This window comes from Streptomyces sp. NPDC052107 (assembly GCF_040680215.1).
GTDB lineage: Bacteria > Actinomycetota > Actinomycetes > Streptomycetales > Streptomycetaceae > Streptomyces.
In genome coordinates, this window is sequence record NZ_JBFAWG010000007.1 from 56,365 (window position 1) to 103,656 (window position 47,292).

39 protein-coding genes (1 of these 39 only partly in view) are annotated in these 47,292 nt (G+C 71.7%); 23 read left to right on the forward strand and 16 right to left on the reverse strand.

Features of this window, described 5'->3' with window-relative positions:
- The 13 genes from AB0M27_RS09860 to AB0M27_RS09920 all read left to right on the forward strand — a co-directional run.
- A protein-coding gene (locus tag AB0M27_RS09860; RefSeq protein ID WP_351806391.1) for an ABC transporter permease crosses the window boundary here: on the forward strand, positions 1 to 758 show its 3' portion. 58 nt of this gene lie to the left of the window's left edge; only the last 758 of its 816 coding nucleotides appear in the window; its start codon lies beyond the left edge, outside the window; the stop codon is at positions 756 to 758.
- A 4-nt stretch (positions 759 to 762) separates the two neighbouring features.
- A complete protein-coding gene (locus AB0M27_RS09865) occupies positions 763 to 2,019 on the forward strand; it encodes an MCE family protein (RefSeq protein WP_365719802.1) in 1,257 nt (418 codons plus the stop codon).
- The gene (locus tag AB0M27_RS09870) at positions 2,016 to 3,056 is read left to right on the forward strand and encodes an MCE family protein (RefSeq protein WP_365719804.1); all 1,041 of its coding nucleotides are present in this window, start codon (positions 2,016 to 2,018) and stop codon (positions 3,054 to 3,056) included. Before AB0M27_RS09865 ends, AB0M27_RS09870 begins: the two co-directional genes overlap by 4 nt.
- A 263-nt stretch (positions 3,057 to 3,319) precedes the next feature.
- A complete protein-coding gene (locus tag AB0M27_RS09875) occupies positions 3,320 to 4,300 on the forward strand; it encodes an MCE family protein (protein ID WP_365720157.1) in 981 nt (326 codons plus the stop codon).
- Positions 4,297 to 5,415: an MCE family protein gene (locus AB0M27_RS09880; protein ID WP_365719806.1), complete on the forward strand. Its 1,119-nt coding sequence runs from the start codon at positions 4,297 to 4,299 to the stop codon at positions 5,413 to 5,415. The genes AB0M27_RS09875 and AB0M27_RS09880 overlap by 4 nt, the downstream gene beginning before the upstream one ends.
- Positions 5,412 to 6,695 (forward strand): MCE family protein, encoded by a 1,284-nt coding sequence (locus AB0M27_RS09885; RefSeq protein WP_365719808.1) that lies wholly within the window; start codon positions 5,412 to 5,414, stop codon positions 6,693 to 6,695. The genes AB0M27_RS09880 and AB0M27_RS09885 overlap by 4 nt, the downstream gene beginning before the upstream one ends.
- Complete coding sequence (locus AB0M27_RS09890; protein ID WP_365719810.1) at positions 6,692 to 7,966, forward strand: MlaD family protein; 1,275 nt, start codon at positions 6,692 to 6,694, stop codon at positions 7,964 to 7,966. Before AB0M27_RS09885 ends, AB0M27_RS09890 begins: the two co-directional genes overlap by 4 nt.
- Positions 7,939 to 8,451, forward strand: coding sequence for a hypothetical protein (locus AB0M27_RS09895; RefSeq protein ID WP_365719811.1), 513 nt, complete (start codon positions 7,939 to 7,941; stop codon positions 8,449 to 8,451). The genes AB0M27_RS09890 and AB0M27_RS09895 overlap by 28 nt, the downstream gene beginning before the upstream one ends.
- Before the next feature lie 30 nt (positions 8,452 to 8,481).
- Positions 8,482 to 9,276, forward strand: coding sequence for a hypothetical protein (locus AB0M27_RS09900; protein WP_365719813.1), 795 nt, complete (start codon positions 8,482 to 8,484; stop codon positions 9,274 to 9,276).
- Positions 9,277 to 9,425: 149 nt separating this feature from the next.
- On the forward strand, positions 9,426 to 10,265 hold the full coding sequence (locus AB0M27_RS09905) for a TIM barrel protein (protein ID WP_365719815.1): 840 nt from the start codon (positions 9,426 to 9,428) through the stop codon (positions 10,263 to 10,265).
- A 42-nt stretch (positions 10,266 to 10,307) separates the two neighbouring features.
- Positions 10,308 to 11,222 carry a 2-hydroxy-3-oxopropionate reductase gene (locus AB0M27_RS09910; RefSeq protein ID WP_365719817.1) on the forward strand — a complete coding sequence of 305 codons (915 nt, stop codon included), beginning with the start codon at positions 10,308 to 10,310 and terminating at the stop codon, positions 11,220 to 11,222.
- 203 nt (positions 11,223 to 11,425) lie between these two features.
- Positions 11,426 to 12,904: a catalase gene (locus AB0M27_RS09915; RefSeq protein ID WP_365719819.1), complete on the forward strand. Its 1,479-nt coding sequence runs from the start codon at positions 11,426 to 11,428 to the stop codon at positions 12,902 to 12,904.
- A 541-nt stretch (positions 12,905 to 13,445) separates the two neighbouring features.
- Positions 13,446 to 13,679: a hypothetical protein gene (locus tag AB0M27_RS09920; protein ID WP_153543919.1), complete on the forward strand. Its 234-nt coding sequence runs from the start codon at positions 13,446 to 13,448 to the stop codon at positions 13,677 to 13,679.
- Between the two features lie 234 nt (positions 13,680 to 13,913).
- On the opposite strand, the gene gcl is transcribed toward AB0M27_RS09920, so the two are convergent.
- Complete coding sequence (gene gcl, locus AB0M27_RS09925) at positions 13,914 to 15,701, reverse strand: glyoxylate carboligase (protein WP_365719821.1); 1,788 nt, start codon at positions 15,699 to 15,701, stop codon at positions 13,914 to 13,916.
- Positions 15,702 to 15,913: 212 nt separating this feature from the next.
- Here gcl and AB0M27_RS09930 point away from each other — a divergent pair, with 212 nt between their 5' ends.
- Complete coding sequence (locus tag AB0M27_RS09930) at positions 15,914 to 16,741, forward strand: hypothetical protein (protein ID WP_365719823.1); 828 nt, start codon at positions 15,914 to 15,916, stop codon at positions 16,739 to 16,741.
- A gap of 223 nt (positions 16,742 to 16,964) precedes the next feature.
- Here the strand turns inward: AB0M27_RS09930 and AB0M27_RS09935 are convergent, their stop codons facing one another.
- Complete coding sequence (locus AB0M27_RS09935) at positions 16,965 to 18,557, reverse strand: AMP-binding protein (RefSeq protein ID WP_365719825.1); 1,593 nt, start codon at positions 18,555 to 18,557, stop codon at positions 16,965 to 16,967.
- Positions 18,554 to 20,227, reverse strand: a complete 1,674-nt coding sequence (locus AB0M27_RS09940) for an AMP-binding protein (protein WP_365719827.1) — start codon at positions 20,225 to 20,227, stop codon at positions 18,554 to 18,556. Before AB0M27_RS09940 ends, AB0M27_RS09935 begins: the two co-directional genes overlap by 4 nt.
- A 231-nt stretch (positions 20,228 to 20,458) precedes the next feature.
- On the opposite strand from AB0M27_RS09940, the gene AB0M27_RS09945 reads away from it, so the two are divergent.
- The 3 genes from AB0M27_RS09945 (at position 20,459) to AB0M27_RS09955 (ending at position 25,305) form a co-directional block, all read left to right on the forward strand.
- Positions 20,459 to 21,289 (forward strand): helix-turn-helix transcriptional regulator, encoded by an 831-nt coding sequence (locus AB0M27_RS09945; protein ID WP_365719829.1) that lies wholly within the window; start codon positions 20,459 to 20,461, stop codon positions 21,287 to 21,289.
- A 152-nt stretch (positions 21,290 to 21,441) separates the two neighbouring features.
- Positions 21,442 to 24,276 (forward strand): AAA family ATPase, encoded by a 2,835-nt coding sequence (locus tag AB0M27_RS09950; RefSeq protein WP_365719831.1) that lies wholly within the window; start codon positions 21,442 to 21,444, stop codon positions 24,274 to 24,276.
- A gap of 237 nt (positions 24,277 to 24,513) precedes the next feature.
- Complete coding sequence (locus AB0M27_RS09955; RefSeq protein ID WP_365719833.1) at positions 24,514 to 25,305, forward strand: serine protease; 792 nt, start codon at positions 24,514 to 24,516, stop codon at positions 25,303 to 25,305.
- Positions 25,306 to 25,439: 134 nt separating this feature from the next.
- Here AB0M27_RS09955 and dmpI read toward each other — a convergent pair whose 3' ends face one another.
- The 3 genes from dmpI to AB0M27_RS09970 form a co-directional block, all read right to left on the reverse strand.
- Positions 25,440 to 25,622, reverse strand: coding sequence for a 4-oxalocrotonate tautomerase DmpI (gene dmpI / locus AB0M27_RS09960; protein WP_365719835.1), 183 nt, complete (start codon positions 25,620 to 25,622; stop codon positions 25,440 to 25,442).
- A gap of 93 nt (positions 25,623 to 25,715) precedes the next feature.
- Positions 25,716 to 26,582 carry a LysR family transcriptional regulator gene (locus AB0M27_RS09965; RefSeq protein WP_365719837.1) on the reverse strand — a complete coding sequence of 289 codons (867 nt, stop codon included), beginning with the start codon at positions 26,580 to 26,582 and terminating at the stop codon, positions 25,716 to 25,718.
- A gap of 74 nt (positions 26,583 to 26,656) precedes the next feature.
- Positions 26,657 to 27,772 (reverse strand): winged helix DNA-binding domain-containing protein, encoded by a 1,116-nt coding sequence (locus AB0M27_RS09970; protein ID WP_365719839.1) that lies wholly within the window; start codon positions 27,770 to 27,772, stop codon positions 26,657 to 26,659.
- A gap of 136 nt (positions 27,773 to 27,908) precedes the next feature.
- On the opposite strand from AB0M27_RS09970, the gene AB0M27_RS09975 reads away from it, so the two are divergent.
- Complete coding sequence (locus AB0M27_RS09975; protein ID WP_365719841.1) at positions 27,909 to 29,066, forward strand: magnesium and cobalt transport protein CorA; 1,158 nt, start codon at positions 27,909 to 27,911, stop codon at positions 29,064 to 29,066.
- A gap of 83 nt (positions 29,067 to 29,149) precedes the next feature.
- The gene (locus tag AB0M27_RS09980) at positions 29,150 to 29,998 is read left to right on the forward strand and encodes a patatin-like phospholipase family protein (protein WP_365719843.1); all 849 of its coding nucleotides are present in this window, start codon (positions 29,150 to 29,152) and stop codon (positions 29,996 to 29,998) included.
- A gap of 37 nt (positions 29,999 to 30,035) precedes the next feature.
- Here the strand turns inward: AB0M27_RS09980 and AB0M27_RS09985 are convergent, their stop codons facing one another.
- Positions 30,036 to 30,680 (reverse strand): phosphoribosyltransferase family protein, encoded by a 645-nt coding sequence (locus AB0M27_RS09985; protein WP_365719845.1) that lies wholly within the window; start codon positions 30,678 to 30,680, stop codon positions 30,036 to 30,038.
- Between the two features lie 222 nt (positions 30,681 to 30,902).
- Here AB0M27_RS09985 and AB0M27_RS09990 point away from each other — a divergent pair, with 222 nt between their 5' ends.
- Positions 30,903 to 31,343 carry an SRPBCC family protein gene (locus tag AB0M27_RS09990; RefSeq protein WP_365719847.1) on the forward strand — a complete coding sequence of 147 codons (441 nt, stop codon included), beginning with the start codon at positions 30,903 to 30,905 and terminating at the stop codon, positions 31,341 to 31,343.
- A 10-nt stretch (positions 31,344 to 31,353) separates the two neighbouring features.
- On the opposite strand, the gene AB0M27_RS09995 is transcribed toward AB0M27_RS09990, so the two are convergent.
- From AB0M27_RS09995 to AB0M27_RS10015, 5 genes are all read right to left on the reverse strand, one after another.
- Positions 31,354 to 32,505, reverse strand: coding sequence for an XdhC/CoxI family protein (locus AB0M27_RS09995; RefSeq protein WP_365719849.1), 1,152 nt, complete (start codon positions 32,503 to 32,505; stop codon positions 31,354 to 31,356).
- Between the two features lie 45 nt (positions 32,506 to 32,550).
- Positions 32,551 to 34,017: an NCS2 family permease gene (locus AB0M27_RS10000; RefSeq protein WP_365719851.1), complete on the reverse strand. Its 1,467-nt coding sequence runs from the start codon at positions 34,015 to 34,017 to the stop codon at positions 32,551 to 32,553.
- Positions 34,018 to 34,226: 209 nt separating this feature from the next.
- Entirely contained in the window at positions 34,227 to 36,611 is a 2,385-nt protein-coding gene (locus AB0M27_RS10005; RefSeq protein WP_365719853.1) for a molybdopterin cofactor-binding domain-containing protein, read from the reverse strand.
- 2 nt (positions 36,612 to 36,613) lie between these two features.
- Entirely contained in the window at positions 36,614 to 37,213 is a 600-nt protein-coding gene (locus AB0M27_RS10010; RefSeq protein ID WP_365719855.1) for a (2Fe-2S)-binding protein, read from the reverse strand.
- Complete coding sequence (locus AB0M27_RS10015) at positions 37,213 to 38,106, reverse strand: FAD binding domain-containing protein (protein WP_365719857.1); 894 nt, start codon at positions 38,104 to 38,106, stop codon at positions 37,213 to 37,215. The genes AB0M27_RS10010 and AB0M27_RS10015 overlap by 1 nt, the downstream gene beginning before the upstream one ends.
- A 343-nt stretch (positions 38,107 to 38,449) precedes the next feature.
- Between AB0M27_RS10015 and AB0M27_RS10020 the strand changes: the two genes are divergently transcribed.
- Together AB0M27_RS10020 and AB0M27_RS10025 are read left to right on the forward strand one after the other, a co-directional pair.
- Complete coding sequence (locus AB0M27_RS10020; protein ID WP_365719859.1) at positions 38,450 to 40,123, forward strand: PucR family transcriptional regulator ligand-binding domain-containing protein; 1,674 nt, start codon at positions 38,450 to 38,452, stop codon at positions 40,121 to 40,123.
- A gap of 167 nt (positions 40,124 to 40,290) precedes the next feature.
- Positions 40,291 to 41,058: a hypothetical protein gene (locus AB0M27_RS10025; RefSeq protein ID WP_365719861.1), complete on the forward strand. Its 768-nt coding sequence runs from the start codon at positions 40,291 to 40,293 to the stop codon at positions 41,056 to 41,058.
- A gap of 208 nt (positions 41,059 to 41,266) precedes the next feature.
- Here AB0M27_RS10025 and AB0M27_RS10030 read toward each other — a convergent pair whose 3' ends face one another.
- Complete coding sequence (locus AB0M27_RS10030) at positions 41,267 to 42,067, reverse strand: GntR family transcriptional regulator (RefSeq protein ID WP_365719863.1); 801 nt, start codon at positions 42,065 to 42,067, stop codon at positions 41,267 to 41,269.
- A 434-nt stretch (positions 42,068 to 42,501) separates the two neighbouring features.
- On the opposite strand from AB0M27_RS10030, the gene AB0M27_RS10035 reads away from it, so the two are divergent.
- Complete coding sequence (locus AB0M27_RS10035) at positions 42,502 to 43,551, forward strand: DUF2637 domain-containing protein (RefSeq protein WP_365719865.1); 1,050 nt, start codon at positions 42,502 to 42,504, stop codon at positions 43,549 to 43,551.
- 121 nt (positions 43,552 to 43,672) lie between these two features.
- Here AB0M27_RS10035 and AB0M27_RS10040 read toward each other — a convergent pair whose 3' ends face one another.
- The 3 genes from AB0M27_RS10040 to AB0M27_RS10050 form a co-directional block, all read right to left on the reverse strand.
- On the reverse strand, positions 43,673 to 44,146 hold the full coding sequence (locus AB0M27_RS10040) for an ATP-binding protein (protein WP_365719867.1): 474 nt from the start codon (positions 44,144 to 44,146) through the stop codon (positions 43,673 to 43,675).
- Between the two features lie 299 nt (positions 44,147 to 44,445).
- The gene (locus tag AB0M27_RS10045) at positions 44,446 to 46,188 is read right to left on the reverse strand and encodes a pyruvate dehydrogenase (RefSeq protein ID WP_365719869.1); all 1,743 of its coding nucleotides are present in this window, start codon (positions 46,186 to 46,188) and stop codon (positions 44,446 to 44,448) included.
- A gap of 27 nt (positions 46,189 to 46,215) precedes the next feature.
- The coding region (locus AB0M27_RS10050; protein WP_365719871.1) for a protein phosphatase 2C domain-containing protein at positions 46,216 to 47,292 on the reverse strand (1,077 nt) is incomplete at its 5' end.

Consider the following 47,292-nt stretch of genomic DNA (forward strand, 5'->3'; position numbering starts at 1 on the left):
TCTACGGGCGCTCGCTCGCGTGGACGGGCCGCACCCTGCGCCGCTACAAGAAGGAGATCCTGCGGCTGCTCGCCGAGGTCAGCTTCGGGCGCGGTGCGCTCGCCGTCGTCGGCGGCACGGTCGGCGTGATCGCCTTCCTGTCCTTCTTCACCGGCACCGAGGTCGGCCTCCAGGGCTACGCGGCCCTGAACCAGCTCGGCACCTCCAACTTCGTGGCGTTCCTGTCGGCGTACTTCAACACCCGGGAGATCGCCCCGCTGGTGGCCGGACTGGCCCTGTCCGCGACGGTCGGCGCCGGGTTCACCGCGCAGCTCGGCGCGATGCGGATCAGCGAGGAGACCGACGCGCTGGAGGTGATGGGCGTCCCGTCGGTGCCGTTCCTGGTGACGACCCGGATGATCGCGGGCTTCGTCGCGGTGATCCCGCTGTACGTGATCGGGCTGCTGTCCTCGTATCTCGCCGCCCGCACCATCACCACCGGCTACTACGGGCAGTCGACCGGCACGTACGACCACTACTTCCATCAGTACCTGCCGCCGGTGGACGTCCTGTGGTCCTTCGGCAAGGTGATCGTCTTCGCCGTGCTGATCATCCTGGTGCACTGCTACTACGGCTACCACGCGAGCGGCGGCCCGGCGGGCGTCGGCGTCGCGGTGGGCCGGGCGGTGCGGACGTCCATCGTCGCCATCAACGTCCTGGACTTCTTCCTGAGCCTCGCGATCTGGGGCGCCAACACGACCGTACGGATCGCGGGGTGAACCGGTGAGAACACTGAGACTCAGGCTGTACGGCATCGCGTTCCTCGCCGTCCTCGCGTTGCTGCTGTCGCTCGCGGTGGCCGTCTACCAGCAGGCGTTCACGTCCGTCGTACCGATCACCCTGGAGGCCGGCAGCCTCGGCAACCAGCTCGATCCGCGCGCCGACGTCAAGCTGCGCGGGGTACTGGTCGGCGAGGTGCGCGAGGTGCACGCCGACGGCACGAAGGCGACCCTCGACATCGCGCTCAAGCCGCAGTACGTCACGTACATCCCCGCGGACGTGCACGCGCGGCTGCTGCCCAAGACACTGTTCGGCGAGAAGTACGTCGACCTCGTGGCGCCGACTCGCTCCGCGCAGTCGTCGGCTCGGCCCATCCGCGCCGGGGACGTCATCACCCAGGACCGTACCAAGGTCGGCATCGAGGTGCAGCAGCTGATGAACGACCTGCTGCCGCTGCTGCGGACCGTCCGGCCCGGTGAACTGAACGCCACCCTCTCGGCGTTCGCCACCGCGCTGGAGGGCCGTGGCGACCGGATCGGCGACAACCTCACCCGGGTCGAGGGCTATCTGCGCCGGCTCAACCCGCACCTGCCGTCGCTCAAGGAGGACATCTCGCGTTTCGCCGACGTCGCCGAGGTCTACGGCGACGCCGCACCCGACCTGATGCGGATCCTGCGCAACACGGTCACCACCAGCCGGACGATCGTCGAGAAGAAGGACCAGCTGGCCGCGGCCCTCCGCTCGACCGCTGCCGTGGCGGGCACGGCGGACGACTTCCTGTCCGAGAACGGCGACCGGCTGATCACCCTGGGCCGGGTCTCCCGGCCCACGCTGGAACTCTTCGCCCGCTACTCCCCCGAGTACCCGTGCCTGCTGCAGGGCCTGGTCCGGCAGGAGAAGGCGTCGGAGGACGCGTTCCGAGGCGGGGAGATGCGGATCACCCTGGAGGTCGTCCGGCCACAGGGGGCGTACCGGCCCGGTGAGGAGCCGGTGTACGGCGAGCGGTCGGGCCCGAACTGCCGTGGTCTGCCGCACCCGCAGGTGCCCGGGCCGAAGCCCCGTCTCGACGACGGTACGTCCGCCCGGAGTTCGGACGGCTCACTCCCCGGAGGTGTCGACGTGTCCGCCACCGCGGCCGAGCAGCGGGCCGTCGGCTCGCTCGTGGCCCCCGTCATGGGCGTCCCCGCGGACAAGGTGCCGCCCGTCGCGACCCTGCTGTTCGGGCCGCTCGCGCGCGGAACGGCGGTGAGCGTCGCATGAGCAGGGCAGGAGCCCGGCAGACCGCCGGCCCACTGATCAAGTTCAGCCTCTTCGCGCTGGTCACCATCGCGGCGACGGCGCTGCTCGCCGCCACCATCGTCAACGTCTCCTTCACCCCGAAGGACACCTACCACGCGGTGTTCTCCGACGTCACCGGGCTGGAGACCGGCGACGACATCCGGGTGGCCGGAGTGCGGGTCGGGGAGGTCGAGGGCATCCGGATCAAGGACCGGACCCTGGCCGAGGTCACGTTCACCGTCACCGCCGACCGGCCGTTGCTCGCCGGCACCCACGCGGTCGTCCGCTACCGCAACCTGGTCGGGCAGCGGTACATCGCCCTGACCGAGGGTACCGGCGACGGCAGCAGGCGGCTGCGGCCCGGCGGCACCATCCCGCTGTCCCGGACCCAGCCGGCGCTGGACCTCAACGCCCTGCTGAACGGCTTCAAACCGCTGTTCGCGGCGCTCAGCCCGAGCGACGTCAACCAACTCGCCACCGAGATCATCCGGACCCTCCAGGGCGAGGGCGGCACGGTGAACGGCCTGCTCGCGCACACGGCCTCGCTCACCACGACCCTCGCCGACCGTGACCAGCTGATCGGCTCGGTGATCGACAACCTCAACACCGTCCTGGAGACCCTCGACAAGCGCGGCTCACGCTTCTCCGATCTGCTCACGCAGCTGCGCCGGGTGATCTCGGGACTGTCCGCCGACCGCAAGCCCATCGGGGAGTCCCTGGTGAGCATCGGCGATCTCACGGACGCCACGGCGGGGCTGCTGAAGGACGCGCGTCCGCCGCTGAAGGACGACATCGCCGGTCTCGGCGATCTCACCGGAACGCTGAACAAGAACCAGAACACCGTGGAGGGCGTCCTGAAACGGCTGCCGAACAAGCTCAACAAGCTGACCGGGACGGCGTCCTACGGCTCGTGGTTCAACTTCTACCTCTGCGACTTCGACGGCCGGATCGTGCTGCCGAAGACGAAGCAGGTGATCACCCCGGACCTGCACGTGGCACGGGCGAGGTGCGGCGGATGAGCATGCGCGTCCCGCGGCGCACGGCCCGCCGCCCCGAACCCCTGGTGAAGGTACGGGTCCTGCCGCCGAAACTGCCGAGGCTCCTTCCCCGGCTGCCGAAGCGCAAGCCCCGCCCCCAGCCCCTGGTGAAGGTGCGCGTCCTGCCGCCGAAACTGCCGAGGCTCCTTCCCCGGCTGCCGAAGCGCAAGCCCCGCCCCCAGCCCCTGGTGAAGGTGCGCGTCCTGCCACCGAAACTGCCCAGGATCCGGCTGAGGCGGCCTCGGCTGAAGCCCTTCCGCGAGCGGAACCCGGTCGTCGTCGGCGCCGTCGGTCTCACCATCCTCGCGCTGCTCACGGTCGCCGCCTTCAACGCCGACAGCCTGCCGCTGATCGGCGGCGGCGACACCTACAGCGCGGCCTTCTCGGAGGCCGGCGGGCTCAAGCCGGGCGACGAGGTGCGGATCGCCGGGGTCAAGGTCGGCAAGGTCGAGGACGTCGGCCTGGACGGCGGCCACGTCAAGGTCACCTTCAAGGTGAAGGGCCACCCGGCGTTCGGCACCGACACGGGCGCGTCGATCCGGGTCAAGACGATCCTCGGAGCGAAGTACCTGGCCCTCTCCCCCAAGGGACCCGGGCAGTTGAAGCCGGGCAGTGAGATCCCGATCGGGCGGACGGTGTCGGCGTACGACGTCGTCCAGGCCTTCAGCGACCTCACGACCACCACCGAGGAGGTCGACACGGACCGGCTCGCCAAGGCGCTGGACACGATCTCCGTCACCTTCCAGGACTCGCCCGCGGAGGTGCGGGCGTCCATCAAGGGACTGTCGCGGATCTCCCGGACCGTCGCCTCCCGTGACAAGGCGCTGCGCGGGCTCCTCGACCACGCGAACGGAGTCACCAGGGTGCTGGCCGGCCACACGAAGGACTTCTCGGCACTGGTGAAGGACGGCGACGCGCTCTTCAAGGAGATCGGCCGGCGACGCACGGCGATCCACGACCTGCTCAAGAGCTCCGCCCTGCTGGGCATCGAGCTGTCCGGCCTGGTCGACGACAACAGCAAGGACATCGGGCCCGCCCTGAAGAACCTCGACACCTTCGTGAAGATGCTCGAACGCAACCAGGCGAGCCTCGACCGCAGCGTCCAGCTGCTCGCCCCCTACGTGCGGCTCTTCACCAACACCCTCGGCAACGGCCGCTGGTTCGACTCCTACGTGCAGAACCTGGTCGCCGCCCCGGTCACCCCGCGGACGGGAGGCACCCGATGACCCGCAGACTCCTCGCCCTGTTCACCGCGCTCGCGGTCGTCACGGGCCTCGCCGTCCTCCTGTGGCCCGGCCCCGACCCCGTCCGGGTCACGGCCTACTTCCCGCGCACCGTCGGCATCTACCCCGGCTCGGACGTCCGCGTCCTCGGTGTGCGCATCGGCGAGGTCAGGAAGATCACGCCGGAGGGCGGCCGGGTACGGGTGGAGCTGGAGTACGACCGGGGCCGCAAGGTCCCCGCGAACGCGCAGGCCGCCATCGTCAACTCCTCGGTGGTCAGCGACCGTTACGTGCAGCTGCTGCCGGTGTACCGGAAGGGACCCGAGCTGCGGGACGGCGATGTCATCCCCGAGTCCCGTACAGCCGTCCCCGTCGAACTGGACCGGATCTTCGACAGCCTGCACACGGCCGCCGAGGCGCTCGGCCCGAACGGCGCCAACAAGAAGGGCTCACTGTCGCGGCTGCTGGCGGTGAGCGCTGACAACCTCCAGGGCCAGGGGAAGAACCTGAACCAGACGGTCGAGGACCTCTCCCAGGCGGTCACCACGCTGTCCGACGGACGCGGCGACCTGTTCGGGACCGTGCGGAACCTGCAGGTGTTCACGGCCGCACTCGCGGCGGACGACACGAGCGTGCGGTCGTTCAACACCGACCTCGCCGACGTGGCCGGGCAGCTCGCCGGGGAGCGCAAGGATCTCGCGGCCGCGCTGAAGTACCTGGCCGCCGCGCTCGGCGACGTCTCCGGCTTCGTGAAGGGCAACAAGAAGGCGCTGACCTCCGACGTGCGGGGCCTGGCCAAGGTCACCAAGGTGCTCGTCACCCAACGGGCCGCACTGGAGGAGCTGTTGACCGTCGCACCCACCGGCCTGTCGAACCTGCAGAACGCCTACAACCCCGCGGCCGGCACCCTCGACACCCGCAACAACGCCCAGACCTCTCAGGACCCCGCGTCCCTGCTCTGCTCGATCCTGAGGACCACCGGGGACGAAGGCGGCAAGAACCCCGACTGCACGGACCTGAAGAAACTCTTCCAGTCCCTGCCCGAGGTGCCGTCGGCCCCGGCGGTGACGGGCACCGTCGACAAGACCCTCGGCGGAATCCTGGGGGCACGGGCATGAGCGTGCAGCGCTTGGGGCGGGTGGCCGCCTGGACGGCGGTCGGCTCACTGCTGCTGACCGGCTGCGAGTTCAACGGCTGGTACGACGTCCCGCTCCCCGGCGGCGCCGCCTCGGACGGCCACGCCTACCACCTCACCGTCGAGTTCCGGGACGTACTGGACCTGGTGCCGCAGTCGGCGGTGAAGGTGAACAACGTCACCGTGGGCACGGTCGAGAAGGTGGAGCTGGACGGCTGGCACGCGCGCGTGCGGCTGCGGATCGCCGACTCGGTGAAGCTGCCCGGCAACGCGGTCGCCGATCTGAGGCAGACCAGCATGCTCGGCGAGAAGTACGTGGCCCTGTCCGCTCCGACCGGCACGCGACCTGTCGGACGGCTCCGCGACGGCGACCGCATCCCGCTCTCCCGCAGCGGCCGCAACGCGGAGGTCGAGGAGGTGCTGTCCGCCTTGTCTGCGCTGCTCAACGGCGGCGGGGTGGCCCAGCTGAAGACGATCACCGTCGAGCTGAACAAGGCACTGAACGGCCGCGAGGACCGCGTCAGGTCGCTGCTGAAGCAGCTCGACACCTTCCTCGGCGGCCTCGACGACCAGCGGGGCGAGATCGTGCGCGCGCTCAAGGGCGTCGACCGGCTCGCCAAGCGGCTGAAGAAGGAGAAGAAGACGATCGCCCTGGCCGTCGACACCATGCCGCCGGCCCTGAAGGCCCTCGCCGACCAGCGCCGCGACCTGACGAAGATGCTCACCGCCCTGTCCGAGCTCGGCACGACCGGCACCAAGGTGGTGAACGCCTCCCACGCCGACACCGTCGCCAACCTGAAAAGTCTGCGGCCCATCCTGCAGGAGCTGAACAAGGCGGGCGACGACCTGCCCAACTCGCTCGAGCTGCTGACCACGTATCCGTTCCCGCGCAACGCCACGGACGCGGTCAAGGGCGACTACGTCAACCTGAAGATCACCGCCGACCTCGACCTGGCGGGCATCTACGGCAACCTCACGGACAAGCCGGGCAAGAGCCGGAAATCCCCGGCCCCCGGGACCCCGCGTCTTCCCGGCGTCCCCACTCCCACCCCTCTCCCGTCCCTCCCGTCCCTGCCGACCGCTCCGTCCCTCCCGTCCGTGCCCTCCGCACCCGCTGTGCCCTCGAAGCCCTCCGACGGCAGCACCCTGCTGTGTCCGCCGGTGTGCAGCGCGGCCTACGACACCGGGGACGGCTCGCGTCGCCTCCCACCCGGGATCGACCTCGGCCTGGCCGAGCTAATGCTGAAGGGGATACTGCCGTGATCACACGTACGGTCCGGGCCCAGCTGCTCGCCTTCGCGACCGTCACCGCCCTCGGGGTGTCGTACGTCGGCGCCCGGTACACGGGCCTGGTGGACGACGTGCTGCACCGTGGATACACCGTGCGCGCCGACTTCGCCGAGTCCGGGGGCGTGTTCCCCGGCGCGGAGGTCACCTACCGCGGGGTGCCGGTGGGCCGCGTGGGCGATCTGCGGCTGACCGGGTCCGGGGTCTCGGTGGCGCTGAAGATCGAGGACGGTGCCCCGAGGATCCCGGCCGACACGCTCGCGGTGATCGCCGACCGTTCGGCGGTGGGCGAGCAGTACGTCGACCTCCAGCCGCGCGGGTCGGGCGGGCCGTACCTCATGGACGGCAGCCCGATCCCACGCAACCGCACCCGGACCCCGCTGCCGGTCACCGACCTGGTCCTCAGCCTCGACCGGCTGGTCGACTCGGTCGGCAAGGACGATCTGCGGGTCACCGTCGACGAGCTGGGCCAGGCGTTCGCCGGTACCGGGCCGAACCTGAGCCGTCTGGTCGACTCCGGCAACTCCCTGGTGGAGTCGGCGTCCGCGTCGCTCCCGCAGACGGTCTCGCTGATCGAGGACTCGCGGAAGGTGCTCAAGACACAGGCCGACCAGGGCTCGGCCATCAAGTCGTTCTCCCGTGACCTGGCCAAGCTCACCGAGCAGCTGAAGTCGAGCGACGGCGATCTGCGCCGGCTGATCGGCAATACGGTGCCCGCCACACAGGAACTCGACTCCCTGCTGAAGTCCACCCGGCCGCACGTGCCGGTCCTGCTGGCCAACCTCATCAGCGGCGGCCAGATCACCGTGGCCCGGCTGCCCGGAGTCGAGCAGGCCCTGGTCACGCTCCCGCTCACCGTGGCCGGCAGCTACACGGTCGTCCCCGGCGACGGCACCACCCACTTCGGGCTGACCGTGAACGCCGACGACCCGCCCGCCTGCACCCAGGGCTACGGCACCCAGCGCCGCGACCCGGCCGACACCGGCACCCGCCCGGCGAACACCGACGCCCGCTGCACGGCCCCGCGCGGGAGCAAGACCTCGGTGCGCGGTGCGCAGAACGCCCCCGGCGCGACGACCGGTGCGGCCGGCGCGGACCAGGCCGCGTTCGTGGCCCCGTACGACCCGGAGACCGGCGCCGTGACCGGCCCGGACGGAACGCCCGTCGAGATCGGCTCGACGGGCGGCGAACAGACCGTGTTCGGAAAGGAGTCGTGGCAATGGCTGCTCGTGGGACCGATGGCATGACAGGGGGCCGCGTGAGGCTGCTGTCGGCAGGCCTCGTCGCGGCGACCGTGCTGACGACCGTGCCGGCCGTCTGGCTGGGCCTGAAGCTGGCCGACCAGCGCGGGGTGGAACAGCGCCGCCAGGACGTCCTGGCGGCGGCCCGCCAGTCCGCGCTGAACTTCACCTCGCTCGACTACCGGCACTACGACCAGGACAGCCGCAATGTGCTGAAGGGCGCCACCGGCGACTTCAAGAAGCAGTTCGCCGCGCAGACCGCCCAGTTGACGAAGCTCGTCGCGCAGAACAAGTCGGTGTCCGAGGGGCAGGTCCTGGAAGCGGGCATCGTGCGGTCCGACGCACGCTCGGCCCGGGTGCTGGTCGTGGCCGACAGCAAGGTGACCAACACCGCCGCGCCCGCGGGCCAGGCGCGCACCTACCGGCTCCAGCTCGACCTCGTGCGGGTCAAGGGCCGCTGGCTGACCTCCGACGTCACGTTCGTGGGCTGACCGGTGAGGCCATCAGTGAGGAGAGACACCATGGCGAACCCGACCCGAACCCGCGGCAGCGGCTCCCCGGCCCGCCGTACCCTGACCGCGGCCGCCCGCGCGGCGGCCAAGCGCGCCGGGCGGCCGGAGCGCGCGGAGGGCGGCGCCCGTGGGGCCGCCGACCCGGCCGAGGAGCGGCCCCCGGCCGGGCGCACCCTGCTGGTCGAGCCCCCGGCGGACGGCTGGGAGGACCCGCCGGAGCCCGAGCCGTGCGACGCGTCCACGTCGTCCGGGAACGAGCCGGAGGAGAGCGCGCCGGAGGAGAGCGCGCCCCCGCGCAAGGTCGCACGGCGCGTGCTCATCGCGATACTGGGCGTCGTCCTCGTGGCGGCCCTGGTCGTAACCGCCGTACTCGGCTGGCGGTACCGGGAGGGGCGGCAGGCGGAGCAGGCCCGCGGCGAGGCCCTCGCGGCCGCACGGAAGGCGGCGCCGACCGTGCTGTCGTACGACTACCGCCACCTGGACCGCGACTTCGCCCGGGCCCGTGCCCTGCTGACCGGGCACTTCCGCGACCAGTACGGCAGGACCACGAAGACGGTGGTCGCGCCGACCGCGACGAAGTACCACGGGGTGGTGAAGGCGACCGTGGCCACCCCCACCGACGGCGGCGCCCCCGCGGTCTCCGTCGTGTCGGCGACACCGGACCGGGCGGTCGTGCTGCTGTTCGTCAACCAGGTCACCGAGAGCACCCAGGTCCCGGAACCCCGGCTGGACCTGAACCGGGTGCGGATGACGCTCACCCGCACCTCCGACGGCTGGAAGGTGAGCGGCGTCGACGCCCTCTGACCAGGCCTTCGCACAGTGCCCCCGCGCGGTCGCGCGGGGGCACTTTTTCGTGGGCTCTCTTGACAGTCCTCCCGACTCGCAGGCAGTCTTTCCATACAGCAGAAACCAACTTCCGCAATACGGAATTAAGGGAAGGGAGCGCCGTCCCCGTGGGATTCGCAGACCAGCGCTTCAACGTCAACCTGTCGATCCTCTTCACGGAACTCCCGCTCCTGGAGCGTCCCGCGGCCGCCGCCGCGGCGGGCTTCACGGCGGTCGAGCTGTGGTGGCCCTGGGTCGACTCCCCCACCCCCGAGCGGTCCGAGCTCGACGCCCTGAAGAAGGCGATCGAGGACGCGGGCGTCCAGCTCACGGGCCTGAACTTCTACGCCGGACAGCTGCCGGGCCCGGACCGCGGCGCCCTGTCGATCCCCGGTGCGGAGTCGGAGAGGTTCCGCGCCAACATCGACGTCGCCGCCGGCTTCGCCGCCTCCCTCGGCTGCAAGGCGCTCAACGCCCTGTACGGCAACCGCCTCGAGGGCGGGGACCCGGCGGAGCAGGACGCGCTCGCCCTGGAGAACCTCGTCCTCGCGGCCCGGGCGGCCGACCGGATCGGCGCGATCCTGCTGATCGAGACGCTGAACCAGCCGGAGTCGCCGCTGTACCCGCTGGTGAGCGCGCCCGCCGCCATCGAGGTCGTGGACAAGGTCAACGGGGCGACGGGCCTCGGGAACGCCAGGTTCCTGATGGACCTGTACCACCTGTCCATGAACGGCGAGGACCTGCCGTCGGTGATCGAGCAGTACACGGCGAAGACCGGCCACGTCCAGATCGCCGACAACCCCGGCCGCGGCGCCCCCGGGACGGGTTCGCTCCCGCTGGAGGAGCTGCTCGGCCAGCTGAAGAAGGCCGGTTACGACGGCTGGGTCGGCCTGGAGTACAAGGCCGGCGACCGTCCGAGCGCCGAGGCCTTCGACTGGCTCCCGCGCGAAGCGCGCGCGGCCCGCTGAACCCCCTGACTTTGCAAGGCAGTTGAGAGAGGCACCCGCACCATGAGCAACCTTACCGATTCCTCCCGCCCGGCCCGCCCTGCGATCGCCTGGATCGGCCTCGGCATCATGGGCTCCCCCATGTCCGAGAACCTGATCAAGGCGGGTTACGACGTCACCGGCTTCACCCTGGAGCAGGAGAAGCTGGACCGCCTGGCCGCCGCCGGCGGCACCGCCGCCGCCTCGATCGCCGAGGCCGTGCGCGACGCCGACGTGGTCATCACGATGGTGCCCGCGTCCCCACAGGTCGAGGCCATCGCCTACGGCCCGGACGGCATCCTGGAGAACGCCCGGCAGGGCGCCCTGCTGATCGACATGTCCTCGATCACCCCGCAGACCTCCGTCGACCTGGCGAAGGCCGCCAAGGACAAGGGCATCCGGGTGCTGGACGCCCCGGTGTCCGGCGGCGAGGCCGGAGCCGTCGAGGCCGTGCTGTCGATCATGGTCGGCGGTGAGCAGGCCGACTTCGACCAGGCCAAGCCGATCTTCGAGGCGCTGGGCAAGACCATCGTGCTGTGCGGCCCGCACGGCTCCGGCCAGACAGTGAAGGCGGCCAACCAGCTGATCGTCGCCGTGAACATCCAGGCGTGCGCCGAGGCCGTGGTCTTCCTGGAGAAGTCGGGCGTGGACCTCGCGGCCGCTCTGGACGTCCTCAACGGCGGCCTGGCCGGCTCCACCGTGCTGACGCGGAAGAAGGACAACTTCCTCAACCGCGACTTCAAGCCGGGCTTCCGCATCGACCTGCACCACAAGGACATGGGCATCGTCACCGACGCCGCCCGCAACGTCGGCGCCGCCCTGCCGGTCGGTGCCGTGGTCGCCCAGCTGGTCGCCTCGCTGCGCGCCCAGGGCGACGGCGGCCTGGACCACTCGGCCCTGCTGCGGGCCGTGGAGCGCCTCTCCGGCGCCCAGGTCTGAGCCCGGGACCCACAGACTTCCGGGCGGCGTCGCCGCTGACACCTGTCCTGTCGCGCCCAGGCGCCGGCGCCGCCCGGAATCAGCATGAGATCGCCTTCAACAAACTGTTGACGATCGGATTGCCCACTTCTAGGCTCCACAGAGACTTCTAGGCTCCACAAAGCGGAAACAGATTTCCGCTGCCACCGCACGGAAGGTCCACGATGTCGAAGCGCGTACTCACGGCGAGAACACTCACTACGGAGTCCGGCGCCCCGGTCGCAGACAACCAGAACTCCGCCTCCGCCGGCGTCGGCGGCCCGCTCCTGATCCAGGACCAGCACCTCCTGGAGAAGCTCGCGCGCTTCAACCGCGAGCGCATCCCGGAGCGCGTGGTGCACGCCCGTGGCTCCGGTGCGTACGGCCACTTCGAGGTGACGGACGACGTCACCGGCTTCACCCACGCCGACTTCCTGAGCGCGATCGGCAAGCGCACCGAGGTGTTCGTGCGCTTCTCGACGGTGGCCGACTCCCTCGGCGGCGCGGACGCCGTCCGTGACCCGCGCGGCTTCGCGGTGAAGTTCTACACCGAGGAGGGCAATTACGACCTCGTCGGCAACAACACCCCGGTGTTCTTCATCAAGGACCCCATCAAGTTCCCCGACTTCATCCACTCGCAGAAGCGCGACCCGTTCACGGGCCGTCAGGAGCCGGACAACGTCTGGGACTTCTGGGCGCACGCCCCCGAGGCCACGCACCAGGTGACCTGGCTGATGGGCGACCGCGGCATCCCGGCGTCGTACCGGCACATGAACGGCTACGGCTCGCACACCTACCAGTGGAAGAACGCCGAGGGCGAGGCCTTCTTCGTCAAGTACCACTTCAAGACGAACCAGGGCATCCGCTCCCTGAGCAGCGAGCAGGCCTCGGAGCTCGCGGGCAAGGACCCCAACTCCCACCAGACGGACCTGCTGCAGGCCATCGAGCGGGGCGTGCACCCGTCGTGGACCCTGTACGTCCAGATCATGCCGGCGGCCGAGGCGGCGGACTACCACTTCAACCCGTTCGACCTGACCAAGGTGTGGCCGCACAAGGACTACCCGCTGCAGCGGGTGGGCCGCCTGGTGCTGGACCGCAACCCGGACAACGTCTTCGCCGAGGTCGAGCAGGCCGCGTTCTCCCCGAACAACTTCGTGCCGGGCATCGGTCCCTCCCCCGACAAGATGCTCCAGGGCCGCCTGTTCGCCTACGCGGACGCGCACCGCTACCGCCTGGGCGTCAACCACACCCTGCTGGCCGTCAACGCCCCGAAGGCGGTTCCGGGCGGCGCCCGGAACTACGGCCGTGACGGCTTCATGGCGGTCAACGGCCAGGGCCGCGGCGCCAAGAACTACGAGCCGAACTCCTACGACGGCCCTGTGGAGACCGGCCGCCCCCTGTCGGCCCCCCTGGCGGTGTCGGGCTACACCGGCAACCACGTCGCCCCCCTCCACACCAAGGACGACGACTTCCACCAGGCGGGCGAGCTGTACCGCCTGATGTCCGAGGAGGAGAAGAACCGCCTGGTCGCGAACATCGCCGGCGGCCTGTCGCAGGTCTCCCGCGACGACGTGATCGAGAAGAACCTGGCCCACTTCCACGCCGCCGACCCGGAGTACGGCAAGCGCGTGGAGGAGGCGTTCCGCGCCCTGCGCGAGGACTGAGGCCAGTAATCGCGAGCAGCGTACGGAATCTGACGGAAAGTCATGATTTCCGCACGCGGCCCGCGCCCATCGCCGTACGGCCCGGTTGAGGGGTGGCCGTACGGCGGTGGGCGCGGGCAGGGCGAGGACCGTGGTGGGGGCGAGCCAGTGCGGTGGTGAAGGACCGAGTCCCCTTCTCGACCAGAGGGAAGGGCCCCCGGCTCCGTCGCACCCACCACGGTCCCACCCAGCCCCCAACCTGAGGGCCACCCGCTCCGTCCGGCGGCGCGAACGACCTGTCGCGCCCAGCCTCGCGCCGTCGGACGGCCATCATCCGAGAACGCTCCCCACGCCGGCTCCATGCCCGCGGCGAGGGAGCGTTCGGCGTTGTGGGGCGTTTTCTCCGCACCCCCGGCTGTCAGCCGGAACGGCTCTCCCACCACCGCCGCACCGCCGTCTCCGCGGCCTCCTCTCCCTCGGCGGCATGGGCACCCGACGGAGGGAAACCTCGCTCCGCGGCGACCGACGTGCGAGAAGCCGGCCGGCGCAGCACGCTGAACCCATGGGCAATCCGACGCACTACCCGCACATCGTGGTCCACTCCCCGGCGCTCGACGGCTCCCGGCGGGTCACCGAGGGGGAGGTGACCCTGGGGATCGCCTCGCATCTGGACGATGTCGTGGAGATCCTGCGGCTGGCCGATCTGGACCGGATCGAGGTGGAGGAGAGCGATCTCATCGAGTGGCAGGGCGGCGGACCCGACGACTGGCCGGGACTGTCGGAGCACGAGCTGTAGCGGCTGGTGTACGGCAGTGGTCGTAGGCGGGTTACGCCACCCTCAAATCGAGCTCTGAATACCGCGGCTCAGGCTTCAACTGCCCCCGCGGCCGGGCAGATTACGGGCGCAGGGGCCCGCCGGCACGGGGGCGGCGGGCCCCGAAACGGGGGACGCGACGGGGGAGTCACGTGGGACGCGAAAGGGCGGCCCGTCCTGGAGGACGGGCCGCCCTTGGTGTGCGTGGCGGGGGAATCAGACCTTCAGCGGCCTGATCGACGTCGGCGCGTGGCCCGGCTCGGTGGCCAGCTCCTCGAACTCGGTGATCTCGCTGATGTCCATGGTGCGGCTCATCGAGATGTTGGTGATCCGCTCCAGGATCGCCTCGACGACGACCGGCACCCGGTACTCGGCGGCCAGCTTCTTCGCCTGCTCGAACGCCGCGCCCAGCTGGTCCGGCTCGGTGACCCGGATCGCCTTGCAGCCCAGGCCCTCGGCGACCTTCACGTGGTCGACGCCGTAGACGCCGATCTCGGGCGAGTTGATGTTCTCGAACTCCAGGTTGACCTGGAAGTTGATGTCCAGGCCGATCTGCGCCTGGCGGATCAGGCCGAGGTAGGCGTTGTTCACCAGGACGTGGACGTACGGGATCCTGTGCTGGGCGGCGACCGCCAGCTCCTCGATCAGGAACTGGAAGTCGTAGTCGCCGGACAGCGCGACGACCGGGCTGTCCGGGTCGGCCTTGGCGACGCCGATCGCGGCCGGGATGGTCCAGCCGAGCGGGCCGGCCTGGCCGCAGTTGATCCAGTGGCGCGGCTTGTAGACGTGCAGCATCTGCGCGCCGGCGATCTGGGAGAGACCGATGGTGGTGACGTACCGGGTGTCCGGGCCGAAGGCCTTGTTCATCTCCTCGTACACGCGCTGCGGCTTCATGGGCACGTTGTCGAAGTGCGTGCGGCGCAGCAGAGTCGCCCTGCGCTCCTGGGTGGAGGCCACCCACGCGGAGCGGTCGGGGAGCCTGCCCGCCGCCTTCAGCTCCTTCGCCACCTCGACGAACAGCTCCAGCGCCGCCTTGGCGTCGGAGACGACACCGTAGTCCGGCGGGAAGATCTTGCCGATCTGGGTGGGCTCGATGTCGACGTGGACGAACTTGCGCTCGCCGCGGTACACGTCGAGCTTGTAGCCGGTGTGGCGGTTGGCCCAGCGGTTTCCGATGCCGAGGACGAAGTCCGACTCCAGGAAGTTGGCGTTGCCGTACCGGTGCGAGGTCTGGACGCCGACCATGCCGGCGTTCAGCTCGTGGTCGTCCGCCAGCGCGCCCCAGCCCATCAGGGTGGGGATGACGGGGGTCCGGGTCAGCTCGGCGAACTCCACCAGCAGGTCGGCGGCGTCGGCGCCGATGATGCCGCCGCCGGCGACGATGACCGGCCGCTCGGAGGCGAGCAGGAAGGAGATCGCCTTCTCGATCTGGGCGCGGGTCGCGGCCGGCTTGTAGACCGGCAGCGGCTCGTACGTCTCCGGGTCGAACTCGATCTCGGTGAGCTGGACGTCGATCGGCAGGTCGATCAGGACCGGGCCGGGACGGCCGGAGCGCATCAGGTGGAAGGCCTGCTGGAAGACGCCGGGGACCTGCGCGGCCTCCAGGACGGTGACCGCCATCTTCGTCACCGGCTTGGCGATCGAGGCGATGTCGACGGCCTGGAAGTCCTCCTTGTGGATCACGCTGGTGGGCGCCTGACCCGTGATGCACAGGATCGGGATGGAGTCGCCGATGGCCGAGTACAGGCCGGTGATCATGTCGGTGCCGGCCGGGCCGGAGGTGCCGATGCAGACGCCGATGTTGCCCGGCTTGGTGCGGGTGTACCCCTCGGCCATGTGCGAGGCGCCCTCCACATGGCGGGCGAGGGTGTGGTTGATACCGCCGCCCTCCCTGAGGGCTTTGTAGAAGGGGTTGATCGCCGCGCCCGGCACACCGAAGGCGTCGGTGACGCCCTCGCGCTTGAGGATCTCAACTGCCGCGCGGGCAGCGGTCATACGAGCCATCGAGTACTCCTGCTTCGGCTTCTCGGATGCGTACTCCCGTCGCGCCCCGCGGTGAGCACAGTCTCCAGATTGTCGAACTTCCGCGACCATTTTCCGTATCACGGAACTTAACTTCTACTATCTGGAATCAATGTAGAAGCGCGCGCCAACTGTCGTCAAGAGAGGCCGCAGACCGGGCAAGCGCCGGACAAGGGGGGCGGGAGAGGAGGACCATGGGAGCCGCTGTCCCGACGCGACTGTTCCGACGCGACGCCTGGGAGTGGGCCATGCCCGAGAGCGTGCCGGTGCGCTGCCCGGCCTGCCGGCGCGAGCACGTCTACACCGCGCCGTCGTATCCGTGCGCGTGCGGCGCGCCCACCGCCCCGCGGCTGGATCCCGTCGCCGAACCGGCCGTGGCGGCCCACCGGGCCTGGGACGACGAGTGGATCTCCGTGCCGTGCGCCTCCTGCGGGCGCAGCAATCAGTGGCCGCACCCGGAGCTGGGCTGTTCCTGCGGCACGGTCCTGCGCTTCCCGGTGGCTGTGACGCCTGCGGCGGACACCGGCATGCCGTCAGCGAGGGCCGGCGCGTCCCCGGACAGCGGCAAGCGGTCCGCGGTGACCGACCCGGAAACCCCCGCCCACCGCCCCGCCTTCCAGCCACGTGCCATCCGCACCGCCCGCGACGCCGTCACCGCCGCCGCGCACTATCTGCGCTGGCTCGGCCACCGGGACATCCGCCGCGCCGACCAGCGGCCCCCGAACGGCATCGGGCTCGCCGCGCACGGCCTCCTCGCCCAGGTGGACCCGACCGTGCGTCCGGCGGTGCCACGGGACGTGGAGTGCCTCTGGCTGACGGCGATGACGGAGTCCGCGGACTGTGTGCACTTCTGCCTCGCGGGTTACAGCGACGAGGCCCGGGCCCGCGCGGACACCCTGGGCGTCCCCCTCTTCGTCCTGGACCTCGCGGGCGTCCCGCAGCCGGTGAACGACGCGGCCGACGCGCTGAACACGATGGGCGCGCGGGGCGGTCGGCCATGGACGCGGCGCCCGCAGCAGTGACGGCGCCGAGCGGCGGCCCCCAGGCCGGCAGCGGCGGACAGCAGGCGTTCAGCAGCCAGGGCCCCCACGGGGTGATGTCCGTCCGCGCGTGCAGGGTCGCCCGGACGAACAGCACCCCGTGGACCGAGCACGCCGGTGCGCCGAGCCCCAGCGGCGCGACGGCCACGCGCCACAGCCCGGACGGCAGGTTCACCCGTACGAAGCCGGCCGTACCGAGACGGGCTCACGCCCCGTACGTCTCGCGCAGCTCGACCTTGCGCACCTTTCCGGACACCGTCATCGGGAAGGAGTCGAGGATCTGCAGCCTGCTGGGGATCTTGTAGTGCGCGAGCCGGCCCTGGCAGAAGGCGCGCAGTTCCTCCAGGGTGAGCGGGGCGGCCGTGTCGTGCGGGATCACACAGGCCAGGACCTCCTCGCCGTACGTCTCGTGCGGCACCCCGACGACCTGGACGTCCCTGATCTTCGGGTGGGCGTAGAGGAACTCCTCGATCTCGCGCGGGTAGATGTTCTCGCCGCCCCGGATGATCATGTCCTTGATCCGGCCGACGATCTCGACGTACCCGTCCTCGCGCATCACCGCCAGATCCCCGGTGTGCATCCAGCGGCCCGCGTCCACGGCCTCGGCGGTCTTCTCGGGCTCGTTCCAGTAGCCGAGCATCACGCTGTATCCACGGGTGCACAACTCCCCCGCCACTCCACGTGGCTGGGTGACGCCGGTGGCCGGGTCGACGACCTTGACCTCCAGGTGCGGCAGCACGCGGCCGACGGTGCCCGTGCGGTGCTCCAGGTCGTCGTCCCGGCGGGTCTGCAGGGACACCGGGGAGGTCTCGGTCATCCCGTAGCAGATGGAGACCTCCGCCATGTGCATCTCGGCGACGACCCGCTTCATCACCTCCACCGGGCACGGCGAGCCCGCCATGATGCCGGTGCGCAGGGTCGAGAGGTCGTACGTGGCGAAGTCGGGGAGGTTCAGTTCGGCGATGAACATGGTCGGCACGCCGTACAGGGACGTACAGCGCTCCTGCTGCACCGCCTCCAGGGTGGCCTTCGGGTCGAAGGACGGGGCCGGGATGACCATGCAGGCGCCGTGCGAGGTGGCCGCCAGGTTGCCCATCACCATGCCGAAACAGTGGTAGAACGGCACCGGGATGCAGATCCTGTCCTGCTCGGTGTAGGTGATCAACTCCCCCACGAAGTAGCCGTTGTTGAGGATGTTGTGGTGGGACAGGGTGGCGCCCTTCGGGAAGCCGGTGGTCCCCGAGGTGTACTGGATGTTGATCGGGTCGTCGCAGGACAGTTCCTCGTACGGGGCGTCACCGCTGCCCCGCCCGAGCAGTGCCTCCCAGCTCGGGTCGCCTATGTGGACGACCTCGCGCAACTCCGGGCACCTGCCGCGCACCTGCTCGACCATCGCGCGGTAGTCGCTGGTCTTGTGGCTCAGGGAGGCGAACAGCAGGGAGATCCCGGCCTGGTTGAGGACGTACTCGACCTCGTGGGTGCGGTAGGCCGGGTTGATGTTCACCATGATCGCGCCGATGCGGGCGGTGGCGTACTGGACCAGGACCCACTCCGGGCAGTTGACCGCCCAGATGCCCACCCGGTCACCCTTGACGATTCCGCTCGCGATCAGTGCCTGAGCCAACTCCTCGACGTCTGCGGCGAATTCGGTGTACGTCCAGCGCCGGCCGGAGGGCACGTCGACCAGGGCCTCGCGGTCCGGCCAGGCGGCCACGGCCCGGTCGAGGCTGGCGCCGATGGTGTCGCCGAGCAGGGCGGTGGAACCGGTTCCGTGGGTGTACGACAGCGATGCGGTCACCGGAAGTCCTCCTCGCGGTACTCGTTCTGCGAGCCCTGGGCCGTGGCCTCGCGCAGCTCGATCCGGCGGATCTTGCCGGAGACGGTCTTGGGCAGCGCGCCGAACTCCAGCCGGCGGATGCGCTTGTAGGGGGCGAGCACCTGGTGGGAGTGCTCGAAGATGAACTTCGCGGTCTCCGGTCCGGGCTCGAAGCCCTCGGCGAGCACGACGTACGCCTTCGGCACCGCGAGCCGCAGCTCGTCCGGAGCGGCCACGACGGCCGCCTCGGCCACCGCCTCGTGCTCCAGCAGCGCGCTCTCCAGCTCGAACGGGCTGATCTTGTAGTCGGAGGCCTTGAAGACGTCGTCCGCGCGGCCGACGTAGGTCAGATAGCCCTCCTCGTCGCGGGCGGCGATGTCCCCGGTGCGGTAGTAGCCGCCCGCCATGGCCTCCGCCGTGCGGTCCGGGTCGCCGTGGTAGCCGGTCATCAGGCCGACCGGGCGCTCGGAGAGGTCCAGGGCGATCTCGCCCTCGGTGGCGCCGGGCGCGCCGGAGACCGGGTCGAGGAGCTCGACGCGGTAGCCGGGGCTCGGGCGGCCCATGGAGCCGGTCTTCAGCAGCTGGCCGGGGCTGTTGGAGACCTGCACGGCGGTCTCGGTCTGGCCGAAGCCGTCCCGGATGGTCACGTCCCAGGCCCGCCTGACCTGTTCGATGACCTCGGGGTTGAGCGGCTCGCCGGCGGCCACCACCTCGCGGGGCGGAGTGGCGAGGAGACTCAGGTCGGCCTGGATGAGCATGCGCCACACGGTCGGCGGGGCGCAGAAGGTGGTCACGCCCGCCCGGTCCATCTCGGCCATCAGCCGGGCCGCGTCGAAGCGGGTGTAGTTGAAGAGGAAGACGGTCGCCTCGGCGTTCCACGGCGCGAACAGATTGGACCAGGCGTGCTTGGCCCAGCCCGGCGACGAGATGTTCAGGTGCACGTCACCGGGTTTCAGGCCGATCCAGTACATGGTGGCCAGATGCCCGATCGGGTACGAGGTGTGGGTGTGCTCGACCAGCTTGGGGCGGGCGGTCGTACCGGAGGTGAAGTAGAGCATCAGCGGGTCGTCGGCCAGGGTGGGGCCGTCGGGCGCGAAGTCGGCGGAGGCGGAGTAGGCGTCCTCGTACCGCTCCCAGCCCTCAGGCGGCGGTCCGCCGACCGAGATCCGCGTGTAACCGCCGGGCACCTCGGCGAACTTCGCGGTGTCCTCGGCCCGCGCGATCACATGCCGCACCCGGCCCCGGTCCACCCGGTCGCGCAGATCCGCCGGCCCGAGCAGCGGGGTGGCCGGGATGACCACCGCGCGCAGCTTCATCGCGGCCAGCGCGGTCTCCCACAGCTCGGTCTGGTTGCCGAGCATGACCAGGATCCGGTCCTCGGCGGCGACACCCCGCGCACGCAGATGGTTCGCGACCCGGTTCGAGCGCTCGGACATCTCGGCGAAGGACAGCCGCGTCTCGCCGCCGTCCTCCTCCACGATGTGCAGCGCGGTGCGGTCGTTGCCGGCGGCGATCGCGTCGAACCAGTCCAGCGCCCAGTTGAACTGCGCGGGCCGCGGCCAGGCGAAGCCCTGGTAGGCGGTGGCATAGTCCTCGCGGTGCTCCAGCAGGAAGTCCCGGGCGTCGCGGAACACCTCGGTCGCCGTCGTCATCACACACTCCTTGCGCTGTGGGTCGTTCACCTCGGGGCGCTCGCAGCCGGTGCCGGAGCCCGCGGCGTGCTCAGCCCTTCGGGCCTTCGCACGCTCGCGCTCTCGCCACCGGCGCGCGGCTCACTCCCGCTGTTCCGGACCATTGCCGGGCGGCCCTCTGGCATCGTCTAATCCGTGATGCAGGTCTCACTACCCCCGAACGGGGGTGGGGTCGGCAGAAGGGGCGGAGAGGTGACGGCAGACGTGGCGGGGACGGTGGAGATCGGCGGCGCGCTCGCCCGGCTGCGGCACGTCACGGGGCTGCCGGTCGCCTTCGGCGGTCTGGTCGAGTCCGGCCGGCCGCAGATCCGTATCAGCGAGCTGAGCGGCACGACCACGGCCGCCCTGCGCTCGCTCGCGGTGACCTCCGGCAACGGGCTCGGCGGCAAGGCGGTGGCGCTGGCCCGGCCGTGCGCGGTGACGGACTACTCCAGTTCCCGGCAGATCAGCCACGAGTACGACGTGCCGGTGGCCGCGGAGGGCATCCGCTCGGTCGTCGCGGTGCCGGTGGTGGTACGGCGCCGGGTGCGCGGTGTGCTCTACGGCGCGCTGCGTTCGGCCCAGCCCCTCGGCGACCGCACGCTGGGCGCGGCCATGGCCGTCGCCCGGGACGTGGAGCAGGCGCTGGTGGTGCGGGACGAGGCGCGGGGGCTGCTGGCGGCGGCCCGGCCGGAGCCGGCCGGCCGCGACCAGGGTGCCGCCTGGGAACAGGTGCGCGAGGCGCATGCGGCACTCCGGGCCCTGGCCCCGCGGATCAGCGATCCGGACCTGCGGGCCGAACTGCTCGCGGCCTGCGGACTGCTGACCGCGCCGCCACGGTCCGGCGGCGTGACCCTGGCGCCACGCGAACTGGACGTGTTGTCCTGGGTGGCGGCGGGGGCGACCAACGCGGCCGTGGCCGAACGGCTGGGACTGCGTGCGGAGACGGTGAAGGGCTATCTGCGCTCGGCGATGCGGAAGCTGGGCGCGCACACCCGAGGGGAGGCGGTGACCGCGGCCCGCAGGGCGGGGCTGCTGCCGTGACGACGGACCGCTGGGAAACCTATCCATTCAAGGGTAGACGCCTTGAATTTCCTTATGCTTGACCGTTTGTTATTTCCCTCACCACAGCTTCCGTCCGAATTTCAAGGATCGTTGCCTAGAATTTGGCCCGGACACGACACACGAGGGGAGCGGTGACCGTGCGACGGGACTTCCAGGAGTCTGCCAGGTGCCACCCCGACCTGGTCATCGGCCGCGAGGACCTGTTCGCCGGCGCCCGTGACCAACTCGCCTCGGGCGGCAGCGTGCTGCTCCACGGTCCCGCCGGAATAGGGAAATCCACCGTCCTGCGGGCATTGGCCGAGGAATACGGCGCCACCGCCCGCACCGTCCTGCGCTGCTCCGCCACCGAGTCCGAATCCCATCTTCCCTTCCTGGCCCTCGCCGACCTCTTCGGCCTGGTCCTCGACGACGTCTCCCCCCGGCTGCCCGTCGCCCAGCGAACCGCCCTGGAGTCGGCGCTCACCGGCCGCGGCGAGTCCAGCCTCCAGCGCGACGGACTCGCCCTGCGCCTCGCGGTGCTCTCCGCGCTGCGCGCACTGGCCGCGCACGGCGGTGTCCTCGTCGTCGCCGACGACCTGCAGTGGCTGGACCCGGCCAGCGCCGAACTGCTCGGCTTCGCCGCCCGCCGCCTCGAGGGCACCCCGGTGCAGCTGCTTTGCGCGGTACGCACCGAGGGCCAGGAGAGCCAGGAGTACGACCGGCATCTGCGCTCCTGCCCGCCGGGCACCCTCGCGGTCCGGCTGGGCCCGCTCTCCCGCACCCAGGTCGCCCAGTTGCTCGACCACCGCGGCCACGGCCGGCTGCCCCGCTCCACCGTCCGCGAGATCCACCGCACCTCCGGCGGCAATCCGCTGTTCGCCCTCGAACTCGGCCGCGCCCTCGCCGACAGCCCCACCCCACCCCGGCCGGGCGAGCCGCTGCCGGTGCCGACCAGCCTGCGCGCGCTGGTGCTCAGCCGCCTGGACATGCTGTCGGTCGAGGCCCGCCGCACCCTGCTGGTGGCCAGTGCCGGCGCCCGCCCCAGCCCGGCGCTGCTGCACGCGGCCGGCCGGGAGAACGCCGAGGCCGAGTGCGCCCAGGCCGCCGAACTCGGGCTGCTGGCCACCGAGCCCGAGGCCCCCGCCGTACGGTTCGCGCACCCGCTGATATCGGCCGCGCTGTACGCGGAGGCGCCCGCGCACGAGCGGCGCGCCGCGCACGCGGCCCTGTCCACGGCCGCCTCCGACCCGATCGAACGGGCCCGGCACCTGGCCCTGGCCACCACCGGCACCGACCCGGACGTCGCCGCCCGGCTCGCGGAGGCCGCCGCCCTCGCCCGGGACCGCGGCGCGCCCTCGGTCGCCGCCCACCTCGGGCTGCTCGCCGCCCGGCACACCCCCGCCGACGGCACACCCGGCCCGGAGGAGCGCCGGCTGCAGGCCGCCGAGGACGCGATCACCGCGGGCGAGATCGACCTGGCCCGGGACATCGCCCGCGAGGTGCTGTCCCGGTCGAGCGTGCCCGCCGAACGGGTGCGGGCCTGGATCATCGTCATCGACACCGCCGGCCACACCATGGCCGAGGTCGACGCCGTCTTCCCGCAGGCCCTCGCCGACGCCGGCGACGACCCCCGGCTGCTGGCGCTGGTGCACTATCAGCTGGCCTGGCGGGCACTGATCGTTGAGGGCGACTTCACCGAGGCCCGCGAGGCCGCCGCGCACGCCGCCGAGCTGGCCGCGCGCGGCAAGGACCGGCGCACCGAGCTGCTCTCCCTCGCCTTCCAGGCCCAGACCGAGACCCTGATGGGCCACCCGCAGGCGCCCCGGACCATCGCACGCGCCCTGAAGGAGCCTCAGGACCCCAGGGTGGCCTGGCACCACAACGGGGCGGCCAGCGCCCGGTTCCGCTGGCTGGTGATGAGCGACCAGCTGACCGAGGCCCGGGCGACGGTCACCGCGCTGCTGCGCGAGGTGCGCCGGCGCGGCTCGGTGGAGAGCGAAGTGCACTTCCTGCGCGGCCTCGCCGAGACCGAGTTGCGCGCCGGGCACTGCGGACGCGCCCTGGACCTGGCCCGCGAGAGCCTGCGTCTGGCCCGGGACTCCGGGATCGGCGAGACCGCCTCGGGGATGCTCACCTCGCTCGCCGAGGCCTCCGGCGGGGACGTGGAGCGGGCCCTCGCCCTCGCCCGGGAGGCGGTGGAGCACGCCGAGGAGGACGGCGACCAGATGTACCTGTCCCGGGCCCTGGGCGCGCTCGGATACGCCCAGCTGGTCGCCGGGGACCCAGCGGGCACGGTCCGCTCGCTGCGCCGGGTGCGGACCCTGGAGCTGGGGCTCGGCATCACCGACCCGGCGCGCGGCCGCTGGCAGGGCGACCTCGCCGAGGCGCTGGTCCGGAGGGGTGAACCGGCCGAGGCGCAGGACGTCATCGACGTGAGCCGGGAACACGCCCTGCGGCTCGGCCGGGAGAGCGTCCTCGCCGTCCTGGACCGCTCCGAGGCCTTGGTACGCGCCGCCCAGGGGGACCTGGAGGCCGCGGTCGCCCAGCTGACGTCCGCTCAGGACCGGCTCGGCAAACTCGGCTACGGGCTGGAGGAGGCCCGGGCCGCATTCGCGCTCGCCCGGCTGCGCGGCAAGCGCCCGGCCCAGACAAGCACAGCTTCCTCGGCGTACGACGAGACCACCCGGATGTTCCGCCGCTGCCGGGCGCTGCCCTGGCTGCGCCAGGTGGACGATTCCCTCACCACCCCCGAGCCGGAACCCGCGCGCGTCGTGCCGGGCGCCCTGGACGCGCTGGACGTGCTGGCCGCGATGGAGCGTCAGGTCGCCGCGCTGGTCATGGAGGGCGCCACCAACCGGGAGATCGCCGCCCGGCTGTTCATCAGCGTCAAGACGGTGGAGGCGACCCTGACCCGGGTCTACCGCAAGCTGGGGATCCGGTCGCGGGTGGACATCGTCCGATTGGCGGCGGCTCGCCGCGCGAAGTGAGAACACGGCCGGTTAACTGAGCCGGACCGAGGGTTTTCCCTCACCCGACCCCCTAGGGGGTTCCCTCATTGGGAGCCAAGGGTGCCGGGTCCTAGCGTAATGGGCGTGCCGCTCGCCCGGGCACACGGGGTCGGTCCCTCCCCCGCTCTCGGCTTCGTTCGAGCGGGGGCGCTCCCACCCCGTGCACAACCCCCCACGCCCGTGCGATCCCCCACCGGCAACCTTCACAGGAGACTCATGTTCGGGCCCAGACGTGCAAGACAGGCCGCCGCGATCCTGGTGGCCGGTGCCGCCGTCGCGGCGACCGCGCTGCTCGCCTCCCCCACGGCGAGCGCCGCACCGCAGCCGATCGTCGGCGGTACGACCACGACGACGGCGGCGTACCCGTTCGTCATGCAGATCACCGACACGTCCGGCAGCCAGTTCTGCGGTGGCACCCTGGTGTCCGCCACGAAGGTGCTGACGGCCGCGCACTGCATGGCCGGCTGGTCGGCCGGCAACGTCCGTGTGGTCGGTGGCCGGACCTATCTCAAAGGCACCGACGGCACGGTGAGCAGGGTCAGCAAGATCTGGGTCAACCCGGACTACACAGAGGCCACCAGCGGCCATGACGTGGCCGTGCTGACCCTGTCGACGTCGATGCCGTACAAGCCGGTGTCGTACGTCTCCTCCTCCCAGACGGGCGTGTACGCGGCCGGCACCACGGCCCGGATCCTCGGCTGGGGGACCACCTCGGAGAACGGCAGCACCTCCAACCAGCTGCGGACCGCGACCGTCCCGGTCCTGTCCGATTCCAGCTGCCGTACCTCCTACGATTCGGACTTCGTCCAGTCCGACATGGTGTGCGCCGGATACTCCTCCGGCGGCGTAGACACCTGCCAGGGCGACAGCGGCGGTCCCCTGCTCATCGGGGGCGTCCTGGCAGGGATCACTTCCTGGGGCGAGGGGTGCGCGGAGGCTGGTTACCCGGGTGTGTACACCCGGCTGACCACCTTCTCGGACCTCGTGACCGCGCAGGTCGACTCATGACCGCGCAGGTCCACTCGTAGCCCGGAAGAGGGACACCTGAGCACCCCTCAGGTAGATGCCAGGGGGGCGTTGCGAGCCACCACGAGCGGCCCGCAGCGCCCCCCTCTCCACGTTCACCCCCGTGGAACGCGGGTCTACTTGTCGGCCGTGAGCTTCCCGGCCGTGCCCCAGCTGTCCGCCGGGACCTCGTGGATCCACACCTGGACGGTCTCCGCCGGGATCCGGTAGGCGTCGACGAACGCGTCGGTGACCCGCTTGACCAGCTCCCGCTTGAGCCCGACATCGCGCGGGCCCTGCTGGATGGTGACGATCGGCACGGCTGAACTCCCTCGATCGGTGTTCCTGTTCGGTGGGTCCAGTCCATCGCGGCGCGCTCCCCGCGACCAAGAAGCAGTCCGCGACCACAGCGATCAGCTTTCGTGATCACCGCAGGCCAGGAGCAGTTTCTCCAGATGCGGGGAGGGGCCTGTGGCGGGCACCGCGAGACCGGTGGCGAGGGCCAGTCCGGGCGCGCGGAAGGGAACGTACGCCACCCGGGGCGTGGCCAGCACGCGCGCGTGGGAGGCGAAGACCACCGTCCACAGGGGGCGGGCGCCGATGGTGGCGAGGGTGTCGTGCAGGGTGTCCCCGGCCCGCCCGGGCACCGGCTCGAACCCGGCCTCCTGGCAGGCGCCGAGCACCAGGTCGACCAGCGCGGGGTTGTTGCGGCGCGCGGTGAGGGCGAGAGGCAGCCCGGCGAGGTCGGCGAGGTCGATCTCGTCCTGCCGTGCGAGCGGATGCGTGGCCGGCAGGGCGGCGACCAGCGGATCGGGCCACAGGGGCACCACCCGTACGCCGGCCGGGGGTTCCACCGAGCGCACGAACGCGGCGTCCAGCCGGCCCGCCGCGACCCGGGCGAGCCGTTCGCCGGCCGGCAGGGACGCCAGCTCCACCGGCACCTGAGGCGCCCGCTCGGCGAACGCGGCCAGCACCCGGTCCAGATGAGCGCCGAGCCCGGTGCTGGTGCCCAGGCGCAGCCCGGCGGGCGCGGCCACCGCGGCCCGCGCCTTCTCCGCCGCCGCGAGCACCGCCCGCGCCTCGGGCAGCAGCCGCTCCCCCGCGCCGGTCAGCCGCACCCGGCGGGGCGAACGGTCGAACAGCTCCGCGCCCAGGTCCCGCTCCAGCCGCTGTATCTGCTGACTGACCGCCGACTGCACGATGTGCAGCCGCTCGGCGGCCCGCCCGAAGTGCAACTCCTCGGCGACGGCGACGAAATAGCTGAGCTGTCGGAGTTCCATGGGCTGACTGTAGAGGGGCATTCCATGGGGGACCGGAGAGGGGCACTCCTATGGAGGGGGTGACCGGAGAGGGGTCAGGTGTCCCGCTGGACGACCGTCCCGAAGCGGATGTCGTACGGCGTCTCCGGGTGCAGGACGCGCAGCATCCGCTCCCCCTCCGCGGTGACCTCGTCCCGCTGGGCCCTGGTGAGCTCGCCGAAGGGCTCGACGACCAGGGCGTCCGGGTCCAGCTTCCACAGGCCCGCCAGGAAGCCGTCGACCAGGAGGGTGCGGTAGGCCTGGTTGCCCTGCCAGTGGCGGCCCCGGTGCTCGGCGGGTACGACGCGGCCGCGGTCGGCGTGGGAGAGCAGGAGGTTGTCGAACTCCGGCAGGAAGCGGGGCGGGGCCGGGGTGTCCGGCTCGGGGCGCGGGGCGTCGGGGAGGTCGAAGAGCTCGACTCCGTTCGGGTCCCGGAAGGTGAGCAGCCGCGGGCGCAGCAGCTCGAAGGCGTCCTTCAGGCGGGTGAGCCCGGCCCAGGTCTGCATGTCCTTGACGGACGCCGGACCGAAGGCGGCGAGATAGCGCAGGACCACGGCGTCCGGCTCGGGGGCCGGCCCGGCCGGGCGGCCGAGCCAGTGTTCGGCGGTGGTGAGCGCGACCTGGCCGCTGCGGCCCCACAGCCCGCGCGGGGTGACCTGGACCAGCGGCAGCGTGCAGCGGGCGGCGACGGCCAGGGCCCGCGGGTCGGCGTCCGGCCAGCGGGCGCTCAGCGCCTGCCGCAGCTGGGCCATGGTCCGCGGCTCGGCCTCGACCAGCTCGCGGGCGAGGCCGGCCAGGAGGCCCAGGTCGACGCCGGCCAGACCGCTGCGGAACTGGCCCAGCTCGCGGTCCCGGGCCGGCTGGACGAGTGGCCGCAGGGTGAGGCAGTCCTCGGCGGTGTGGGTGTGCAGGGTGGAGCGCAGGGTGACGATCCGGGCGACCTCGCGGTCGGCCATGGGCGCGGACAGCCGCTCCGGTGCGAAGCCGTCGAGGCGGGCGGCGAGGGCGTAGTACGGCGGTTTGACGTTCTGCGCCTGGAGACCGAGCAGATGCCCCACGGCGGCCGGCGGGGACAGAGCCGAGCGGCGCAGCAGCAGCTGGCGCTCCAGCGTGGCGCGGTTGAGGGCACGGACGTCCAGGAGGGGGGCCTTCGTCGCACTGCTCTTCGTCATGACCGCACGCTAACCGGGATCGCGGACACCTTCTGTCCGTAACTCTCACCCAACCCTGCACCGCGGCGCGCGCCGCTCGCGGCGGCCCGCCGATATGCTGCTCCTCCTGTCCCCCTGGGTTCCTGCGAGGCGGCCGATGTCCCAGCGAGAGAACGGCGGGAACGGCGGGAACGGCGGGAACGGGCGCAGGTCCAGCTGGCGCCGCGCCCTCACCCAGCCCCAGTCCCCCGCCGCCGAGACGCCCGCCCCCGCCGCGGCGGACGGCGCCGAGCCGGTGAGCGTCGTCCAGGCGGCGCTGTACCGCGACGGGGTGCGCTTCTCCACCCCCGCCACGCTCGCCGAGACCTACCGCGAGCTGCGCGAACAGCCCTCGGGCATGGCCTGGATCGGACTGGCCCGGCCCACCGGGGCCGATCTGCACTCGCTGGCCGCCGAGTTCGGCCTGCACCCGCTCGCGGTCGAGGACGCGATGGAGGCGCACCAGCGGCCCAAGCTGGAGCGGTACGGCGAGACGCTGTTCGTCGTGCTGCGCGCCGCCCGCTATCTGGACGCGCCGGAGGAGGTCGACTTCGGCGAGCTGCACGTGTTCGTCGGCCCGGACTTCGTCATCACGGTCCGGCACGGCGCGGCCCCGGACCTGTCGGCGGTCCGCCACCGCATGGAGGACACCCCGGACCTGCTCAAGCTCGGCCCGGAAGCGGTCCTGTACGCGATCCTCGACGCCGTGGTCGACGGCTACGCCCCGGTGGTCGCCGGTGTCCAGAACGACATCGACGAGATCGAGACCGAGGTGTTCCGCGGGGATCCCGAGGTCTCCCGCCGTATCTACGAACTCTCCCGCGAAATGGTGGAGTTCCAGCGCGCCACCCGCCCGCTGGTCGGCATGCTGCACGGACTGATGGCCGGATTCGCCAAGTACGAGACCGACGAGGAGCTCCAGCGCTATCTGCGGGACGTCGCCGACCACGTCACCCACATCAGCGAACGCGTCGACGGCTTCCGCCAGGCCCTCTCCGAGATCCTCACGGTCAACGCCACGCTGGTCACCCAGCAGCAGAACGCGGAGATGCGGGCGCTGGCGGAGGCGGGCTTCGAGCAGAACGAGGAGGTCAAGAAGATCTCGTCGTGGGCGGCCATCCTCTTCGCCCCCACGCTCGTCGGCACGATCTACGGCATGAACTTCGACCACATGCCGGAGCTGCACTGGCTGTTCGGCTACCCGTTCGCGATCGGGCTGATGGGCGTGGTGTGTCTGACGCTGTACCTGGTCTTCAAGAAGCGGGACTGGCTGTAGCGGCCGTGGCCGGGAATGCCCGCGCCGCGACCGGCGTCTGTACGGGTGATCACCGGCTGATCGTCGACTGTCGAGGAGTGGGGATGACCGAGGCACTGGTGCTGGGCGGCGGTGGGGTGGGCGGGATCGCCTGGATGACCGGGCTGCTCACGGGGCTCGCGGAGGCCGGGCAGGACGTCAGCGGGGCCGGTCTGCTGGTGGGGACCTCCGCAGGGTCCACCGTGGCCGCCCAGCTGGGCAGCGGGCTGAGTCTTCGGGAGCTGTACGCCCGGCAGGTCGACCCCGCGCTGCAGTCCGCCGAGATCACGGCCGAGTTGGACGTGGAGAAGTTCGTGGCGGAGCTCGGCGCCGCGACCGGCTCCGCCGCCTCCATGGCCGAACTCCGGAGCGCGATGGGGCGGATCGCGCTCGGGGCGCGGACCGTGTCCGAGGCGGCCCGGCGCGGGGTGATCGAGTCGCGGCTGCCGGCGCACGGCTGGCCGGAGCGCGCGCTGAAGATCGTCGCGGTGGACGCGGAGAACGGTGACCCGGTCGTCTTCGAGCGCGCCTCGGGCGTGTCGCTGGTGGACGCCGTCGCGGCCAGCTGCGCCGTGCCGGGCGTGTGGCCGCCGGTGACCATCGGCGAGCGCCGGTACGTCGACGGCGGGGTGCGCTCCGTCGCCAACGCCGACCTCGCCGCCGGCGCGGACCGGGTGCTGGTGATCGTGCCGCTCGGCGCCACCGAGCCGATTCCCAGCGAGCACCCGCTGGAGCGCTCGGTCGAGGAACTGCGCGCCCAGGGCGCCGAGGTGGTGGTCCTCGCTCCCGACGAGATGTCGGTGAGGGCGATCGGCGACAACCCCCTGGACCCCGCCACCCGCATCCCGGCCGCCGAGGCGGGCCGCGCCCAGGGCGGGACGCTGACCCTGTCGTGGGGGCGTCCGGCGAACTGAGCGGTCCGGGCCGCCGAGTTCACTACCGACGGCGCGCTTACCCGCGACTGCCGAGCGCCGCCAGCACCTCCGCGTCCGTCAACTGCTCGAAGTCCTCGTACCACTGCCCCACCGCGGTGAACCCGGCCGGCCGATGCGGGCACACGATCGTGTCGGCCTCGCAGGCGAGCTGGTCCACGGAGTCCGGCGCGCCGACGGGCACGGCCAGCACCAGGTGCGCGGGCCGGCGCCGCCGTACATGCCGCAGGGCCGCGCGGGCCGTGGCGCCGGTGGCCAGCCCGTCGTCGACGACGATCACCGTACGCCCCGCGGGGTCCGGTGCCGGCCGGCCGCCGCGATACCGCTCCTCACGGCGGCGCAGCTCGCGCCGCTCGCGTTCCACCGCCGGGGCCATGGACTCCTCGGTCAGGCCGAGCCGGTCCAGGGTGCCGGCGTTGAAGAGGGGCGGGTCGTCCCCGACGAGCGCGCCGACGGCGAACTCCTGGTGGTGCGGGGCGCCGATCTTGCGCACGATGAGCACGTCGAGCTGGGCGCCCAGGGCGCGGGCGACAGGCTCGGCGACGGCGATGCCGCCGCGCGGCAGGGCGAGGACGAGCGGATCGACGAGGGCGCCCTGTTCCCGCAGATCGCTCAGCAGTCCGGCGAGTTCCCGTCCGGCTTCGGCCCGGTCCCGGAAGCGCATGGCCGTCCTCCTCCGCGCGGTGCCTCTCCTTCCATGGTGCTACCGGTCGGCCCTTTACGGAGATATTCGAACTGATGCTCTATGCGCTGAGTACGCAGTCGCCGCATGCCTCCCTGAAGCCGAAGAAGGTCCGGGCCGCCTTCTTCGGCAAGGCGGAGCCAGGCAAGGTCTACCGCCCTGACGAGCGTGGGCCGAACGGGCCGCATTGCCTACGATCGTGGCGTGCCGATCTTCTCCTTCGCGCGTACGGCCCCGCTCCCCCTCGACGAGGCGTGGCGCCGGCTCACCGAGTGGCCCCGCCACGCCGACGCGGTCCCGCTGACCCGGATCAGGGTGCTCACCGACGGGCCGACGGGCGTGGGTACGCGTCTCGTGGCCCGTTCCGGCATCGGCCCGCTGGCCCTCGACGACGTCATGGAGGTCACGGTCTGGCGCCCGCCCGCCGACGGAGAGGGCGGGCTGTGCCGGCTGGAGAAACGCGGCCGGGTGGTGCGGGGCTGGGCGGAGATCGAGGTCCTGCCCGGACCCGGGGGCCGCAGCCGGGTGCTGTGGCTGGAGGAACTGCGGGTGCGCTTCCTGCCGCGTGTCTTCGACGGCGTACTGGAACGCACGGCACGCGTGATGTTCGGCCGAGCGGTCAACCGGCTGCTCAGGCGGGCGTGAGCCATCGCCCTCAGGCCACCGACCCGATCCTCCCGGCCGGCCGCGAGGCCATGTCGTGGTGGATGGGAGTGTGCGCGCCGGTGAGGGAAACCCCGCTCCCGCCGCGCCGGCCCGCGACGATCTCCGCGCCGATGGACAGGGCCGTCTCCTCCGGCGTACGGGCGCCGAGGTCGAGGCCGATCGGCGAGCGCAGGCGGGCCAGTTCGAGTTCGGTGACGCCGACCTCGCGCAGGCGCTCGTTGCGGTCGAGGTGGGTACGGCGGGAGCCCATCGCGCCGACGTAGGCGACCGGCAGCCGCAGCGCCAGCTTGAGCAGCGGTACGTCGAACTTGGCGTCGTGGGTGAGGACGCACAGGACCGTACGGCCGTCGGTCTCCGTGCGCTCCAGGTACCTGTGGGGCCACTCGACCACGATGTCGTCCGCCTGCGGGAAGCGGGCCTTCGTGGCGAACACGGGGCGGGCGTCGCACACCGTGACGTGGTAGCCGAGGAACTTGCCGACGCGGACCAGTGCGGAGGCGAAGTCGACCGCGCCGAAGACGATCATCCGGGGGGCGGGGACGGAGGACTCGACCAGGACGGTGAGCGGGGCACCGCAGCGCGAGCCCTGTTCGCCGATCTCCAGGGTGCCGGTGCGGCCCGCGTCCAGGAAGGCGCCGGCCTCGGCGGCGACCGTGCGGTCCAGCTCGGGATGGCCGCCGAAACCGCCCTCGAAGGAGCCGTCGGGGCGGACGAGGAGGGCCCGGCCCCGCAGCTCGGCCGGTCCCTCCACGATCCGTGCGACCGCCGCCGCCTCCCCGCGGGCGGCGGCGGCCAGCGCGGCGGCGACCACTGGTCCGGCGGGACCGTCCGCCCGGACCGGCGTGACGAGGATGTCGATGATGCCGCCGCAGGTCAGGCCGACGGCGAAGGCATCCTCGTCGCTGTAGCCGAAGCGTTCGAGAACGGTTTCCCCGTCCTCGAGCGCCTGTTGGCACAGCTCGTACACGGCGCCCTCCACGCACCCGCCGGAGACCGAGCCGATGGCCGTGCCGTCGGCGTCCACCGCGAGGGCGGCGCCGGGCTGGCGCGGGGCGCTGCCGCCGACGGCCACCACGGTGGCGACGGCGAAGTCACGGCCCTGCTCGACCCACCGGTTCAGCTCTTCGGCGATGTCCAGCATCTGTCGGTCTCCTAACGGGTTTGCGTGGAAGGGACGTTCAACCGGCTAGTGCACGCCCAGCAGGGCTCGGATCGGATGCAGGGAGAAGTAGACGAGGAAGAGGACCGTCAGCCCCCACATGAAGGGGCCGATCTCCCGCCACTTGCCCTGGGCGAGCTTGATGACGACATAGGAGATCACACCGGCGGCGACACCGGGGGTGATCGAGTACGTGAACGGCATGATCACGACGGTCAGGAAGACCGGGATCGCGACGGAGCGGTCCCCCCAGTCCACGTGCCGGGCGTTCATCATCATCATCGCGCCGATGGTGACGAGGGCGGCCGAGGCCACCTCCCGCGGCACGATCGCCGTGATCGGTGTGAAGAAGAGGCAGAGGGCGAAGAACCCACCGGTGACGACCGAGGCCAGTCCGGTACGGGCGCCCTCGCCGACGCCGGTCGCTGACTCGACGAACACGGTCTGGCCGGAGCCGCCCACCACGCCGCCGATGGCGCCGCCGGCACCGTCGATGAACAGCGCCTTGGACAGGCCCGGCATCCGCCCCTGGGAGTCGGCGAGGTTGGCCTCGGTGCCGATGCCGATGATGGTGGCCATCGCGTCGAAGAAGCCGGCGAGCACCAGCGTGAAGACGATGAAGGTGACCGTCATGTAGCCGACGTCGCCCAGGCCGCCGAAGGAAACCTTGCCGATGAGCGAGAAGTCCGGCATCGACACGGCGCTGCCGTGCAGCGCGGGGCCCTCACCGTTGGCCCAGCCCTTGTCTCCGACGAGGCCGGCCGCGTTGACGATCAGCGCGAGAACGGTACCGGTGACGATGCCGATGAGGATGGCGCCCGGGACGTTCCGGGACTGGAGCGCGAAGATCAGCAGGAGTGTGACGGCGAAGAGCAGGACGGGCCAGCCGACGAGCTCACCCCCGTTGCCCAGCGTGACCGGGGTCGCCGTACCGGCGTGCACGAACCCGGCCTTGACCAGGCCGATGAACGCGATGAACAGACCGATGCCCATCGTGATGCCGTGCTTGAGCGGCAGGGGGATCGCGTTCATGATCATCTCACGGAGACCCGTGACCACCAACAGCATGATCACGACGCCGTAGGCGACGCACATCGCCAGGCCCTGGGCCCACGTCAGGTCCTTGGTTCCCATGACCAGACCGGCCAGCACACCGGAGACGGAGAGTCCGGCGGCCATGGCGAGCGGCACCTTGCCGGCCCAGCCCATGAGGAGAGTGGTGAACGCCGCGCCGAGCGCGGTGGCCGTGATGAGGGCCTTCTGACTCAGAGAGTCGCCGGACTTGTCCGCGCCGCTGAGGATCACGGGGTTGAGCAGAAGGATGTACGCCATCGCCATGAAGGTGGTGACGCCACCGCGAACCTCGGTCGCGACGGTGGATCCTCTTTCGGATATGTGGAAGTACCGGTCGAGCCACGACCTGCCGGCCGGCGGACGCGAACCCGCGCCCGCGTCTTCGGCGGTGGTCGTGGGCTCCACTGACTGCTGGGTCATGGTGCCATCTCCCAAGGTTCACAGGGGCACCCGTGCTACCGCCCTGAGCGGCCACGGGATTTGGGAATGGACGACCCGGGGGACGGCCCGAGACGAACGAATTTCCTGGTACTTCAAGGACCGCGAGCGGTGCGGAACTCAAAGGGGTTCCTCCGGGCGGCGCGGCGGAGTGTGTGACGTTCCCTCACGCCGCCCGGAGAGCTTGGGTGTTACGCGGTCCCCGTCAGGTGCTCGGGCCGCACCGGCGTGCGGTTGAGCTCCAGCCCGGTCGCGTTCCGGATCGCCGCGAGGACGGCCGGGGTGGACGACAGGGTCGGGGCCTCGCCGATGCCGCGCAGCCCGTACGGGGCGTGCTCGTCGGCGAGTTCGAGCACGTCGACCGGGATGGTCGGCGTGTCGAGAATCGTGGGGATCAGGTAGTCCGTGAAGGAGGGGTTCCTGACCTTCGCGGTCTTCGGGTCGACGATGATCTCCTCCATCACCGCCACGCCCAGGCCCTGGGTCGTACCGCCCTGGATCTGGCCGATGACGGAGAGCGGGTTGAGCGCCTTGCCGACGTCCTGGGCGCAGGCCAGCTCGATGACCTTGACCAGGCCGAGCTCGGTGTCGACCTCGACGACCGCGCGGTGCGCGGCGAAGGAGTACTGGACGTGGCCGTTGCCCTGGCCGGTGCGCAGGTCGAAGGCCTCGGTCGGCCGGTGCCGCCACTCCTCCTCGATCTCCACGACCTCGTCCTCCAGAACGTCGACCAGGTCGCCGAGGACCTCGCCGCCGTCGGTGACGACCTTGCCGCCCTCCAGCAGCAGTTCGGCGGTCGCCCAGGCCGGGTGGTAGGAGCCGAACTTGCGCCGGCCGATCTCCAGGACCTTCTCGCGGACCAGCTCACAGGCGTTCTTCACGGCGCCACCGGTGACGTACGTCTGCCGGGAGGCCGAGGTGGAGCCCGCGGAACCGACCTGGGTGTCGGCGGGGTGGATGGTCACCTGGGTGACGCCGAGTTCGGTGCGGGCGATCTGCGCGTGGACGGTGACACCGCCCTGGCCGACCTCCGCCATCGCGGTGTGCACGGTGGCGACCGGCTCGCCGCCCACCACCTCCATGCGCACCTTGGCGGTGGAGTAGTCGTCGAAGCCCTCGGAGAAGCCGACGTTCTTGATGCCGACCGCGTAGCCGATGCCGCGTACGACGCCCTCGCCGTGCGTGGTGTTGGACAGACCACCGGGCAGCTGCCGTACGTCGGCGCCCTCGCTGGACTCCCACTGGCGCTCGGGCGGCAGCGGCATCGCCTTGATGCGGCGCAGCAGTTCGGCGACCGGGGCGGGCGAGTCGACCGGCTGGCCCGTCGGCATGACGGTGCCCTGCTCCATCGCGTTGAGCTGCCGGAACTCCACCGGGTCCATGCCCAGCTTCTTCGCCAGCTTGTCCATCTGCGCCTCGTAGGCGAAACACGCCTGGACCGCGCCGAAACCGCGCATGGCGCCGCAGGGCGGGTTGTTGGTGTAGAGCGCGATGGCCTCGATGTCGACGTCGTCCACCACGTACGGGCCGACCGACAGGGACGAGGCGTTGCCGACGACCGCCGGGGAGGCGGAGGCATAGGCGCCGCCGTCCAGGACGATCCGGCACTTCAGGTGCGTGAGCTTGCCGTCCTTGGTGGCGCCGTGCTCGTAGTACAGCTTCGCCGGGTGGCGGTGGACGTGCCCGAAGAAGGACTCGAACCGGTTGTAGACGATCTTCACCGGCTTGCCGGTGCGCAGCGCGAGCAGGCAGGCGTGGATCTGCATGGACAGGTCCTCGCGGCCGCCGAACGCGCCGCCGACGCCGGCCAGGGTCATGCGCACCTTCTCCTCGGGCAGGCCGAGGACGGGCGCGATCTGGCGCAGGTCGGAGTGGAGCCACTGGGTGGCGATGTAGAGGTGGACGCCGCCGTCCTCCTCGGGCACGGCGAGGCCGGACTCGGGGCCGAGGAAGGCCTGGTCCTGCATGCCGAAGGTGTACTCGCCCTCGACGATCACGTCGGCGCGCTTGCGCGCCTCTTCCACGTTGCCGCGGACGATCGGCTGGCGGTGCACGACGTTCGGGTGCGGGACGTGCCCGAAGTGGTGGTCGTCGCGGTTCTCGTGGACGAGGACCGCGTCCGGCGCGAGGGCGGACTTCTCGTCGGTGATGACCGGGAGTTCGCGGTACTCGACCTTGATCTTCGCGGCGGCGCGGCGGGCCGTCTCCGGGTGGTCGGCGGCGACGAGGGCGACCGGCTCGCCGTGGTGGCGTACCTTGCCGTGGGCCAGGACCGGGGTGTCCTGGATCTCCAGGCCGTAGTTCTTCACCTCGGTGGGCAGGTCGTCGTAGGTCAGGACGGCGTACACGCCCGCCGTGGCCAGGGCCTCGGAAGTGTCGATCGAGACGATCTCGGCGTGCGCGACGGTGGAGCGCAGGATCTGGCCCCACAGCATGTCCTCGTGCCACATGTCGGACGAGTACGCGAACTCGCCGGTGACCTTGAGGGTGCCGTCCGGGCGGAGCGTGGACTCGCCGACGCCGCCCTTGGTCTGGGAGCCCTGTGTGATCTTCGTAGGAGCGCCGTTGGCCGGCATGGTCAGACCCCCTCGGACTGGCGGGCGGCCGCCAGGCGGACCGCGTCCATGATCTTCTCGTAGCCCGTGCAGCGGCACAGGTTGCCCGACAGCGCCTCGCGGATGTCGGCGTCGGACGGGTTCGGGTTGCGCTCCAGGAGTTCGTCGGAGGCGACCAGCAGACCCGGGGTGCAGAAGCCGCACTGGACGGCGCCGGCGTCGATGAACGCCTGCTGGATCGGCGAGAGGGCTGCGCCCGGGGAAATGGCGCCCTCGCCGGTCTGCGAGTCGGTGCCCTTGGCCTGCCAGCCCTTGGCCTCGTCCAGGCTCGTCCCACCGCAGGCGCCGGAAGCGCAGCCGCCCTCGGCGCGCTGCTTGGCGTAGTCCGCCAGGCCCTCGACGGTCACCACGTCACGGCCCTCGACCTGGCCGGCCGCGACCAGGCAGGAGCAGACGGGCACGCCGTCCAGCCGCACGGTGCAGGAGCCGCACTCACCCTGCTCACAGGCGTTCTTCGAACCCGGCAGACCGAGGCGCTCGCGCAGGACGTACAGCAGGGACTCGCCCTCCCAGACGTCGTCGGCCTCCTGCGGACGTCCGTTCACGGTGAAGTTGACGCGCATTACGCAGCTCCCTCAGATGCGCGGCGGGCGCCGCGGTACGACTCCCAGGTCCAGGTGAGCGTCCGGCGGGCCATGACGCCGACCGCGTGGCGGCGGTAGCTCGCGGTGCCCCGGACGTCGTCGATCGGGTTGCAGGCGGCCGAGCACAGGCCGGCGAACTGCTTGGCGACCGACGGGGTGATGATCTTTCCGTTGTCCCAGAAGCCGCCCTCCTCCAGGGCCGCGTTCAGGAACTCCTCGGCGGCCTTGGCCCGCACGGGCGTGGGCGCGGCCGAGCCGATGCCGGTCCGGACCGTACGGGTCTTTGGGTGCAGGGCGAGGCCGAAGGCGCACACGGCGATGACCATGGCGTTGCGGGTGCCGACCTTCGAGTACTGCTGCGGTCCGTCGGCCTTCTTGACGTGGACGGCGCGGATCAGCTCGTCGGACTGGAGCGCGTTGCGCTTGACGCCCGTGTAGAACGCGTCGATCGGGATCAGCCGGGTGCCGCGGGCCGCCGACTCCACCTCGACCTCGGCGCCGGCCGCGAGCAGGGCGGGGTGGGCGTCACCGGCGGGCGAGGCCGTGCCGAGGTTGCCGCCGACGCCGCCGCGGTTGCGGATCTGCGGGGAGGCGACCGTGTGCGAGGCGAGCGCGAGGCCCGGCAGCTCGGCACGGAGATCCTGCATGATCCTGGTGTACGGGACGGAGGCGCCCAGCCGTACGCTCTCCTCGCCGACCTCCCACTCGTAGAGGTCACCGATGCGGTTCAGGTCGAGGAGGTACTCGGGCCGGCGGTGGTCGAAGTTGATCTCGACCATCACATCGGTGCCACCCGCAATCGGCACAGCGGTGGGGTGCTCGGCCTTCGCGGCGAGCGCCTCCTCCCAGCTGGCAGGGCGAAGGAAGTCCATGACCGGCTCTCTTCTTCGTCTCGTGGGTCGTACAGATTGAGCCAATCCGTGTGCGGCGGGCGCGGCTCGTTCATGTGCTTTTAACGCGGAGTGGACTCAGTACACCGCTCCGTGCTCCGGCGGTGTCAGTCACCGAAACCATGAAGGAGTTGGCTGGCCACGGCGGGCATCTTGTAGATTCGTATGAACGGAGGTCATCGGTAACCTCTCCGTTTTCCTCGAGAAACGCAGGAAACAGCTGGAGGGCCGCCGAAGCGTCCCCGGGCGTCAGGCTCCCGGGTGACTCCCCCGTCACCCTCCAAGATCCATCGTAGGTTTCGAGACAAAGAACGGCGGCGACGAGATGCGGCTGCGCGCACTTCTGGACACCGATGCGCTGGGCCTGCGGCTGCTCGGTGGCGAGGAGGAGCTGGACCGGTCGGTGCGCGGGGTCATGACCACGGACCTGCGCGACCCGAGCCGCTATCTCTCCGGGGGCGAGCTGGTGCTGACCGGCCTCGCCTGGCGCCGGGACGCCGCCGACTCCGAGCCGTTCGTACGCATCCTGGTGCAGGCCGGGGTGGCGGCGCTCGCCGCCGGTGAGGCGGAGCTGGGCGATGTGCCGGAGGACCTGGTCCTGGCCTGCGCCAAGCACCGGCTGCCGCTGTTCGCGGTGCACGAGTCGGTGGCCTTCGCCACGATCACCGAGCACGTCGTACGGCAGGTCTCCAGCGAGCGCGCCGGGGACCTGGCTGCCGTGGTCGACCGGCACCGGCGGATGATGACCTCGGGACCGGCGGGCGGCGGCCCGGACGTGGTCCTGGATCTGCTCGGCACCGACCTGGACCTGCGCGCCTGGGTGCTCGCGCCGACCGGCCGGCTGATCGCCGGCTCCAAGGTGGCGGGCCCGGCGCTGCCCGCGGACCTCTGCGCCAAGCTCGCCGCCGAGCACCTGGCGGCCACCCGCACCGGCCGCCGCGGCCCGCACCGCGTCCTGCTCGCCGGCAGCACCTACTCCCTCTTCCCGATCCGCTCCTCCGGCCGCTCCCCGCAGGCCGCCCGCGACGTCCGCGAGACGGTGCTGTCGGACTGGCTGCTGGCCGTCGAGGCGGACGCCGGCGACTGGCCCGAGGAGCGGCTGGACCTGCTGCAGGGCGTCACCCAGCTGATCTCGGTCGAGCGGGACCGCCGGGACGCGGCCCGCACGGTGCGGCGCCGGCTCGCCCAGGAGGTGCTGGAGCTGGTCCAGACGGGCGCCGCGCCGGCCGAGATCGCGGCCCGCCTGAGGGTGGCCGCCCCGGTGCTGCTGCCCGGGCTCGGGGCGGCCCCGCACTGGCAGGTCGTGGTGGCCCGCGTGGAGTGGGAGGGCGGCGAGGTCGAGGGCGGCCCGGTCGCCCAGTCGCTCCTGGAGGAAGTGCTGGTCGACCCGCAGGCGACCGGCCCGGAGCCGTCCGACCGGATCGCCGTCGCGCACACCGGCGACGAGGCGATCGCCCTGGTGCCGCTGCCGGCGGTCTCCGCAGAGCACGACGGCTCGGAGACCGGGCTGCTGGCCGACTCCCTGCTGCAGTCGGTGCGGGAGACGCTCTCGGCGGGCCTGAACGACGACGGCCGGCTCACCCTCGGCGTCAGCGCGGCCGTGCACTCCGCGGAGGGGCTGCGCGGCGCCCTGGAGGAGGCCCGGCACGCCCGCCGGGTGGCGGCCGCCCGCCCGGGCCGGGTCTGCGCGGCGGGGCACCAGGAGCTGGCGTCGCACGTCCTGCTGCTCCCCTTCGTGCCCGACGACGTCCGGCGCGCCTTCACGGCCCGCCTGCTGGACCCCCTGACGGACTACGACCGCCGCCACCGGGCCGAGCTGATCCCGACCCTGGAGGCGTTCCTGGACTGCGACGGCTCCTGGACCCGCTGTGCCACCCGGCTCCACCTGCACGTCAACACGCTGCGCTACCGGGTGGGCCGGATCGAGCAGTTGACGGGACGTGACCTCTCGCGCCTGGAGGACAAGCTCGACTTCTTCCTCGCCCTGCGCATGAGCTGAGGCCGGCGGGGGCGCCCGGCGGCCAACCCCGGTCACGCCCGCGCCCCACGACTTTGTGAAATCTTTCACCCACCCTCTTGGCCCGGCCCCGCGATTGGTGCTGGAATGCCGCCACCACTCAACAGCTCGATGGCGTGCTCGGGGAGGGCAACGTGGCGCATACCGCCATGTCTGGTAACGGAACGACCGCCGGTGACGATCCGCTCCAGACCGCGGTATGGCGGTTGCGCTCGCGGGCCTGCTGGGCGGACGCGGCGGCCCTGCTGCCGCCGGACACCCCCGCCATGGGCCTGCAGCGGGCCGCGCTGCTGGTCGAACGGTGTCTGTACACCGAGCGGGGCTGGGAGGACGCGGAGGACGCCCTGCGGACGGCGGAGGCACTCGCCCACACCGACGAGGAGCGGGGGGCCGCCGCCTGCGAGCGCGGCCAACTCGCCTACACGGCAACGCTGCACGGCGTCCGGGACCGCGCGGACGAGGCGCGGGCCGCGCTGGGGCGGGCGGCGGCGCTGGTCCCTCCGGGGGCGCCGGGCCGGGCCCTGCTCGACTTCCGCCGGGGCCTGATCGCGGAGAACCTGACCCGCTCCCCGCAGGCGGCGCGGGCGGCATACCGCCGGGCCCACGCGGGAGCCACGGCGCACGCCGACCCGCTCCTGCTGTCCTTCACCTGGCGCCACCTTGCCGGACTCGCCCTGCGTGACGGCGAGTTGACCGAGGCGCGACATGGCTTCGCCGAATCGCTGCGGATCCGCGAGGAGTTGGGCTACCTGGTGGGCACGGCACCCGCGCTGGCTTCACTGGCCGACGCGGAGTCCGAGCCGGAGGCCTCACGGTTGCGGGAGGAGGCCCGGCGATTGTTCCGGCTGCTCGGAGGCGTACCGACGTGGCTGTCCCGCCAGTTGACTCCGCCGGCTCCGGGGGTTGCTACGGCGTAGGGGCGGGTGGGGGCGGTCTCGTTGCCGGGTGCGGGCGGGCCGGGACTGGTCGCGCAGTTCCCCGCGCCCCTGGGAAGCTGCGGCTGGAGCGCCTCGAAAGGGGCGCGGGGCTGTGTCGATATGCGGCTCCACCGCGTGGGCGCGAACGGCCACGCCGCACCCGCACCCCGGAGCCGGCCCGGCCCCCAACGGCACCTCCCCGGCCTCCTCAGCCCGCGCCCGCGAAGTGCTCGGACACCAATCCCCGCACCACGTCCACGTCCCCGGCGATCAACGCGTCCAGCAGTGCCATGTGCTCCGCCGCGTCCGCGACGAGGTACGCCCGGCCCCGCCGGACCGGTGGCCACTGGGAGCGCCGATGGAGATCGGAGGCGACACGGACCAGCTGCTCGTTGCCCGACGGGGCGAGCAGGGCGCGGTGGAAGGCGCGGTCGCACTCCGCGTACGTCGCCGGGCAGCCGGTGGCCGCCGCCCGTACCGTCTCCTCCGCGAGCGGACGCAGGTCGGCCCACCGCTCACCCGGCACGCTCCGGGCGAGCCGCAGCATCACCGGCACCTCGATGAGCGCACGCACCTCCGCCAGCTCGGCCAGTTCCCGCGCCCCCCGCTCGACCACCCGGAACCCACGGTTGGGCACGACCTCGACGGCGCCCTCCAGGGCGAGCTGCTGCATGGCCTCCCGCACGGGCGTGGCCGAGACACCGAATCGCTCGCCGAGCACCGGCGCCGAGTAGACCTCGCCCGGCTTCAGCTCCCCGGTCACCAGCGCCGTACGCAGCGCGTCCAGGATCTGCCCGCGCACCGAGGAGCGCTGCACCGCCGGCCGCGCGTCCGGAATCGGCCGCTCACTGTGCGTGTGCTCCCCCCGCGCGGCGGGCACGGCGGTGTCCCGCTCGCGGAAGCCGTCGCAGGCGTCCGCCGCGCGCGGCTGCACGGGCACCCGGGCGGCGCCCGGCGGCATCGCGCGCGGTGTCCCCGCGCCGGCGGAGCCCTGCGTGCTCGGCTTCACGGGTCCCTCCTGGCAGCTTGTCGGCACTTGGGTCATTAACAACGGGTTGTCTCCAGTCCGTCAAGCACCATAGGCGCCCGAGGCGACAGTTCAAATTCCGAACGGGCTCGATAAGGCTTGCCTTGCCTAAGTCAATCAGCCGGGCCCGGGTCCACTAAGATCATCGAAGATGGTGCCACCCGCCCACGGACGACCCTCGGGCAGGTGATTCACAACTTCCTCACGCACCACGGGAACTTTCCGAGGAACCACCGGTACGGGTAGTCTTATTCGAACTCAACTCCCGCCCCTCAAGCGGCAGTTCGAGCAGAACGCCGCCCTGGGCATCCCCTTGCGCTTCCTTGGCGGCCTCTTGCCCCGAAACCCCCTGAGGGCCGTCGGGAGTGGGCCACTATGGCGGGCGTTACGCCCTATCCCAATGCAAGGGACCCCTGATGAGACTGACCGACATATCGCTGAACTGGCTGCTTCCGGGCGCCGTACTGCTCCTGGGAATGCTGGCGGCGGTGGCGGTGCTCGCGCGCGGCAAGCGCTCCTCCGGGGAGAACGCGAGCGCGGACGACTCGTGGGAGCGCAGCGAGGAGCGCCGCAGGCGCAAGGAGGCCATCTACGGCACCGCCTCCTACGTGCTCCTGTTCTGCTGTGCGGCGGTCGCGGCCGCCCTGTCCTTCCACGGCCTCGTCGGCTTCGGCGAACAGAACCTGGGGCTGACCGACGGCTGGCAGTACCTCGTGCCGTTCGGCCTGGACGGCGCGGCGATGTTCTGCTCCGTCCTCGCGGTGCGCGAGGCCAGCCACGGTGACGCGGCCCTCGGCTCCCGGATACTGGTGTGGATGTTCGCCGCGGCGGCGGCCTGGTTCAACTGGGTGCACGCGCCCCGGGGCGCCAGCCACGCGGGCGCGCCGCAGTTCTTCTCCGGTATGTCGCTGTCGGCGGCCGTTCTGTTCGACCGTGCGCTGAAGCAGACCCGCCGGGCCGCGCTGCGCGAGCAGGGCCTGGTGCCGCGTCCGCTGCCGCAGATCCGCATCGTGCGCTGGCTGCGGGCCCCCCGCGAGACCTACCGGGCCTGGTCGCTGATGCTCCTGGAGGGCGTGCGCAGCCTGGACGAGGCGGTCGAGGAGGTCCGCGACGACAGGCGGCAGAAGGAGGAGCAGCGGCAGCGCCGGCGCGAGCAGCAGCGCATCGAGCGCGCCCAGCTGAAGGCCATCAGCCGGGGCCACCGCGGCTTCGTCAACCGGGGCGGACGGCAGGTCGAGGTGGAGGTGCAGGCGGTGGAGCGCGGCCCCGCCCCGGCGACCGCGGAGCCTGCCATATCGACCGCGGAACAGCTGCCCGTACGCGCCCGCCCCTCCCTGCAGCCGGTCCGCAGCGGGTCCGCTGAGCAGGTGACCGTCGACCTCACCGCCGAGGACGACACCATGGCCCTGCCGCGCCTGGACTCCCTGGAGCGCAAGCTGAAGGACCTGGAACAGCAGTTCGGCTAGGACCACCGCCGCTCATGACGGGCCGGGGGCGTGACCACACGGGTCACGCCCCCGGCCCGCTTCCCGCCCTGTCCCTCTTCAGGCGCCGGCGCCGCCACGGCGGCAAAGCCGTCGCGGCGCCTCACGCCGCCTCGGCGCCCAGTTCGAACCACACCGACTTGCCCACCCCGTGCGGCCGTACGCCCCAGGCGTCCGCCAGGGACTGCACCAGCACCATGCCCCGCCCATGGGTGTCGTCGTCCGAGTCCGGGCCTCTCAACTCCGGTCTGCGGGCCACGAAGTCCCGTACCTCCACGCGCAGTCCGCCCGGCTCCACGACTGCCGTGAGGACCGCGTCGTCGTCGGTGTGGACGAGCGCGTTGGTGACCAGTTCGCTGGTGAGCAGTTCGGCGATCTCCGAACGGCCCGGTTTGCCCCAGTGCCGCAGCAGTTCGCGCAACTCCCGGCGCGCCTCGGGCACCGCCTTGAGATCGGCCCGCCCCAGCCTGCGCCGGAGCCGGTGTGCGTGTTCCCTGATGGTGCCGGCCTCTTCCCCCGTCGTCGCCGAGGAGCCCCCGACGACCGCGGGACCGCCCCCTCGTGCCTGACTCTTCATGACCCCCGCCCGCACGCCGCTGGACCCTGCCCCTCCTGGTCGAACACGTTCACGGGGGATGCTTGCCCAGCACGCACACAGGCAGTCATCACACATGCCCGATGACCGGCGGTTCGGCCACGGCTGTACGGCGTACGGGCCGGCCACCGGTCCCCGCCGGACCCGGGTGGCCGGCTCCCCTCAGGACCCTGGGCGCCACGGACGCCCCGGGACGGCCAGGCAGATGCGCCCGGCACCGGACGTCGGCACACCGTCACACGCCGTGAAAGTGGCCGAAATCCACCCCTCCGCCTCCGGGTTCAGGGGCGCGGCACGTTGCGCAGGTTGGAGCGGGCCATCTGGACCATACGGCCGACGCCGCCGTCCAGCACCATCTTGGAGGCGGACAGGGCGAAACCGGTGACCATCTCCGCGCTGATCTTCGGCGGAATGGACAGGGCGTTGGGGTCGGTGACGATGTCCACCAGGGCCGGTCCCTTGTGCTTGAGGGCGTCCTTGAGCGCACCGGCCAGCTGTTTGGGCTTCTCCACCCGGATTCCGTAGACACCGCAGGCGCGGGCGACGGCCGCGAAGTCGGGATTGGTGTTGGCGGTGCCGTAGGAGGGCAGCCCGGAGACCAGCATCTCCAGCTCGACCATGCCGAGGGAGGAGTTGTTGAACAGCACGACCTTCACGGGCAGGTCGTACTGCACGAGCGTCAGGAAGTCGCCCATCAGCATGGAGAACCCGCCGTCGCCGGACATGGAGACCACCTGCCGGCGCCGGTCGGTGAACTGGGCGCCGATCGCCATGGGCAGCGCGTTCGCCATCGAGCCGTGCGAGAAGGATCCGATGATCCTGCGGCGGCCGTTCGGCGAGATGTACCGCGCGGCCCACACATTGCACATCCCGGTGTCGACCGTGAACACGGCGTCGTCGTCGGCGACTTCGTCGAGAACGGCGGCCACGTACTCGGGGTGGATCGGGATGTGCTTGTCGACCTTGCGGGTGTACGCCTTGACCACGCCCTCCAGCGCGTCGGCGTGTTTCTTCAGCATCCGGTCGAGGAAGCGCCGGTTGGTCTTCTCCTTCACCCGCGGGATCAGGCAGCGCAGCGTCTCGCGCACGTCGCCCCACACGGCGAGGTCCAGTCGGGAGCGGCGGCCGAGCACCTCGGGCCGTACGTCGATCTGGGCGATCCGTACGTCGTCGGGCAGGAAGGCGTTGTACGGGAAATCGGTGCCCAGCAGGATCAGCAGGTCGCACTCGTGGGTGGCCTCGTAGGCGGCGCCGTATCCGAGCAGTCCGCTCATGCCGACGTCGTACGGGTTGTCGTACTGGATGAACTCCTTGCCCCGTAGCGCGTGCCCCACCGGAGACTTGATCTTCCCGGCGAACTCCATGACCTCCGGGTGCGCGCCCGCCGTGCCGCTGCCGCAGAAAAGGGTTACCCGGTCCGCCGCGTCGATCATGTCCACGAGCGCGTCGAGCTCGGCGTCGCCGGGCCGGACCGTCGGCCGGGAGGTGACGAGGGCGCTCTGCGCGGCCTTCTCCGGGGCCGGTTCGGCGGCGATGTCACCGGGCAGCGCGACCACGCTGACACCGCTCTGCCCGACCGCGTGCTGGATGGCGCTCTGCAGCAGCCGGGGCATCTGCTTCGGGCTGGAGATCAGCTCGCTGTAGTGGCTGCACTCCTGGAACAGCCGGTCAGGATGGGTCTCCTGGAAGTAGCCGAGGCCGATCTCGCTCGACGGGATGTGGGAGGCGAGCGCGAGCACCGGGGCCATGGACCGGTGCGCGTCGTACAGGCCGTTGATCAGGTGCAGGTTGCCCGGGCCGCAGGAACCGGCGCAGGCCGCCAGCTTCCCGGTGATCTGCGCCTCGGCGCCGGCCGCGAAGGCGGCGGTCTCCTCGTGGCGTACGTGGATCCAGTCGATGGCGGCGTTGCGGCGGACGGCGTCCACCACCGGGTTGAGGCTGTCCCCGACCACGCCGTAGAGGCGGCGCACACCGGCGCGGACGAGGATGTCGACGAACTGCTCCGCTACGTTCTGTTTGGCCATGCACCCATGGATGCACAGGGGAAACGGTTACGCCTCCCACACGGCCGCCGCCGTACGGTCGTCGGCGTAGCCCTTCACCCGCACCTGGGCGTCGGCGAGGAAGGCGGCGAGCCCCGGCGGGGTGCGGCCGGACCAGCGGCGGGCCAGGTAGGCGCAGAGGGCGGCCTCGCCGCGCAGCGGATCGGCCAGGCCCGCGGTGCACATCACCAGGGCATCACCCGGGCGGGCTACCGAGGCGCGGAACCGGAACGGCTCGCGGGGCGGCTCGGGCGCCGGTTCGTACGGGCTCGGCGGGGTGGGGATGCCGAAGTCCATGGTGAGCCGGTCGCCCTCGGGGGTTTCGGCAAACGTTCTCGCGGGCGGGGAGCCGAAGCCGACGACGGAGCCGCCGGCGGTGTCGGCGGGTGACACCTTCGGCTCGATGTCCTGCCACGCGCCGTCCCGCAGCCGGAACAGGCCGCCGTCGCCGACGCCGAAGAACACGCGTGTACGGCACTCGGGGTCGGCGGGCACCAGCAGACAGCGCAGGCTCGCCGTGTACTCCTCCGGGTCGACGCCCTGTTCGGCTGCGTCAGCCCTGAGCTTGCCGAGGCTGCGGTCGGTCAACCGGTGCAGACCCGACTTCAGCTCACCGCGCCGGGCCGCCCGGATGTCCTCCACGAGCCGGTGATGACTGCGCCCCACGGCCTGCCCGATCCACCGGCACGCCTCGGCCGCCGCCAGATGCGCGCCCGGGGTGCCCCGCACCCCGGTCGCCATCGCGACCAGCACCAGCGCCTGCTCCCCCGTGCCGAACCGGGCGGTGAGCAGCGAGTCCCGGCGCGGCTCGCCCCGGTACCGCGCCGAGTCCCCGCGCAACGACACGGCCCGCAGCGTGCAGGCCCCGTACCGGGCACCGTCCAGCACGGTGTCCGCGACCAACTCCCCCAGCCCGTCCGGATCGGCGACCGGCAGCGCGGTGGGCTCGGGGTCGTAGGTGGGCGGTCCGGAGCCGACGTAGTCGACGGCGGAAGGGGGTGCAGGCGAGCCGACGTAGTCGACGGCGGAAGGGGATGCGGGCGCGGGAGAGGCCGAGGCGGGCTCGGGGTCGTGGGCGGGCGGTCC

Bases quoted from the DNA above. Each gene is read 5' to 3' on its own strand.
- AB0M27_RS09870 (WP_365719804.1), top strand. From the start codon at position 2,016: ATGAGCAGGGCAGGAGCCCGGCAGACCGCCGGCCCACTGATCAAGTTC.
- AB0M27_RS09880 (WP_365719806.1), top strand. From the start codon at position 4,297: ATGACCCGCAGACTCCTCGCCCTGTTCACCGCGCTCGCGGTCGTCACG.
- AB0M27_RS09885 (WP_365719808.1), top strand. From the start codon at position 5,412: ATGAGCGTGCAGCGCTTGGGGCGGGTGGCCGCCTGGACGGCGGTCGGC.
- AB0M27_RS09895 (WP_365719811.1), top strand. From the start codon at position 7,939: ATGGCTGCTCGTGGGACCGATGGCATGACAGGGGGCCGCGTGAGGCTG.
- AB0M27_RS09900 (WP_365719813.1), top strand. From the start codon at position 8,482: ATGGCGAACCCGACCCGAACCCGCGGCAGCGGCTCCCCGGCCCGCCGT.
- AB0M27_RS09910 (WP_365719817.1), top strand. From the start codon at position 10,308: ATGAGCAACCTTACCGATTCCTCCCGCCCGGCCCGCCCTGCGATCGCC.
- AB0M27_RS09915 (WP_365719819.1), top strand. From the start codon at position 11,426: ATGTCGAAGCGCGTACTCACGGCGAGAACACTCACTACGGAGTCCGGC.
- AB0M27_RS09920 (WP_153543919.1), top strand. From the start codon at position 13,446: ATGGGCAATCCGACGCACTACCCGCACATCGTGGTCCACTCCCCGGCG.
- gcl (WP_365719821.1), bottom strand. From the start codon at position 15,701: ATGGCTCGTATGACCGCTGCCCGCGCGGCAGTTGAGATCCTCAAGCGC.
- AB0M27_RS09930 (WP_365719823.1), top strand. From the start codon at position 15,914: ATGGGAGCCGCTGTCCCGACGCGACTGTTCCGACGCGACGCCTGGGAG.
- AB0M27_RS09940 (WP_365719827.1), bottom strand. From the start codon at position 20,227: ATGACGACGGCGACCGAGGTGTTCCGCGACGCCCGGGACTTCCTGCTG.
- AB0M27_RS09955 (WP_365719833.1), top strand. From the start codon at position 24,514: ATGTTCGGGCCCAGACGTGCAAGACAGGCCGCCGCGATCCTGGTGGCC.
- AB0M27_RS09965 (WP_365719837.1), bottom strand. From the start codon at position 26,582: ATGGAACTCCGACAGCTCAGCTATTTCGTCGCCGTCGCCGAGGAGTTG.
- AB0M27_RS09970 (WP_365719839.1), bottom strand. From the start codon at position 27,772: ATGACGAAGAGCAGTGCGACGAAGGCCCCCCTCCTGGACGTCCGTGCC.
- AB0M27_RS09975 (WP_365719841.1), top strand. From the start codon at position 27,909: ATGTCCCAGCGAGAGAACGGCGGGAACGGCGGGAACGGCGGGAACGGG.
- AB0M27_RS09980 (WP_365719843.1), top strand. From the start codon at position 29,150: ATGACCGAGGCACTGGTGCTGGGCGGCGGTGGGGTGGGCGGGATCGCC.
- AB0M27_RS09985 (WP_365719845.1), bottom strand. From the start codon at position 30,680: ATGCGCTTCCGGGACCGGGCCGAAGCCGGACGGGAACTCGCCGGACTG.
- AB0M27_RS09995 (WP_365719849.1), bottom strand. From the start codon at position 32,505: ATGCTGGACATCGCCGAAGAGCTGAACCGGTGGGTCGAGCAGGGCCGT.
- AB0M27_RS10000 (WP_365719851.1), bottom strand. From the start codon at position 34,017: ATGACCCAGCAGTCAGTGGAGCCCACGACCACCGCCGAAGACGCGGGC.
- AB0M27_RS10005 (WP_365719853.1), bottom strand. From the start codon at position 36,611: ATGCCGGCCAACGGCGCTCCTACGAAGATCACACAGGGCTCCCAGACC.
- AB0M27_RS10010 (WP_365719855.1), bottom strand. From the start codon at position 37,213: ATGCGCGTCAACTTCACCGTGAACGGACGTCCGCAGGAGGCCGACGAC.
- AB0M27_RS10015 (WP_365719857.1), bottom strand. From the start codon at position 38,106: ATGGACTTCCTTCGCCCTGCCAGCTGGGAGGAGGCGCTCGCCGCGAAG.
- AB0M27_RS10020 (WP_365719859.1), top strand. From the start codon at position 38,450: ATGCGGCTGCGCGCACTTCTGGACACCGATGCGCTGGGCCTGCGGCTG.
- AB0M27_RS10025 (WP_365719861.1), top strand. From the start codon at position 40,291: ATGTCTGGTAACGGAACGACCGCCGGTGACGATCCGCTCCAGACCGCG.
- AB0M27_RS10035 (WP_365719865.1), top strand. From the start codon at position 42,502: ATGAGACTGACCGACATATCGCTGAACTGGCTGCTTCCGGGCGCCGTA.
- AB0M27_RS10040 (WP_365719867.1), bottom strand. From the start codon at position 44,146: ATGAAGAGTCAGGCACGAGGGGGCGGTCCCGCGGTCGTCGGGGGCTCC.
- AB0M27_RS10045 (WP_365719869.1), bottom strand. From the start codon at position 46,188: ATGGCCAAACAGAACGTAGCGGAGCAGTTCGTCGACATCCTCGTCCGC.